Source organism: Pedobacter sp. GW460-11-11-14-TSB4 (assembly GCF_059423705.1).
The window spans coordinates 1-57671 of sequence record NZ_JBWKYI010000005.1 but is presented as its reverse complement, the minus strand read 5'-3'; the positions used below and the strand labels follow the sequence as shown (position 1 = coordinate 57671).

34 protein-coding genes (1 of these 34 running past the window's edge) are annotated in these 57671 nt (G+C 37.9%); 7 read left to right on the top strand and 27 right to left on the bottom strand.

Annotated features, from left to right (window positions below; translation table 11 throughout):
- Positions 1-172, top strand: the 3' end of a protein-coding gene (locus AC07YT_RS06920; RefSeq protein WP_086545361.1) for a metallophosphoesterase. 1049 nt of this gene lie to the left of the window's left edge; the window shows 172 of its 1221 coding nt (coding positions 1050-1221); the start codon falls outside the window, past its left edge; its stop codon occupies positions 170-172.
- Positions 173-309: 137 nt separating this feature from the next.
- On the opposite strand, the gene AC07YT_RS06915 is transcribed toward AC07YT_RS06920, so the two are convergent.
- A complete protein-coding gene (locus AC07YT_RS06915; protein WP_086545360.1) occupies positions 310-2745 on the bottom strand; it encodes a TonB-dependent receptor in 2436 nt (811 codons plus the stop codon).
- 319 nt (positions 2746-3064) lie between these two features.
- Between AC07YT_RS06915 and AC07YT_RS06910 the strand changes: the two genes are divergently transcribed.
- From AC07YT_RS06910 to AC07YT_RS06885, 6 genes are all read left to right on the top strand, one after another.
- Positions 3065-4606 (top strand): pyridoxal phosphate-dependent decarboxylase family protein, encoded by a 1542-nt coding sequence (locus AC07YT_RS06910; RefSeq protein WP_086545359.1) that lies wholly within the window; start codon positions 3065-3067, stop codon positions 4604-4606.
- Positions 4551-7010, top strand: a complete 2460-nt coding sequence (locus AC07YT_RS06905; protein ID WP_086549258.1) for a GNAT family N-acetyltransferase — start codon at positions 4551-4553, stop codon at positions 7008-7010. The genes AC07YT_RS06910 and AC07YT_RS06905 overlap by 56 nt, the downstream gene beginning before the upstream one ends.
- Complete coding sequence (locus AC07YT_RS06900; RefSeq protein WP_086545358.1) at positions 7011-8351, top strand: lysine N(6)-hydroxylase/L-ornithine N(5)-oxygenase family protein; 1341 nt, start codon at positions 7011-7013, stop codon at positions 8349-8351.
- A gap of 117 nt (positions 8352-8468) precedes the next feature.
- Positions 8469-10280: an IucA/IucC family protein gene (locus tag AC07YT_RS06895; protein ID WP_086545357.1), complete on the top strand. Its 1812-nt coding sequence runs from the start codon at positions 8469-8471 to the stop codon at positions 10278-10280.
- A 349-nt stretch (positions 10281-10629) separates the two neighbouring features.
- Positions 10630-11256 carry a M23 family metallopeptidase gene (locus tag AC07YT_RS06890; protein WP_086545356.1) on the top strand — a complete coding sequence of 209 codons (627 nt, stop codon included), beginning with the start codon at positions 10630-10632 and terminating at the stop codon, positions 11254-11256.
- Between the two features lie 185 nt (positions 11257-11441).
- Entirely contained in the window at positions 11442-12314 is an 873-nt protein-coding gene (locus AC07YT_RS06885; protein ID WP_494945249.1) for an NmrA family NAD(P)-binding protein, read from the top strand.
- A gap of 66 nt (positions 12315-12380) precedes the next feature.
- Here AC07YT_RS06885 and AC07YT_RS06880 read toward each other — a convergent pair whose 3' ends face one another.
- From AC07YT_RS06880 to AC07YT_RS06755, 26 genes are all read right to left on the bottom strand, one after another.
- The gene (locus tag AC07YT_RS06880) at positions 12381-12773 is read right to left on the bottom strand and encodes a hypothetical protein (RefSeq protein ID WP_086545354.1); all 393 of its coding nucleotides are present in this window, start codon (positions 12771-12773) and stop codon (positions 12381-12383) included.
- Positions 12774-12907: 134 nt separating this feature from the next.
- Positions 12908-13225: a hypothetical protein gene (locus AC07YT_RS06875; protein WP_086545353.1), complete on the bottom strand. Its 318-nt coding sequence runs from the start codon at positions 13223-13225 to the stop codon at positions 12908-12910.
- 36 nt (positions 13226-13261) lie between these two features.
- Entirely contained in the window at positions 13262-14770 is a 1509-nt protein-coding gene (locus tag AC07YT_RS06870) for a M60 family metallopeptidase (RefSeq protein WP_086545352.1), read from the bottom strand.
- A 30-nt stretch (positions 14771-14800) separates the two neighbouring features.
- Positions 14801-16000: a glycoside hydrolase family 27 protein gene (locus AC07YT_RS06865; RefSeq protein ID WP_086545351.1), complete on the bottom strand. Its 1200-nt coding sequence runs from the start codon at positions 15998-16000 to the stop codon at positions 14801-14803.
- Between the two features lie 87 nt (positions 16001-16087).
- Entirely contained in the window at positions 16088-19252 is a 3165-nt protein-coding gene (gene lacZ / locus AC07YT_RS06860; RefSeq protein ID WP_086545350.1) for a beta-galactosidase, LacZ type, read from the bottom strand.
- 275 nt (positions 19253-19527) lie between these two features.
- Positions 19528-20820, bottom strand: coding sequence for an HlyD family secretion protein (locus AC07YT_RS06855; protein WP_086545349.1), 1293 nt, complete (start codon positions 20818-20820; stop codon positions 19528-19530).
- Positions 20820-23021, bottom strand: a complete 2202-nt coding sequence (locus AC07YT_RS06850) for a peptidase domain-containing ABC transporter (protein WP_086545348.1) — start codon at positions 23019-23021, stop codon at positions 20820-20822. The genes AC07YT_RS06855 and AC07YT_RS06850 overlap by 1 nt, the downstream gene beginning before the upstream one ends.
- 11 nt (positions 23022-23032) lie before the next feature.
- The gene (locus tag AC07YT_RS06845) at positions 23033-23977 is read right to left on the bottom strand and encodes a hypothetical protein (RefSeq protein ID WP_086545347.1); all 945 of its coding nucleotides are present in this window, start codon (positions 23975-23977) and stop codon (positions 23033-23035) included.
- A gap of 4 nt (positions 23978-23981) precedes the next feature.
- Complete coding sequence (locus tag AC07YT_RS06840; RefSeq protein ID WP_086545346.1) at positions 23982-25541, bottom strand: hypothetical protein; 1560 nt, start codon at positions 25539-25541, stop codon at positions 23982-23984.
- A gap of 47 nt (positions 25542-25588) precedes the next feature.
- Positions 25589-25909, bottom strand: a complete 321-nt coding sequence (locus tag AC07YT_RS06835; RefSeq protein ID WP_086545345.1) for a hypothetical protein — start codon at positions 25907-25909, stop codon at positions 25589-25591.
- Positions 25910-26106: 197 nt separating this feature from the next.
- Positions 26107-27738, bottom strand: coding sequence for a vitamin K epoxide reductase family protein (locus AC07YT_RS06830; RefSeq protein WP_086545344.1), 1632 nt, complete (start codon positions 27736-27738; stop codon positions 26107-26109).
- A 32-nt stretch (positions 27739-27770) separates the two neighbouring features.
- Positions 27771-29459, bottom strand: a complete 1689-nt coding sequence (locus AC07YT_RS06825) for an alkaline phosphatase family protein (protein ID WP_494945248.1) — start codon at positions 29457-29459, stop codon at positions 27771-27773.
- Positions 29460-29470: 11 nt separating this feature from the next.
- The gene (locus AC07YT_RS06820) at positions 29471-31429 is read right to left on the bottom strand and encodes a M60 family metallopeptidase (protein ID WP_086545342.1); all 1959 of its coding nucleotides are present in this window, start codon (positions 31427-31429) and stop codon (positions 29471-29473) included.
- Between the two features lie 16 nt (positions 31430-31445).
- Positions 31446-33188, bottom strand: coding sequence for a hypothetical protein (locus tag AC07YT_RS06815; RefSeq protein ID WP_494945247.1), 1743 nt, complete (start codon positions 33186-33188; stop codon positions 31446-31448).
- Positions 33189-33214: 26 nt separating this feature from the next.
- The gene (locus AC07YT_RS06810; RefSeq protein ID WP_086545340.1) at positions 33215-34888 is read right to left on the bottom strand and encodes a DUF5008 domain-containing protein; all 1674 of its coding nucleotides are present in this window, start codon (positions 34886-34888) and stop codon (positions 33215-33217) included.
- Positions 34889-34918: 30 nt separating this feature from the next.
- On the bottom strand, positions 34919-35662 hold the full coding sequence (locus AC07YT_RS06805) for a hypothetical protein (RefSeq protein ID WP_086545339.1): 744 nt from the start codon (positions 35660-35662) through the stop codon (positions 34919-34921).
- Between the two features lie 72 nt (positions 35663-35734).
- On the bottom strand, positions 35735-37276 hold the full coding sequence (locus AC07YT_RS06800) for a RagB/SusD family nutrient uptake outer membrane protein (protein WP_086545338.1): 1542 nt from the start codon (positions 37274-37276) through the stop codon (positions 35735-35737).
- Positions 37277-37288: 12 nt separating this feature from the next.
- Positions 37289-40462: a SusC/RagA family TonB-linked outer membrane protein gene (locus AC07YT_RS06795; RefSeq protein WP_086549257.1), complete on the bottom strand. Its 3174-nt coding sequence runs from the start codon at positions 40460-40462 to the stop codon at positions 37289-37291.
- A 35-nt stretch (positions 40463-40497) separates the two neighbouring features.
- Positions 40498-41544, bottom strand: coding sequence for a DUF5007 domain-containing protein (locus tag AC07YT_RS06790; protein ID WP_086549256.1), 1047 nt, complete (start codon positions 41542-41544; stop codon positions 40498-40500).
- Positions 41545-41548: 4 nt separating this feature from the next.
- Positions 41549-42223 (bottom strand): hypothetical protein, encoded by a 675-nt coding sequence (locus AC07YT_RS06785; protein ID WP_086545337.1) that lies wholly within the window; start codon positions 42221-42223, stop codon positions 41549-41551.
- Positions 42224-42237: 14 nt separating this feature from the next.
- Positions 42238-43857, bottom strand: a complete 1620-nt coding sequence (locus tag AC07YT_RS06780) for a RagB/SusD family nutrient uptake outer membrane protein (RefSeq protein WP_086545336.1) — start codon at positions 43855-43857, stop codon at positions 42238-42240.
- Positions 43858-43860: 3 nt separating this feature from the next.
- Positions 43861-46854, bottom strand: coding sequence for a TonB-dependent receptor plug domain-containing protein (locus AC07YT_RS06775; RefSeq protein ID WP_086545335.1), 2994 nt, complete (start codon positions 46852-46854; stop codon positions 43861-43863).
- A 1082-nt stretch (positions 46855-47936) separates the two neighbouring features.
- The gene (locus AC07YT_RS06770; RefSeq protein WP_086545334.1) at positions 47937-49634 is read right to left on the bottom strand and encodes a RagB/SusD family nutrient uptake outer membrane protein; all 1698 of its coding nucleotides are present in this window, start codon (positions 49632-49634) and stop codon (positions 47937-47939) included.
- A 10-nt stretch (positions 49635-49644) separates the two neighbouring features.
- The gene (locus AC07YT_RS06765) at positions 49645-52524 is read right to left on the bottom strand and encodes a SusC/RagA family TonB-linked outer membrane protein (RefSeq protein ID WP_086545333.1); all 2880 of its coding nucleotides are present in this window, start codon (positions 52522-52524) and stop codon (positions 49645-49647) included.
- A 28-nt stretch (positions 52525-52552) separates the two neighbouring features.
- Positions 52553-54265 (bottom strand): RagB/SusD family nutrient uptake outer membrane protein, encoded by a 1713-nt coding sequence (locus AC07YT_RS06760; protein ID WP_086545332.1) that lies wholly within the window; start codon positions 54263-54265, stop codon positions 52553-52555.
- An 11-nt stretch (positions 54266-54276) separates the two neighbouring features.
- Complete coding sequence (locus AC07YT_RS06755; protein ID WP_494945246.1) at positions 54277-57378, bottom strand: SusC/RagA family TonB-linked outer membrane protein; 3102 nt, start codon at positions 57376-57378, stop codon at positions 54277-54279.
- Between the last annotated feature and the right edge of the window lie 293 nt (positions 57379-57671).

The following is a 57671-nucleotide window of genomic DNA, read 5'->3' as shown; positions in this document are numbered from 1 at the left end:
AGCTTTTGGGATTAAATGGAGCCCTGTAAAATACCGTTACAAACATTGGGCGGGCATTAAAACCGAAAACGGAAGGTACTTGAATGTAAACAGAGGCTTCGGTTTTCTAGGCTTTTCAGGGCGAATTGGTATCTGGCCGGAGATTACGGTAATTGAATTGAAGCGGAAGTAAAACAGTTATTACCAACTATTCTTTCTAACAAAAAGGTCGTCATTTCGAGCGAAGTGCAACGAAGCCGAGAAATCTGCCTAGGTAGATCTCTCCATTCCGCTGCGCTACAGTCGAGATGACGACCGAAAAAATCTAACCTAGTAATTAAGCGTATACGTCAAATTATACGTACGGCCACGGCCTGCATAATAAAAGGTTTCTTTCTTCGCTAAGGATTGATATAAAAACTGTGAGCGTTGACTCCAGATGGTCTGATAGTTTTTGTTCAACAGGTTTTGTACCCCAAATGATAAACTTCCGGTAAATAATTTTACCGAACCTAATAAATCAACCGTGGTGAAGCCTTTTAACTCATTTTGCACGGCAACATTTGCAATTGTTGCATAACCTTTCGAATCAAACGAGTGAAAAGCCTGTGCTTTTAAACCGAATACTTTTCCGTTATAACCCAGGTAACCTGCAATTTTTGACGGACTGGCCACCGTTACATCCTGTAAAGACCAGGTACCATCAGCATTTTGTTTCTGGGTTTTGATATACAAACCGTTTACTCCAGCCTCGAAACCATTTTGCAGGTTTAACGATAATGAACCTTCAACACCTATATTCCGTACATTTTCATCAAAAACTTCAATGTTGAATGTGCTGTTGGTTTTCACATTTTTATCTGATAAGGCATAAAAACCAGCTACCTGTGCATTAAATACGCCTGTGCGATAACGGTAACCTGCTTCGTACTGTTCTGTTTTGATACCGGTTAAAGGAGAACTTGCAACATTAATCGAGTTACCTAAATTCCAGTTGGTGCCAGCTAAAGTATAAGCACCCTGTCCATAATATTTTGCCGGATCAGCCAGGTTAAAACCTTGTGAAAAATTAACCCAGGCCTGTTGAGGGGCATTGATTTTAAATACCAAACCACCATTTAATAAGTTCACATCATAATGGTTTTCTCCACCTGCAATAGCAGTAGCCGTTCTACCCACGCCATAAGCCAAAGGAACCGCTGCAGCAGTACCCACAAAATCGCCAACTTTAACAAACATGCGTTGCTGGCGCACTCCTCCTGATAAAGTTAAAAAATCGGCTACTTTAACCTGAGCTTGTAAAAATCCAGATAAACCATTCACCCTAAAGTTTGGATAACGGGCAATGGTCGCTACTGTAGTATTGTTTAAACCGCCCGATGTGGCAGCTTTTGTTCTATCAAACAGGGCTTGCTGGGCATTAAAATTCTCATTATCGGCATCAATTCCATAAGTAAGGTTTAGTCGGTTCCAATCTTTATTCAATACGAGTTTTAATGCACTATAATTCGTGTTTTGGATAGATGATCCGCTGTAAAGCACACCAGGTATTGCTGCCTGTCCCGGAAATGGGTGAAAGCTGAATTTTTCATTTCTTGCCGCTGCCTGTACATAAAGTGTTTGTCCACCCAAAATGTCGCTGGCCTGGTAATTGGCATTGATATTCGCTCGGCTGGTTTTTGGGTCAACATCTGCTGAATAACCATTTCTCATTTCTAAAAGTGCCGGATTTGATAATAATCCACCATAATTTGTACCCAGGAAAAGGTCTTTATCACCACGGTAACCCGAATTGTAATATTGGGCATTCACCGATAGTTTTTGGTAGTCTGTCAATTTAAATTCAGTACTTCCGAAAAAATCGAAGGACTGGTTATACTGTAAATCTGTTTGTGTAATGTCAGTAAAAATCTGTTTTCCATCTGCGCCATAGGCTGCGTTATTTTTCTGGAAGGCCATACCGATACGTCCGTTCCAATCTTTGCTCCCGCCTGAAATCGCTTGTGCTACACGTACATCGTGGTCACTTTTTTCTTTCAAACCGCTGCGTACACCAACCTGTGTAGTGAAGCTTGGCTGACTATCCTGCCCTTTTTTGGTAATAATGTTGATAATACCGCCTGTTGCACCACCGCCATAAACGGCGCTTGCTCCAGACAATACCTCTATTCTTTCGATGTTGAAAGGATCTATCGATTCGAACTGACGGCTTACACCACGTGTACTGTTTAACGATACCCCGTCAATCATCACCAATGCATCTCTGCCGCGTTGGTTTTGGCCGTAATTCGTACGTCCCTCCGGACCAGCATCCAAACTCGGGATCAATTGCGCCAATGTTTGTTTAAGCGGAATCCCTGCTCTGGCTTGTTCCTGAATTTTTGCACCGTCTACAACCCAAACTGTACCTGGTATCTCGCTGATTTTGGTCGGTTTACGTGATGAAACCACCACCACCTCCTGCATATTGGAAGTAGGGCTTAAATAAAGGGTTAAATTAACCGTTTGGTCTTTAGCCAAACTTACTTTTTGCAGTATGGTTGTATATCCTACATAACTTACCTGTAATTTGTAAGCACCTTCGGTTAATTTTAACTCGAAGCTGCCATCAGCAGCAGTTGTAGCCGAAGCATTTTTGCCTTCGACTTTAATATTTGCCCCCGCAAGCGGAGCAGTTTCGCCAATTACCTTTCCGGTAACAGTTTGTGCTTTACCTGTTAACATAAATCCACAAACAAGGATTGCAATTAAGTATAGATTTTTCATTTACTATTATTTTTTTTGCGCAAAGCAATCATTTATTTAGATCAAATCCAAATAAAATATTTTAATTTTCTCTTGAACAGCCTACTAAAACGGTTAAGTAGCACTTCATAAACAACTTATCAACAATGTGTTAAAAATATTTTAAATATTATTTTTAATCAATCTAAATAAAAATATACCTTAGCGGTCGGAATTATCGATAAAAAAACTGCTCAAGCTAATCTCTCAATAACCAGATTTATTAATAAAAAATATCGGCTTAAAAGGCCCGGTATTTTATAGCCTTTAAACCTTAATCTTTTGAAAAATTGAAAAACTAATGTTTACATCAGACCTCGAAAAACATGAATTAATTGATTTCCTTACGGAAAGTCCGACCAAGGAAATCTTCCACCACGAAAATGAAGCAGAGTACCTCCATGCGGTAGGAAAAGTTACCCAGGCGGTAAAAAAATTCCTCAACAACAACCAACAACCTTTTAGTGGTGTATCGCCCTCGAAATTAAGACCGCTGTTTGATTCAATTGAATTTGAAAAAACGCACGATAATTACGATGCCTTGCTTAAAGAAGTGGAACAGCTTTACACCAGCCATGCGGTGGCCTTCCACCACCCTGCTTATATTGCCCATTTAAACTGCCCGATTGTGATTCCGGCGGTAGCTGCTGAGGTGATGATTTCGGCCATCAATTCATCAATTGATACCTGGGATCAAAGTGCAGGCGGTACATTAATTGAGCAAAAACTAATCGAATGGACCTGCGACCAGATTGGTTACAGCAAAAAGTCCGACGGTATTTTTACCAGCGGTGGCACGCAGAGCAATTTAATGGGACTTTTACTGGCCCGCGATCATTATTCCATTACGGCACTAAACCACAACATTAAAGTAGAAGGCTTACCTCAGGAAGCTTCCCGTTTCAGGATCTTTGTTTCTGAAAAAGCGCATTTCAGTATTCAGAAAAATGCTTCCCTTTTGGGTTTGGGTGAAAAATCGGTGATCAAGATTAAAACTGATCGCAGCTTTAGGATGAATACCGTTTTACTAGAAGACGCCATTAAGCGGGAAATTGCACAGGGCAACATCCCTATTGCCATTGTCGGCACTGCAGGTACTACCGATTTCGGCAATGTTGATCCGCTGAAAGAACTGGCTTCTATCAGCAAAAAATACCATACATGGTTCCACATCGATGCAGCTTATGGTTGTGGTTTACTGCTAACAGATAAATACCGGAGTTTGTTGAATGGCATCGAACTGGCCCATTCGGTTACGGTTGATTACCATAAATCTTTCTTCCAGCCGGTAAGCAGCAGTGGTTTCCTGGTCCGTGATAAAAACTTCTTCAACCTGATTACCCACCACGCTGATTATTTAAATCCTAAAGATCATGACGAGGATGGTTTACCCAATCAGGTGAACAAATCGATTCAAACGACGCGACGTTTTGATGCGTTAAAACTCTGGTTTACCCTTAGGATGATGGGCAGGAACAAATTGGGCGGTTATTTTGATACCATTATCGAAACCGCAGCCAAAATTGCCGATCTGTTACATGCTGATAGTGATTTCGAGCTGATGAACGAATCAGACATCAGTGCATTGGTATTCCGCTACCGTCCTAAAAACGTACAGTTAGATGTCTGCGCCATGAACCAGTACATCAAAAAAGCAATGTTTAATCAAGGAAAAGCTTTAGTTGCGGGCACCAAGATTAACCAGCAATTCTACCTCAAATTTACCCTACTTAACCCGCTTACTACCATCAGCGATATTGAAAACATTATTAAAATCATTAAAAAACATGGAAACGAATACGTTAGACTCAATCAGGCTTCAGCAGATTTCAGAAGAAACTAATTTTAATGCACTCCTAAACAGTTACTGCAGAGAATTTAATAACTGGAACCGTTATTTAGGCATACCTAAGTACGATGAGCCTTTAGCAAACTATTTGGTTACCAAACCTGACCGCTTGCATATCCGCTTCGATTTTACGGCTATTGGCTTCGAAGTATATGCACCTTTAAAATTTTATGCCGATAGTGGCAGGCACGTATTTAATTTCCCGATAATCGAACGTAATGTTGCTACAGATGTCATTAGTCCGATCAGCATTTACAGGTTTATGGAATTGGCCATACAGTTTAGTGTTGAAGCGTTTCCAAATGTTGATGCCGGTCTGGTGAAACAACGTTTAGCGAATAGTGTAGAAAATCTTGAAGCATTTTTATCATTCTTTAAACAGAATGGCAGGCCGGCAAATTTCGCCAAAATGAATTTTATTGAGGCAGAGCAATCACTATTTTTAGGCCACAATGCACATCCGCTTCCCAAAGGGAGATCGGGTTTTAACAATAAAGAAGAACTTTTTAAATATTCGCCAGAAACCCAGGGTCGTTTCCAGCTGGCCTATTTCCTGATCGCAGCAGAAAATATTGTGGAGAAAAATGCCGAAGGTTTCGACATCACCGATCTTTTCAGAATCGAATTATTAGATGGCAATAATGTTGAAATCATTAATTTACTCGATCAACACCCCAATTATAAAGTGGTACCCATGCACCCGTGGGAAGCCGGATACCTGCTTAACCTGCCTAAGGTAAAAGCGATGCAGGAAGAAAAGCTGCTGTTCTATCTCGGACATTTTGGAGAATTCTACACGCCAACATCTTCGGTAAGAACAGTTTATAATGCATCGAGCGATTGGATGCTTAAATTTTCATTGCATGTAAAAATAACCAACTCACAGCGCGTTAACCTGGTTCGGGAGCTTCACCGTGGTTATGATGTGAGTAAATTATTAAAAACAGCATATGGCAAAGCAGCCAAAGCTGAGTACCCGGAAATTGAATTTATCACCGATCCTGCATTTATCACCGTAAATTATAAAGGTGAAACCATCGATGGTTTTAACATCAGTATCAGGCATAATCCTTTTAAAGGAGAAGGAACCGAAAAAAATGTAACCTTATTAGCGGCGCTTTGCCAGGATGCCCTATTAGGCCAAAAGCCAAGAATGGTAAAACTGATTGAAGAAGCAGCGATCAGCAAAAACAAACCGGTTGCACATACCGCAATAAACTGGTTTAAACAATATCTACACCTTTGCGTAGCACCGATTGTGGGCCTTTATAACAATTATGGGATGGCTTTTGAGTTTCACCAGCAAAATGTGATGGTAGAACTGGATAAAGATTATTATCCAGCCAAACTTTATTTCAGGGATAATCAGGGCTTTTTCTTTAGCGACGCCAAAGCCGAAGCACTGGAAAAGGCATATCCGGGAATTGCGGCAGAAAGTGGCTCTATTGTACCGAACGAATACATCATTCCTAAACTCACCTATTATCTGCTCATCAACAATATTTTAGGTGTGGTAAATGCCATTGCCAGCAACAATTTAGCAGATGAGAAAACCTTGATTGATCTCGTTTATCTGGAATTTAAACAATTTGAAAACAGTGACACCACCGGTTTGGTAGATTATATCATCAACCGCCGCAGCTGGGAGGTAAAAGGCAACCTCTTAACCAACCTCTGTAATATCGATGAGGCCAGTGCCCCTATCGATAATCCAGCCATCTATCGTGATTTCCCGAATCCATTATCTAAATATTTCTTCTCCGAAAACCTGATCAAACCACGAACCAAAGAGGTGCTTTACAGCAGGTTTTTCCCAAAAGAAAATGTAACCATCAACATCCGTCCGTTTAATATCGAACGCGACCTGGAAATGGTTCACGATTGGTTTAATCAGGAACATGCCAAACCAATCTGGAAGATGGATGGACCAATCAGAGGTCTGGAGTTATTCTACAGGACTTTATTGCCAAACGATTCATCACACAGTTTTATAGGTGAAATAAATGGTGAACCCACCTTTACCATAGAGCCCTACTGGCCTATGCGAGATGGTGTAGGTGCCTGCTACGAGGCTTTAACTACCGATTATGGTGCACATTTGCTGATTGCGCCAACAGATAAGGACAAAAAATTCAGCTTCGAAACCGGTCAGGCTTTAATGGATTTCATTTTTGAACAACCCGAAGTAGGTAAATGCATTGGTGAAGCCGCTGTTGAAAGTCGCGCGATGCACATTTTTGTAACCCGACTGGGTTTTAAATTAGAAAAAGTGATCCAAATGCCTTATAAAATGGCCAACCTTACCTTCTGTTACCGTGATTGGTACTGGGAAAAATTCCCTGACGCAAAAGCCTATGCTATGGCTAAATCATCAGAATTTGAAACGGAGGAAATTTAAATGCAGAATCAAAAAATATACGACATTGTAGGGATTGGCATAGGCCCGTTCAATCTGGGTTTAGCGGCGCTATGTGCGCCCATCAGCAGCCTATCCACCTTATTTTTAGATCAGTCGAGCGAATTTAACTGGCACCCCGGTATGATGCTGAGTGATGCGACTTTACAGGTTCCATTTATGGCCGACTTGGTTACCATGGCCGATCCAACCAGCTCATACAGTTTTTTAAACTACCTTAAACAGACAGATCGCCTTTATAAATTCTATATCAGAGAAGATTTTTTTGTGCTACGTAAAGAGTATAATGCTTATTGTAAATGGGCGATCAATCATCTGCAAAACTGCCTGTTTGGGCAGAAAGTAACCAGTATAAATTATATCGATAACATTTATCAGGTAGAAAAAGTTGATCAGGTAACCGGTGCCAGAGAAATCATTTTGACTAAAAAAATAGTGCTTGGTACAGGAACCGCACCTAAAGTGCCTGGTTTTATCAATCCGGCTGAGCATCAAAATGCGATACATTCTTCAGCATACTTAAAATTTAAATCAACGCTGTTGAAGCAAAAAACCGCAACGATTATTGGCTCTGGTCAAAGCGCTGCCGAAATTTTCTACGATCTTTTGCCCGAAACTGAAAATGGCCTTAAACTGAAATGGTTTACGCGGCCAGACCGCTTTTTCCCGATGGAGTATTCGAAACTGACACTTGAACTTACTTCGCCTGAATATGTAGATCATTTTTATAATTTGAATGATGCAAAACGCAAACAGTTATTAGCGAAACAGAACTCATTATTTAAGGGAATAAACTTTGATCTCATTAACCAGATTTTCGATAAACTTTACGAGCTGAGTGTTGATGGCGAAAAAATCAATGCCGAACTGATGCCCAACTGCCAGTTGAATAATTTAACGGTAAACACCGATGGTAAATACCAGCTTGAACTTTACCACACCGAAAGTGAAAAGGATTTTGCGGTGGATACTGACTTTGTGGTACTGGCAACTGGTTACAAGTACAATGAGCCGGGTTTCTTATCAGGAATAAACGATCGCATCACACGCAATGCTGATGGGCTTTTCCAGGTACACCGCAACTATGCTATTGATGTGAATGGAAACGAAATCTTTGTTCAAAACGCTGAATTGCATACGCACGGTTTTGTAACGCCTGATCTGGGTATGGGTGCTTATCGCAATGCCTCCATTATCAATGCCATTTTAGGTTTCGAAATCTACCATGTTGAAAAACGGATTGCCTTTCAGCAGTTTAGCGTAGCCGATGAAATACAGGTAGATGAATTGTCTACTGCTGAGCTTCAGTTATCAGAAGATTAAGTTAATACGTTGGTCGGGATTTGTAATCCCGACCGTTGAGAAACGGATTTGAAATCCGGAGTACGAGAAGTCCGGATTACAAATCCGGACTAACCCAAAATTTAAAAAACAAATACCATGAACTACAACAACTTCAATCACATTAAACCCTTAAATAAAGAAGTTTGGGATAAAGTAAATCTAAACTATATTGCTAAGTCGATCGTGGAACTGATGCACGAAAAATTAGCAGAACCAACACTGATCAATACTAATGAACAAGGTATTTCCGATTTTCGACTGGCTACCGATACTGAGGACATTTACTATACCTTTTCAGGTCAGCAGCGCGCTTTAGATTACCTGCACATTGACAAACAAAGCATCAAAAAATTTGTAAATGGCGAAAGTGTAACCGTAAACAATGCACCTGCTTTTTATACCGAACTACAGCAAACCTTTGGGATTAAACCATTTACTTTGGCTCATTTTGTAGAAGAAACCTTAAATACGTTATATGCCGATGCTTATATTCATGAAAAAGGCAGGTTAAGTGCTGATGAGCTGGCTAATTCGGATTACCAGACCATCGAACACCAAATGGATGGGCATCCCTGGGCTACCATCAACAAAGGACGCATAGGTTTTAACCATAGCGATCAGGGCAGATATGCTCCTGAAGCCGCTCAAAGAACGCAACTGGCCTGGTTAGCGGTACATAAAACAAGAGCAGAATTTAAAAGTATCGAAAGCATTTCTCCGTTTTCTTTTTATAATGAAGAACTCAGTTTAAAGCAGGTTCACGATTTTAATCAGGTACTCATCCAACAGCAATTACAGCCTGAAGATTATTTCTTTATCCCCGTGCACGAATGGCAGTGGAACAATAAAATCGTATTACAACTGGCACATGACATTGCCCATAATTTAATCGTACCAGTTGGCTTAGGCACTGACGAATACATGTGCCAAAACAGCATACGTACCTTTTTTAATGTGAGCGAACCCAAAAAACATTATGTAAAAACGGCAATCTCGATTTTAAACACCTCCATTTTCAGGGGACTTTCACCTAAAAAACTCGCTATTGCACCAAAGGTAACCCAGTGGGCAAAAGACATGCTCCAGGGTGACGAGTATTTAAAAAAGACCCGCGTAGTGCTTTTGGGTGAAGTGGCTACAGTGGCCTATACCCATCCACAATACAGTGAAATACCGGGCGCTCCTTATCAATATCAGGAGTTTTTAGGGGCCATCTGGCGTGAAAGTGCCGAGAATTACCTCTTAGAGGGCGAAAATATCATGACCATGGCCAGCCTGCTTTATGTAGATGACAATGGTAAAAGCATGGTAGAGGCCCTGATCGAAAAATCAGGATTGGATGCAGAAACCTGGTTAAATGCCTATTTATCGGCTTATTTAAAACCTGTATTAAGGATTTTTTACAAACATGCGTTTTTCTTTAGTCCACATGGCGAAAACACGATTTTGGTAATGAAAAACGGCGTACCCGAGCGCATTATCATTAAAGATTTTGTAGAAGAAATTGTATTAACAGAAGAATCGAAAGCAAAATTACCGAATGATCTGGTCGATGTTTTAAGGGAGATTAATGATGAGTTGGCACCTTTATTTATCCTTTCAGGAATATTTGATGCTGTTTTCAGATACCTGAGCAATATTTTTCACAGTTATGTTGGATTGGATGAAAAGCAATTCTGGCGCCAGGTGGCAGATGTAATTTTAGAATTTCAACAGGAAAACCCAGAGCTTACGCCTAAATTCGAAAAATTTGATCTTTTTGTACCTGAATTTATCAGGGTTTGTATCAATAGAGTGCGATTATTAACACACGGTTACAGCGAAAGCACTGATGTTCCGGTTCCTGAATTGATTGGTACATTGGTTAACCCCGCAGCAGAAGCTTTGAAAGAAGATTTGATGGTGTAGTTTTAAAATAATATCAGGTAAGAATCGTCAATTCGAGCGGAGTGCAACGCAGTCGTGAATCACGAAGTGCTCAGCGTAGCTAAGTCTAAAGGATAGGTCTCTCCATTTCACTTCGCTCCAGTCGAGATGACGATCTTTCTGTGAGGTGATATCGTCATCGTTCCCGAGCAATGACGAATAATGTGCAGTCAGATGGTAACATCTGACACCACGAAAAAAATAAATCGTCGTTTGCAGTCAGAGTTGTCAACTTTCCGGCGAAAGCCTATAAAAGTTGACAACTCTTTTTAAACTATAAAAATAGTTTATATCGATAAAATCATTATCTTGCTTTACAAATTCTTAAAGCATGAGAGCACTATTATTGATTTTTTTAACAACATTTTTATTCGAAACACCTACGATTGAAAAAGACCGCGACCGCTGGAAACCTTATTATACGGATACCGCCCCTGCAAAAACAGCCGATAACTGGTTTCTCCCCTTTGATGTAGCCAACCGTAAAAAAATAAATAACATCAAAATCATCAGCATTTTTGGCGATCATCGGGATAGTTATGTTAAAGGCCATATCCATACAGCTATTGATATTAACCCTGCGCAACCCAAAGCGAAACTGGTTAATGTTTACGCCATGGCCAACGGAATAGTCTGCTCTGTGCATTTGGGCGAAAACCAACGCACAGTCGTGGTAAAACATAAACTGCCCAACGGATTAATCATGTTTACCAGCTACAAACACCTGAAAGAAGTTTATGTAAGTAACGGTCAAAATGTTGATCAGAATACCAAACTGGCCAGGTTATTTACACCGCAGGAAAGTAAAAAATACGGCGGCGATTATCACCATCTTCATTTAGAAATCAGGAAAAAATTTGATGATTATGGCTGCGCAAGCTGGTTAACTTTTAATAATACACAACTAAATGAACGGTTTTATAACCCTCAAAATTTTATTAGAGAACACATTAAATAAGATAAGTTAATCGCAGAGAAGTCAAGTTTAAATAGGCACCCTCCTACTAAACTTGACTTCTCTTTTGAATAAGGAAAGTTTAGGTTGGTTCGCGCTGGGGGATAGCATCAAAATTAAAAAAATTGAAACCAAGTTTCTTTGTTTCTTGTTAGATAAGCAAACGCTCGTAAATAAATTATTTTATTATGTACGTTATCTTAGGCGCGTCTGGTCAGGTTGGATCAGCAATTGTAGATCATTTATTGGCTAAAAAATTACCCGTTAAAGCCGTCATCCATAATCCCGAAAAAGCTTCAGCAATTAAAGCAAAAGGAGCTGAAGTGGCCATTGCCGATGCCATGGATTTAAATTCTTTAATTGAAGCTTTTAAAGGCGGCGACACACTTTTCGTATTAACCCCTGAAACAGGAAAGAATAAAGATGTGCTCGGCGAAACCAAAACGATCCTGGAGAATTACAATAAAGCCATCAGTCAATCTTCAATTAAAAAAGTGGTAGGCTTATCCTCCATTGGAGCACAATATCCTAAAGGCACAGGCAATTTATTAATGTCGTACATGCTGGAGCACGCTTTTAAAGATTTGGCTATTCCACAGATTTTTGTCAGGCCAGCTTATTATTACAGCAATTGGCTGGCTCAACTCCCTGCAATTAAAAAGACTGGAGAGCTGCCTACCTTTTATCCAACCAACCTATCCCTACCTATGATCTCTCCGATGGATGTAGCTGCATTTGTAGCTGAGGTTTTAGAAAAGGACAATGAGTCTAAAGTTTATGAAATCGTTGGGCCACAAAAGCTAAGTTCAGCAGATGTAGCTGAAGCATTTTCTACGGCGCTGGGACAAGAAGTAAAGGCAAAACAGATTCCGCGTGAAGATTGGGATGAAACTTTACAAAAAATAGGTTTTTCGCCAGATGCGAGGAAAAATTTTATTGAAATGACGCAGACCGTGATTAATGGCGATACTGATCCTGAAAACGAAGGGACAACTGTTGTGAAATTAAAAAAGCGCATTTCCGAATATTTCGAAAACGCGCTACGAGACAATAAAAAATAAAATCAGTTGGTGATATTCTCGTTTCGGTTGTTGAGACATCAACCGATTGTATCTCAATAAGGTTAATTAATAAGTAAATTTAGGTTTCCCATTTTCGCAGGTTACGCCCTTAGGCTGTATGACCAAAGCACAATCAGAAAATACACCATATTTTTTATTGTAATCGGCTTGTAGTTTGGTAAATTGTTCTACCTTTTTCAGAAAGGTACTTTCATCTATTTTTACAGAGTAAGCCATGTAACCAGCTGCGCCACCACAAGCTTTAGATCCAATCGCGGTAAATTTCCACTCACCTGCATTTTCACAGGTAAACTGCTGCGCGGTTTTCTCAATGTCTTTATAAAGCGTTTCTAATTCTGCCTGATCGACATTTTGCATAGGTTCTTCGCGATCTGTACAAGCCCATATCAAACTCATGATCAGTACAATTGAAGATAAAATAAATAGCGTCCGTTTCATTGTTGTTTATTTTAACCTAAAACGGGAATCAAAATAAAAACGCTACATCCGCTAAGACCTATGAGGCTTAAAAACAAAGACTTCCGAAGTTTAACTATGAAATGAGCACAGAAATTTCGGAAGTCTGTCAATAATTAAAACTTAATCTTTAACGTACACTTCTCCCTGTTTCCATCATTGATCAATCCATCAGGCAGGGTAATTCTTAAGCCTTTAGCGTTCTGTTTCCATTTGATGATAAACGCTTCATCTTCCATGATCAACTCTTTCACTTTTAAAATGGCGGTTGATAGCGATTTAATAATCAGTTCTCCGTGATTAAATTCTAAAAGCTCGATATTGAGTTCATCTGCTTCGCCAGAATAAAAAATAATCGGATTAACCTCATAAATATGAAGTTGATTACCACTTTGCTCGCTTGTGTTTAAAGCAATTTTTCTACTTACTGCCATTATTATTTGATTTGAGTTAATTTAAAATGGTTACGGCTAGTTTACCGGAGGAAAATTATAAGGTTTCCAGGCACGAAGGCCGCTTAATTCTTTCTGTGTTTCTTCACTTATGCCAACTCCCCAGGTATTAAAAAATGGAGCTAAATTTCTTTTCACCACATTAGAATACGTTTTAACCCACAAATCGCGTTTTTGCTGATCATTTAACCTGCCAATACTTGGTCCGATTTTTTGGTACTCTTTAAAAAAGGCTTTAAAGCTTTCCCATCCAAAACCTTCCTGCATTTGGCGGAACATGATCAAACCTAAAAATGCATCGCTTTTCCATTTTTCATAACTTGCACCTTCAGCAAAATATTTTTTCATCATCTTTTGTGTATTTGCACTCGATACGCCAGTATGCGAATCGTCTCTTCCGCCCATTAACCTGTCGAACATATAAATCGAAAAGAAGTTATTGCTCACTTCGGTCGTGCCACCAAAAACCCAGTTCAGGTTTTGCATGTTATGGCCAATTTCGTGGAAGAAGCCCCAGTTTGCACCTCCCTTACTTGGTTTCATCAATAACTCCGGGTTGGCCATAATTTCGTTTGAAAGCATTTTTCTCGATGGTGAATGATGAATCATGATCGGATAACCGCTGTGCATGTATCCTCCACCAATATGCTCGTCTGGCACCATCCGTTGAGCCCTGTAAAATGGCGCTGGCATATTGGCCAGGTCAAGTTCTCCAAGTACCACCAAATCCCATAGTTTTAATACCTCTTCAGGATTTTTAATGGTTTGCAAAACACTATCTGGCAAAGTTAGAATCACATTTTCAGTGGCCATTTCGCCCCAGGGCGCTTTATTATTCTTTAATTGGTTCTCCCAATCGCTTTGCGTGCTTTTTCCCAATACAAAAAGAGGAGCTGCTACGGCGTGACTAATTTTGAAGTCAATTTTTCTACTTTCGGCCTTAGGTTTAACATTAATATAAATCAGTCCACCAAAAGGCGAGGCCAATCTGTTTTTTCCAATTACCAATTGCTGTTTTTTGGTGATAATTGGCATTCTGCGCCAATCTTCTTTACCAGCTACCCAATAGTTTAAACGATCGCTATGTGCACCAATCTGCACTTCTAAATCATTTACATTGGCATTTTTAGGCACATCGATTTCGACATATTCGCCTGCTTTTGCATATAAACCCGTACTGTACATGGTCGCATTATCATAACCAGAGTAGCCCAGGGTTGACACGATAGACACTAAACTATCGGCCATTTTTTTATGCTCAATGCTTACGGTTTTGTTTACGAACTGAAAGCCCGCTTTTACTGCGCCTGGAAAAACCTCAGCAGATGGTTGTGCTTTGATATTCTTATAATCGGTACTTTTTAAGGTTTCATCGCTCCATTTGGCAATGGCTTTTCTAAAAGCAGTGTCGTTTTTAGAAAGGGTGTGCTGTGGTGTAATGACGATTGTTGCCGGATCTTTAGCAGCATCTTGAGCAAAGGCGCTTAAGCCAGTTGCGACTAATGCAAGGGATAATAGTGATTTCATTTTGTGTTTGGTTTGTTGTTATTTAAGGTGTTAAACTTTCTTTAAGCGGAAAACCTTGGTTTCGTGAGCAGTTACCTCACCATTCCATTTATTATTTTTGCCAATTACTTTATGCTGCCATAAATCTTTGATTTCGTATTTATCAGTCAGGCCTAATTCGGCAAAATTTATCTTTGCATTTTGAGCAGCTGTCGATTTATTTAAAACCGCTATGGCGAAATCGCCATTGGCTAAAGGGCGAACAAAAACATCCCAGATCTCCGTTTTGATTTTTCTTTCGGCCTGTTTACCCAAAGCATCCTGGTTTAAAGCAATTACTTCTTCATTTGTAAAAATGGTTTTTGCTTCATTATCCATTTTACGGATATCGCAACTGGCATATAAAGGTGAATTAAGCATACTGTACAAACTCATCTGGCTCTGGTATTCAGCCTGGGTACAGCCTTTGCCATTAAAAGCCGATGAAGGGCCTTTTGTTCCATGTAAACCTGCCACCAGCATATCCCCATCGTTCCATCTGCCCGGACCTGAAAAGCTGGCCAATCCTGCGGTTTTATCAACAACATTATAAATACCTACCCCACCTTTACCTTCAACATCATTCCATTTATCTCTGATATCGTAAGTGGTGCGCCAGCTCTGTCCGCCAACCTGTGCACCCCAGTTCCAGGGTTCGCGTGGGCCCCATTCGCAAATACCTAATACAATATCTCTACCCGATTTGCGTAAGGCCTGTGCTATTTTGCCATAACGGGTTTTGGCCGTTTCCACATCTTCTGGTGCGTTGCAATAGTCGTATTTTAAATAATCTATCCCCCAAGAGGCAAAAGTTTTAGCATCCTGATCTTCGAAGTTTAAACTTGCGGTATAACCACCACAGGTTAAAGGGGCAGCATCAGAATAAATGCCCAGTTTCATTCCTTTGCTGTGCAGGTAATCGGCCAGGGCTTTTATACCTGAGGGAAATTTCTTTGGATCGGCAATGATTTTGTTTTTATTATCGCGGCCACCCTGCCAGCAATCGTCTAAAAAAATATACTGATAACCTGCTTTCACCATTCCACTGGTAACCATGGCATCGGCCATTTCTTTAATATCTTTCTCGTTCGGATTTTCTGACATGATGTTCCAGCTCATCCAGCCCATTGGTGGTGTAACCGCTAATTTTGGTTGCTGAGCAAGAGCGGTGAAACCAATTAATAGCATCGGAAACGTTAGTTTCAATTTCATAAATATTAGTCTTTTTGAATGGTATGGTCTATCAAAAACGTAAAACGGATGATCTTAGTTCCATCATCCGTTTTACATTATCCATTACTATTTAATCGGTTTGATATAATAACTGTACTGGTAATCTTTAAACGGGATCTGATACTGAATTAATGGCATAGAGCCCCAGCTATCAATCCCCTGAACACCTAATTGTTGCATATCCATGTGCACATAAATCTGGTTGCGTTTTACCAGTTCGCCAGAGTGATATTGTTTTTTCTCGGCCTCTGGATCTAAATCTTCTACCGAATATGGCAATGCATTAAAATTCAGCAACTGATCGGCAAATTCGAAACGTAAGCCTTTACCAGCTTTATTGGTAAAAGTTACCCAGCGTACGTCGGTTTTATTACCACTTTCTTGTGGGCGTGCATAAGGAAAATACTGATCAGAAACCGTTGATTTATAAGTACCAATTAATGAAGCCGTTTTTCTATCTACATAATTTTCGCCCGGACCGCGACCATACCATTGGATATTGCTGTAATCGTTTTTCAGTTGTAAATCGTTACCGATACGCATTAAACTTTTGTAGTTGCCTGTCACTGCTTTAAATTGATTATTTACTTTTACAGTTCCATCAGCGGATACATTAAATTCTTGTGTGGTTTCTGCATCGCCTTTAAGTAAAGATGATTTAACAGTTAGGATAAAGCCATCAGCGGTTGAATTTATAGTTGATTTAATATTACTTGTATTGTTATCCTGATATACATTACGCCACATGCGTAGTTTTGTGTTTAAACCTGCACCGATGTCATTATCAGTTGGCGCACGGTAAAATCCAGGTTGTGGACCAGAAGCCAGTAATTCTTGTCCTTTAGAAACATAACTTGCTAACGTCCCTTTAATTAAATCGAAAGTGATGGTAAAATCGCTTCCCTTAACCACCGCTTTTTCTGCTGTCTGCTCAACCTTCAAAGCTTTCTTGTTGCTGTTATAAACATTGGCTTTTGGCGTACCTGCTAATGCAATCTGCTCGTAAGCAACTTCATAACCTTTTTCTAAAAATGGCTCAGCTGTTTTTAAGCGGTAATGAACGTTTAAGAAATATTCTTTTCCAGCAGCATAATTCGTTTTAAATGGCAGGCTTAACATCTGTGTTTGGCGTGCGCCAACATTCAGGTTACTGACTACCCCATTCTCGATCACTTTCCCATCTTCAACCAATTCCCAGTTTAATTGTACATTGCTGATATCTTTAAAGAAATAACTATTGTTTACATTAATCTGGTTGTTGCCGTTAAAAGTAGTTTTAATATATTGATGTACTTTTTTCAATTCCACAGCCATTGGCGTCATGCCACGGTAGGCCGTAACAACACCCTTTACACAAAAATCGTTATCGCTAAAGTTTTCGTCAACGGGGCCGCTTAGCGGGAAATCACCTCCATAAGCCATAATGCGTTTGCCGTTTTTAACGGTATCGATTGCCTGATCTATCCATTCCCAAACAAAACCACCCTGTAGTTTAGGGTTGTTCTCAATGGCATCCCAATATTCTTTAAAATTACCCAAACTGTTACCCATAATGTGGGCATATTCGCTCATAATAAACGGACGGGTTTCTTTATCCTGTTTTGAATAACGTGGCAGATAATTTGGCGAAGGATATTGCGGAACAATCATATCGGTATTGAAGTCGCTCTCTGCCCTTTCGTACTGTACCGGACGGAAATCTTTTCCTTTAAGCCATTGGTAAGCTTCGTAAAAGTTAACACCATTACCCGCTTCGTTACCTAAGGACCAGGTAATGACCGATGCGTGGTTTTTATCACGCTCGTACATTCTGGTAATGCGCTCAAGATGAGGAATACGCCATTGTTTATCGTTAGCAAAAGTCGTTTCCAAACTGTAATAACGGCCATGTGATTCGATATTGGCCTCGTCGATGACGTATAAACCGTATTCATCGCAAAGCTCCATCCAATAAGGATCGGGTGGATAGTGAGAATGACGAACAGCATTTACATTCAGTTTCTTCATCATTTCCATATCTTTCTCCATATCGGCATGGGTTAAAGTATGGCCTTGTGTGGCATTATGTTCGTGCCTGTTTACACCTTTTAAAAACACACGTTTACCATTAACCAATAAATCGCTGCCTTTAATTTCTACCGAACGGAAGCCCACGCGTTGTGGAATTACCTCGATTATTTTATTGTTTTTATCTTTTAAAGTGATGTAAAGTGTATATAAATAAGGGATTTCTGCTGACCAGTTTTTCACATTACTGATCTGTGTTTTAAAAGAAAGATCCGTTTTATAATTGCCTAATACTTTTTGAATAGTAGTCGCATCTTTCCAGACATTATTTCCTTTAGCATCAACTAAATCAAGCGCTACATAAAAACTATCCGGGCGACTGTGGTTAGTACGCTGATCGATTTTATAATTTTCTACCGCTAAATCTACATTTAACAATCCGTTGGTATAGGTAGCATCCAAATTTCCAATAACTTTGAAATCGCGGATATCTAATTTTGGTGTTGAATATAAATAAACCTCACGCTCTATTCCCGATATGCGCCACATGTCCTGGCATTCTAAATAGGTTCCATCGCTCCATCTGTACACTTGCAGTGCGATGGTATTTTCTCCAGGTTTAACATATTTGGTAATATCGAATTCTGCAGCCAGTTTACTATCTTCACTATACCCCACTTTTTTTCCGTTTACCCAGATATAAAAAGCAGATTTTACAGCACCTAAGCTGATAAACACCTGTCTACCGCTCCAATTAGCCGGAATATTGATTTTCTTCCGGTACGAACCTACCGGGTTATTATCTGCAGGAATATCGAATGGTGGGTTCATTCTGGCTCCGGTTAACTGACGGCCAGCAAATTCGTAAGGTTGATTTACATAAATTGGGGTACCATAACCATTAGTTTCCCAATTGGCAGGTACTTTAAAATTATCCCAGCCTTTATCATCAAAATCTAATTTGTAGAAATCCGTAGGTCTTTTACGTGGATCTTTTACCCAGTTAAACTTCCAGGTACCATTTAATGATAAAAAATATTCTGATTTTTCTTTAGCTCTTTTAGTTGCCAAATCTTGATTTTCGAAAGCAAAAGCCGATGCCCGCATAGGCAAGCGGTTTACTGAAACCACTTCGGGGGTTTGCAGTTCGGAAGGCAGATCTTGTGCACTGATTTGCCCCGCAATAAATAATGATGTAAATAAAATGGTTAATTTTCTCTTCATTCTGTGTGTATAATTTATTTTATTGATCCAAATTACTGATGATTAACTGATAATGATAAAAATGTTTTAGCGCAAACGTTTGAGTTTTAAATATGTTACCGAAAATTTAGCGATAGATTGAACCGGAATAATAAATAAACACTTGCTTTATATAGAGCCTAAAATATAAAAACCCCTTTGCCGCCTCCGGCGGCAAGGGGCTCACTAACTAAACTAACTACTATCTTTGAAATTCTAATTTGCATATGCTAAATGATGGCTACCATTCATTGCCTTTAATTATTAAAAATCTTAATAATATTTCTTAAAAATCGTTTAAGCAAAGAGCTTTCTTCTGTCACTATTTCAACATCTGCTTGCATCCCATTCTTTAGTGAAATTTTATATTCAGCCTCTTTATTCTCTATTCTTTCAAAATCTATCTTAGCTAAGAATACACTATCCTTTATGGCAACGTCAGAAATGTAGCTCACTTTTGCCCTGATTAACCCATATTGTTCGAAAGGAAAACTCCTCATTTTAACCAATGCTCTTTGTCCAACTTTAACTTTCCCCATATTAAATTGAGGAATGTAGACTTCTCCAAAAAAATCAGCACTTAATGGGTTGATGATAAAAATCTCTTGATTTACATTTACGGTTTGATTTTCCTGTAATATTCCGGCATAACTAAGTTTCCCATTTATAGGTGCTTTAACGATAAATTTATTAACCCAGGCTTCTGTTTCGCTCAATATAATACCCAAGGATTGCAAGAACTTTAATCTTTCATCCTGTATGATATGCTCAAGCTCTAAAATCTCTTTTCTTTTATTTGCATTGAGGCTTTTGTTATTTAATATAGACGCTTCAGATTGTTGAAGCGGATATTTACTGGCGAGATATTTGTTTTCCTGTTGTTTATATTCATTATTAGAGATAACACCTTTTTGAAATAACTTTTTATAGGCAAAAAACTCTTCTTCGGTATTGGCAAACTCTTTTTCCTGGATTTTTCTTTGCACTAAGATCTGAGATTTCATTTTATCGATTTCTATTAAATCTTTTTCTAAATACCTTTTCTTATTCGAATAATAACCGCCATTTTGAGCAGATATATATTTTAAGTATTGCTCGTAAAAAACCTGGTAAGCCGCCTGAAGCTCACCCAAATTCAATTGGTCAAAATTTACTTCCTGAATACTTTTTTTTGCAATAAGCTCATCATTTAAAAGGTGAAGCTGCCTATTAAATTTTAAAACATCATTATGGGCTGCAACACTCTCAATAAAAGCAAGAGGTTCACCTTTGTTAACATAAGCTCCTTCCTTGACTAACAATTCTGTAATTTTCCCGCCTTCCTTTGTATAAATGGCCTTCGGGGCATTTAATGAATTAACTTTCAGATTTGCTTTTACAATATCGGGGTACTGAACTATTGAAGAAACCGCGATAACGAGGACCAGGATGATAAATACCAGTGAGATCCCCCTTCTCAATATCCAAGAGGGAACTGCAGTAATGATATCATTAATTTCTTCACTATTTATTTCATAGTGTGAAGGTTCCACATTTTTCACCTCTTCCATTACACGCCAATTTCTAATTGATTTTTTACTAATTCAAAGTATTCTCCACTCGCATTAACCAACTCCCGATGCGTACCTTTTTCTATGATCCGGCCTTTATCTAATACGATTATATGGTCGGCATTTTTAACGGTACTTAAACGGTGCGCCACCACTACAACTGTACGGCCTTTGAAAAAAGTTTCTAAATTTTTCATAATTACCTTTTCGTTGTTAGCATCTAACGCATTGGTTGCTTCATCAAAGAAAATATACATCGGATCTTTATAAACTGCCCTGGCAATTAACAATCGCTGTCTTTGTCCTTGGCTGATCCCATTACCCGCAGCACCTATTTTAGTTTCTACCCCTAGTGGTAGTGTATCAATAAAATCGCCAATGTTTGCTACATCGATGGCATGTTGTAACTTAGACCTGTCGGGGTACTCATCTCCTACAGCAATATTTCTGGCAATGGTATCTGAAAAAATAAAGCCATCCTGCATCACTATCCCACACTGGCTTCTCCAATATTTATATCCAATTTGGCTAAGCGAGGTATTTCCAATTTTAATATCGCCCTTTTCAACATCATAAAACCTGAGTAATAGTTTTAAAATTGTAGTCTTACCACTACCACTCATGCCTACAATAGCTGTTGTTTTTCCTTCTGGAATTATTAAATCAATATCATTCAGTACAGGGTCGTTACCAGCTCCCGGATAGGTAAAACTTAATTTTTGTATGTTAATTGTTTTTTGGATGGGCAATTCATAAATAAATTTTTTATCTATTGGTTCTTCATCTTTAAGCTCATGAATTTCATTTAATCTTTCTAAGCTTATTTTAGCATCTTGATAAGCCTGTAGAAAACCTAATATTTGTTCCACAGGAGAACTTAATTGTCCAACAACATACTGTACGGCCATCATTGCACCAAGTGTGAGGTTGCCATCTATAACAGATTTAACTACAGTGAATGTGATAATTATATTCTTGCCCTCGTTAATAAAGAAGGCACCAAATCTTTGATACTGCCCAAGGGCCAAACTTTTTACACTAAACTTAAACAGGCTTGCCTGAATCCGCTCCCACTCCCACCTTTTTTGCTGTTCGCAGTTGTTTAGTTTAATTTCTTGCATCCCGCTGATTAGCTGCACAATATTTCCCTGGTTCTCTGAAGAAATATCGAAACGTTTCATGTCTAACTCACGTCTTTTTTTAAGGAAGAACATTACCCACAAGCTATATAAGATACTACTAACCAAAAAAATCATAAAGATGTTTAAGTTGTAATAAGCTAAGACGAAAGCAAAAATGATTAGGTTAAAAGACGTAAAAATTGTATTGAGGGATGGGCCGGTTAGAAAACTCTGAATTCTACTTTGATCACTCATTCGCTGCATAATATCACCAGTCATTTTTGTTTCGAAAAAATGCATTGGTAATTTCATCAATTTGATCAGAAAATCGGTTAAAATGGAGATATTTAGCCTGGTAGTCATATGCAGGAGTATCCACGATCTAATGAAATCGACACTCATTCGACCTAGAAATAGCATTGTTTGTGCGATAAGCACTATATAAACAAAGTTTAAGTTCCTCGTATTGATGCCTACATCTACTACTGATTGGGTTAAAAAAGGCAAAATGAGTTGTAATAAACTTCCTACTAATAACCCAAGAAATAATTGTAAAATGAGTTTTTTGTATTTATACAAATAACCCAGCATGTAGCTGAAATTAAGCCCCTTATCTGGATCACCTCCCTGGTTAAAAAAAGAAGGTGTTGGAGATAGTAATAAGGAAACACCATCTATGTGGGACTGACCAGTACCATTAACCCAATATTTGATAAACTCTGATTCTTTATAATTAATTAAGCCTTTGGCGGGGTCTGCAATATGGTATATCTTTTTTCTTGGTGATTTAGTTGTTATTTGATGGAGTACAACAAAATGCTTTTGTTTCCAATGTAAGATTACAGGTAGTTCAACTTCGTTTAATTTTTCTAAACCTAATTTTGTTCCAAATGTTCTAAATCCGATTTTCTCAGCAGCCTCGCTTATTCCCAACAGTGATACGCCTTGTTTATTTATACCAGATATTTCCCGTAATCTTTGCAAACTATAATTACGCCCATAAAATTTGGCAATCATCCGTAAGCATGAAGGGCCGCAGTCCATTTGATCAAGTTGTTTAAAAAAGGGAAATTTTTTCACTTAGCTATTGGTTAATTAAAATGTGGTGTTACTTTAAAAAGACTATAATTAGACAAAAAGAAACTCAATAGTTCCCTTCCCTTATCGAGATTTAACCAGTAAGGTAACTTGGCATTTGCAATCTTCGAATGGTTAAACATCTCTTCTAAAACTTGTTGCTTCTCATTATAGGTTTTGTCCAGATTAATTTGAATTTCACTCAGCCTATTGAAATAACTTTCAAATTCAGTAATCCACATTGGGTGATCATATTGTGTTACTACCATCAGTAAATTAAAGCAAATAAGTCTATGCAACGCAATTTCTGCACTTGCGGAGCACTTACCCGACAAAAGGTGTTGGTAAAACGATCGGAAATTATCAATTGTGGCGTAAAATGCTGTCTCGAATATTTTTTCGAGTTTTGTTTGGCCAACTAAATGAGAGATTTTTAACATCACCCTGGTGATATCATTCAGCTTATCTATTGATAAACTCTTGCCATTTTTTATTTTTTTTAAATTTTCTGTCAGATACTTATTTAAGTGTCTGGCTAATAATTTTACACATTCGATATGAATAAATTGCCTGTAATAATGTGCACCTACATTTTTACTTTTACTTCTAATTAAATGATAAATTGTTAAGCCAAGTAACTCATCAATATCATAGCGTTTGTTACTCAGGTTAATTAAAGTTCTTTTATAACAGTTATCATCCAAATCTTCCAAAACATCATCGGTATTAATATCGAGAAAACCTTGCTGCATGCAATATTCTATCATCCATCCTATACCTGTCAGTCCGGTGTTAAATGTATAATCTGTTAAATCACCCATCTCTTCGCCCAGTTGGTCTAATAATTTTTCTGAATTCTCCTTCAGTCCTTCATCGCCAGAAATTCCGCCTAAAACAAATCCGCATAATATCTGGTTTGCCAGACCACTTTTTATACCAAGATCTAATCTTTTATCCATCTATTTATTTGGTTAATATGAAAAGTGTTGAATTATTTATCTGGTGGGTGTCCGTAGTGAGGCCTAATCCAGCTACGAATTCCTCATAGTGATGGGAGCCTTGGGATTTTTTAAGTAAAAAATCTTTTTTTATGAAGAGTAGGCTTTTAGGTTGATTTTTAACAAGTTCAAATTTGTTAAGGTTCATTGTTAATAAATCTTCATCCAGTATATCTATAAACGCCTTTGTGAAAATTAAATCTATTTTTTTAACAACAGATGATGTTGCCCACCTAAAATTTGCTGCATTAGCTTTTAGGATATTTAAATTATTGAGGAGGTCTTTTTCACTCAACAGGTATTGAATTGGCCAAAATATTATTTCAGTATAATGCGCATCATTAAGTTTTTGTCTTAGGCGTTCAAAATCTAGAAATTCATTATCATTACCACCTAAATCATTAACATTAAATGGGATACCCTTAAAGTCTTCTAAAATAATATGAATATTACATTCTAATTTTTTGTTAATGTATTGTTGTAATCCGAGTAAACAGTCTAAACTGCTTTTTTGATATTTATCAACAACCAGAACAATACAAGTTTGAGGTATCTGAATCCTTCCCTCATCCAATTCTGTCCTTATTTCTTCTATGGCATCTAAAATTTTATAACTACATACTTTTTCTGAGATGCTATTGAGTTTTTGGTCGTACCATGGCTTGAAATTAATGTATTTTGTTTTTTTAAAAATACTATCATCATAATGTTGATGGCCTGAATAATGAAAAACAGCTAATTTTTCCCATTTCTCTATAGGGCTATTTGGCCAGGAAAATTCCAATTCTGAATGGATATGAACCTTGCTTCCAAAATACCATAAATTCCACAGAACAGCCCACATATCTGCGCACCATGCCTGTATACCACGGTCTTCAGTCCGGTAGCTTTTCCGCTTCTGGTAATCAGAAAGCCATAACTGTTTGTTAAAACCATTCATTATATCGAACAAGGCTTCACAATCGGCCTCTACCTTTTCCCAAAATTGGTAAGTCAAATTTTTCAAAATATACTGCGCACCACCGCTATTTTCATCATTGGCAATTATTGTAGAAACAGGAATACCCACTATTGTGGCCATTTCTTCCAATAATTTTTCTGAACCTGATTTAATGATGTATGCACTATCTAAATAACTTCTGGTATCCGAAACATAACATACACCATTTTCGTATAACTTTCCTATTTGCGGCACCCTACTTAGCAAAACATCCGAATCATGATAAAATATAACTTCGTGTTGAAGAGAAACCATCTCTCCGAAATGTTTTTTTATAATGTGTGGCCTTATTGACGAGGTATATTTTCGTTTATCTCTTGTGTCTGTATAAATAAAGAAATTAGCGAGATGCTGATAGGATTGAATAAAATCGTCAAACTGCTTTTGTAAACCAACCTTAGGATCAACCCCTACCAAAACATGAATTGCTGATTTGGGAATACCTAATGAATTAAAATTTCGCAATTGTATTTCTAATTGCCAAATAAAATAAATAGAATCGGGTTGTGCTGAAAGATAGATCATAATATAAAAGAGTTAGCCTAAGCTAACCCTTATTTGATTTTATTTAATTACCAGTTACAACCGTAGATATAAATATTGTGGGTAGAATTATAGCAAATGGATTGCGATGGAGACCATGGCGCTGGGCCACAACTACCATCTACATAAGCCTGAGTACCAACATAGTATTGTGAGTGTGGTCCATCGGTAGGAATTCTGCAACTGCCACCGCTCCCACCTTCATCTTCGCCAACAGTTGTAGTTGTTGTTATTGGATCACCCGGATCTGGAGTAGTTGGCCCGTCGCCACCCAATACATTTTTTAATTGTTCGCGAGACAGTGGTTCCATACCCGATAATTCAATTTGGCTTAAGCTAATTTTTTTCATTTAATTTAAAATTTAAGAACTTACGTTCTGGTTGCGTTATTAATGATTTATGTCTACAGCTTAGGTTGTAGTTACCGAACTAGTATGTACAGCCTGGGTACATCATCGCTCAATTAGTGCTAATTTCCTGAGGTTTATATGTTGGTTTGTTTTAAAATTATTTTTGTTTTGGCGTTAATACAGTTCTACCCTGTTATTTAATTCGCCAAGATCATTGTTAGTTCATCGATACGGTAATTTTCAGTTAGTTTGTAACCGTTAACATAAACCGTTGGTGTTGCCCTAATTTTCATCTTTTCGCACCACACTTGCATTGCTGTGATTTTACTACCATACTGTTTTAAATCATCAGAAATAACATGTTTCGCCGCGAATTTGTCGTAATCTTTTATTGGCGCATTGTACCAATCGTTTAATGCTAATTTCAAGTCAGCTTCAGATCTTGTTGCGGCTATTGCCAGGAAATGCCTTACAGGTGCCGCCCGTAAATCTGCTTCATGATCGTAAGCAGTAAATATTATCCTCAATCGAATATCATTACTACCCTCTGCCAAAGACTCGAGATGTGGATGTGCTTTTGAGCAAGGATTGCAATATGGATTACATACTTTAATAATTTCGTATCTGGCATCCTTTTTACCTATTATAATGCCTAAGTCTTCTGGTAATTTTGGTATAGCATTTTGCTGTTCCAGTGAAGTCCAAAATACATTTCGATTTAATTTTAATTTTACCCACTTTTTTTGATACTGCTGCCCGGTTTTGGCTTTCTTGATTGTAGGAACAATAAAGTTTGTGATGAGTAAAACTGAAGTAAAAATTAATCCATATTGAAAATAATCTATCAATGAGGCTAACTCAAGTAACGACGCATGGTTGTTTAAAAGATGGATCAAAAATTGCACAAATAAAACAGCCTGAATTACCAGGCACAAAGCGCACCATTGTTTAGCAATTTTTAGTTGGTAGTAAAGAGAGTAACAAATGTAAGCCACACTTAAAAACGAAAGTACAGCTGATATGCCCAGGTATCCCTGGCTTGACACCCCAAATATTTGTAGAAAAAGGCTAGAAAAGAAATAGCTAAACCCAATTATCGACCAGCTGAGGCCTAAAAATTTAGCGCCTTTAGAATTTAATACAGCAGAACAGTTAACCTTTTTCCCACTTGAACACATTTCCTTCAAGAAAGGGTTTTCTAATTCCATATCCAGCGCCAGGATAATACCAGAGACAATGGTTCCTGTAAAATTGAGTCCCCATAAGGCTAAATAGTAAAGATTTACTTTTTGCTCATCATAAGAAAGGACTACACCAGCAACAGCAAAAAAGATAAGCAGGAATATCGGACTTCGATTTATAACAGAAGCTAATAATTCTGCCTTTCTTTTTTGTTTATAATTGGTTTCTTCAGCGTTTTGGCCCTTTTCTACAAGAAGAATAATTCCAAGTTCAATTTTGTTAAACTCTTCTGCATTCATCCTTACCCATTTCAATTCTCTGGGATGAAAAAAATTCACTTCATTTTCTTCAATGTTATTAATTAAAGTAAAAAAAGGTTTTTCCCATCCCTCCATTTGAATTGAAGCAATAAAAGGGATTTCGAAATCTTCTAGATTAAATTCTTCATTCCTTTGTATAGCCAGGCTTTTAATTCCAAAATCGTTTATCACATCTTTTATGCAAAGCAGAGATGGAAAATCAGGATGGAAATTAAGTTTTTCTCTTATAGAAGTATCTGTCACACTAACACCAACCTCTTTCAGCAAAACCTTAATAACAGTAAATAAATTGTCATCTCGCTGACGGAGTTTGTTGAGAGCGTTCATAAATTAAATTGTTATCAGAATATGCCTTGGGTTTATTTTAAAAATTCTAATTCAAAGTTTTTAAGGTACGGTTTACCATCAAAACTAAAATCGGGAAGAATATTGATTTTCATCCAATACAAGGTTAATGCAGATACGTCGCTCACTGTTGATGGAATTGACAATGTTGAAGTAATAGGTTCAGCAGTTGTTCCTGGAGGATATAGTGAGGCTAAACTTCCCCATACATAAGGACCCGCTAAAACCATTCCGTATCCTGTAGGTGCTTTATTAAATAATGATCCTTCAGTTCCTTCATCTACTGGCCAGAAACCAATAAGATTTGTATAATTAGGATGCTTGGTAATATCTTTCAAATCTTTATTTGCCGAAATTACAGTTCCATCCAAAGCAGTATTAAAATAGCACAAATTGGCAGCATAAAAGTCTGCTGCACCACTTCCGTCTACCTTAACGAAACCGATTTTTAAAGGTTCTGCTGTAGTTAAGCTTTTATGTCCATTAATATTGCCGCTATTATTAAGTACTCCATCCGTATAGGTTGTTAATGTTCGGGTAGTAGCATTTACACGCTTAACAGTGAAAGTTAAAGTATGCCATGCTAAATCAGCTAATGGGCTACCTCCAGAAATCTGCGTTCTACCTGTACCAGAACCATTTTGCGTGCCACCTACTGAAACTGTCCAATTGGCATTATCAGTAAAAAGTAACCAACCTGTTTGCGTAGTTCCATCTATTCCCACACTCTTAGATAAAAATGCTGGATAACGCGTATTCGAATTAAACTTTACCTGAATCTGCACAGTAAAATCTTTATCGGTACCTGCATCATACAGTCCGTTATCGTTTGGCACGGTAGCCAGTACGGAAGTATTATTAAATCTTATGGTATTAAAACCCGATTTCTTTAATTCAAAAGGTTTAAAAGATGGATTGTATAATAGCGTAAAGCCATTTGTAGGGTTTGCGCTACTACCGCCATGATTACTGGTCACGATTACAAGCCATTCCTCGTTTGCAAAATTCTTCCTGGCCTTTAATGCAGTTAAAATATTACCCACATATTCATCTGCCTTAACAATTGCATTTTTATAATTGGCATTGGTTGCCACATAACCACCATTGTCACCAGCAGCTTCTACATCTCTAAAATTCACAAACATGGTACCTAAGCCTGCCTGGTTATTCAGAATACTGATTGTGCTATCTTTAACAGCTAAATCCGTTGATACTACAGGCAAAAAGTCTGCATTACGCATATAGCTACGCAGATTAGCCCATGGCGTAACAAAAGCTGTTTTTACAGATTTATACTGGGTAACATAATCGAATACATTACGATAAGAAACAATTGGTGCATGGGCATTATTCCCGGTTTGGCTCCTTTCAAAATTATCGTTGCTAATCTGATGTTTTGAAAAACCTGTACCAGTTAACATGGATACCCATCCGGCAGCATCTGAAGAAGTTTTTAAAGTATTGTAAGAATACTTAGCGTTTTTTTGCAATGTTGCAATATTGGTTGGTGCAACAGTTTGCAGTTCGGTACCTGTTAAACCATCAATACTAATCACCAATACCTTACGCTGACCAACAGAGAGCGGTTTCAGGTCTTCGTAAATAGCTGAAGGATTATTGTATTTTTTGCAACCCGTGTAGCCAAATAAGCCTACTGCACAAAAAATTAAAAGTATGTTATATATTTTATTGTTAATTTTCATAATAAGCGCCATTAAGGTTTAATTAGATTGCATTCTGATAAGTTAGCATAGGTAGCATTAACCCCGCTTTTAATCACCACCTTTATAAACTTTGTACTTATGTTACCGGCCGGGAAATTAAAATTGTAAACTGCGGTATTTTGTGGTAAAGTGGTAGTGCCAACGCTCACGTAATTTACATTATCGTTACTGGCAAATATTTCTACATCTTTTACATACCCTCCACTATTATTTTGTCTTTGTGCAAAGGTTACACCTTTAACTGCAATCGGCACTGGCGATCCGGTACCTAATACAATATTGATAGGATAACCTACAGTATTGGTTGGTGTTGCTGTACCATAGTTAGAATGCCAGTAAGAAGAAGCACTTACAACACCGTCTACTAATGCAGCCGCAGTTCCGTCACCTGTATAAAAGGAACTAACTGATACTACCGTAGTATTATAAGTAATGGTCCCTGTACCACCAGTTTTATTTAAGGGATTATAGGTCCATATTGCGGTTTTTAAAAGTGGGTATTTTGCATTAACCTTTGCCACTACTGCATCACTAACGCTAATTCCCCATGCGCCAAAAAACGGAGACAAATCTGTTTTGGTATAATCAGAAAGCTTTTCGTACACAAAATTATGCTTCGTAATATCGCTAGAATTTAATCTATCTGCATGGCGGGCTTCTGAATAAAGATAAGTCATTGCACCATAACCATATTTTTCAAAAATCTGTACAAAAGGTGTCATTTTCATAAACGGCGCTTCATCTACTGCGTTCATGGCCGCATCGGTATCGAAATTTTTTGCTCCGCTACCGCTGGCATAAGTAATTGCCTTAGGGAAACCGCTTGAAACGGCCGGGTGTAGAATATTATAATTTGCACCAATTCTATTAGCTACTTTAAAGCTGAACAAGTTATTAGTCGTTTCGCCTAAAGTGCTCCAGCTCCATACGCTACCCTGCTGACAATTATGTCCAAATTCGTGGTAAGAACCCCATTGCCCTTCACTGGTGCTCAAGCTTTTCACACTTGTAAAACTTCTGAACCACTCACTATCATTAGTACCAACAAAAGGAAATCCATTATGGCCATAACCATTAGTTAACTGGATATCTAATACACCGCGCCATTGACTTTGCGGACTACGGTCTCTGATATCAGGAGCATTATCTGATAAACCCATCCAGGCGTTATAATCTAAATCGAATACATCATTCCATTTAGTCAAGGCTAAGGATGGATTGGTAAAAGGCTCTACAGAATTAAATGTAGCGATAACCTTATCTCTCGGAATTGTAAAAATAACCCGTTTAGCCCTTAATTCTAACCAAGGTACTTGCGAGGCTTTTACTTTAGCAACCCAATCCGCATCAACACTCTGGCCCAAGATAAAATCAGGAGATACTACGGCACCGCTAATACTAAAAGTAACAGGATTAGCATAGGCAAAAGAAGCCAATATATATATATGCCCACCATACAAGTTGCGTATATAATTAACTCCTGCAACCAATAGCTTTCTGTTGTAAATTACCGGATCGCGCAACAATGGAGATTTACCTCCAAGGTTATCGGTATGTGCCCCTATTTGTACAGTTAATCCCTCTACTCCTGCAGGAACTACCAATTTAATGAGTTCGCCAGGAGCGGCATAATAACCTGTACTATATTGTGGAGAAGGTGCAACCGAAATTCTTAAATTCTGTGCAGTTTGATCGGTAAAGTTAAGATCCAAAGTAAACTGGGCGTCTTTAACCCTAGGCTCTGATTGATCTACCAAACCAGGGAATACCCTGGCCTTAGCATACATAGACTTATCTATTACTTTCATATTGGTATCAACAGTTCCTTCTGCCACATTCTGTGAATCATCTGGATAGCCGTCTGGTACCTCGTAGCCATACTTTTTACAGGCTGTAAATGCCACTAAAAGAGATAGGCCAAATATTTTAGTTAACTGATTAATTTTCATTTTATCAATTTTTAAGTTAATTAGTTGGTAATACTATTGTTGGGGTAAACAAATTACCCATTAAGCCCCATTGTTGCGGTACAGCTATATTTAGCCAGTTGTAAATTAATACTGGAATATCAATACCATTTGGAACATTTTTAAAGGCCAGATCGGTAATATTACCACCTACAACAGGCGAAACTTCAAGAAAATATGCCCAGCTTGCACTTCCGGTTACTGCAAAGTCTTTTTTCGCTGCTGAAAGATCTTTTAATACCAGACCAGTACCTTCGTTTGATGGCCACCATCCCAATAGTTTATCAGGGTTAGGCGCTGTAAATGAAATCTCCTTTTTCATATTGGCGATCAGATCGGCATCGGTCATGGCAATATTATAAATAGCCATATCCCTAAACCATAAATCAGTACCATCCGTTGCAACTGTTGCTTTTCCGGCCCCCATGTGTAGGGCAGCAGGGTTAGTTAAGTTTTTACCGGTAATATCTACGCTGGTAAGTTTTTTGCCATCCTGAAATAAAGACACATAACGTACAGCTCCTTCATTAAATAACTTAAAAGCAAGTGTGTGCCATTTACCATCTCTAATTACTGCACCGGCCGAAATGGTATAACCACCTGCAAAACTTAAGTAATAAGAATCGCCCCAGGTCATTAAATCCCAGCCTGTACTGTTTAACCCTTCTCTGGCAGTATAGTTACTCATGTTACCGCAAAAATGGGCATAGTTACTAGCGCCACTTGCAGTGCTCTTAATTTTTAACACAAAAGTATAATCACCAGTGGTACCAAAATCACCAATATTGGCATCAGAAAGTACTGCCACCCCATTGTTTGCTACAGTTGAAGTTAGGCGAAGTGCCGAACCTGTAAAAGGATAAGAACTTGGATCTGGTTGATTAACCAATGTTTTTGAAAATCTTGGGTTATAAAATGCTACATAGGTATTTCTAGAAGGATCGTTGTAAATATTAGAACCTGCACCACCGCCTGATACACCACCACCTTTGTTAGAAGCGACAACGATTAACCAGTTTTCGCCAGAATATCCTTTTCTAGCTTTTAATGCTGTTAAAATTTCGCCAATATACCCATCAATAGTTTGAATAGCAGTTGCATAAGCAGGCGTACTTGCAGTATAGCCATTGGCTGCACCTGCAACATCAGCACTATGAAATTGTGCTACCACCATGGTTGGATTATTTGTGCTTAGCTCTGCTACTACTCCAGCCTTTACTGCAGCATCATCAGATACGTTCTGTTTTATGGTTGCATCGCCAGCCAGCTTATCGTTAAAAAGTGGAGTTGATGCAATTGAAACAGTTCTTGATGAACTTAATGAGCTCTTAATACGTGTAAAAATTGTAGGCGTAGTTGCCAAATTAAGTCCGGCAAAATCCTCCGTAGTTACATTACTTTTAGTATAATCGTAGCCCGTAAACATATTAGTCCATCCGGCTGCATTCGTAATAACATTTCGCTTATCATCAGCAAGTCCATCAAAAGTATATAATGCTTTAGCATTGATAGTTGCAATATTGGCAGGTGCAAGTGTTTTAATTGCTGCTCCAGTTACGCCATCTAAAACAATGTAAAGCACCTTTTTACCGGCACCCAGCCCTGCAGTATCATTTTTAAAAGTTTGTGGCAATGTATTTTCAAAATCCTTATTACACCCGGTAGCCATAAGGATAAGCCCAAATACCGAAGCTAAGCCAAAGCATTTTAGGGCAATAGTTAATGTAAATCCTTTTTTCATATTCATTATGTTTGAAACTATATTGATCAATTAGAAAAAGTTAGGCGTAATAAGTTGCGTGGTAAAAAGGTGTTGAAGCGCAAAATATCTCCTACCAAAATTACTTGCGAACCAGTACTGATTGAAGTTTCGAGCATATCGTAAACTGTACCTTGAAAACCTCCTGTATTATTATAACCAACAGCCAATTGTCCATTGCTTTCTAATACCATAAATCCTTGCCGTAAATAATCGCCGTATTTGTTAAAAGAACCGCTAACAATTATTTTACCGTTATTAAGCTGCCCTACGAAAGTAGCTATGCCCCCTGTTATTGGAAGCGGATTAAACGTAGTAACGTTAGAACCATTTGCATTTAGTAAGTTAACACCAGCAGATGCTTTTCCGTTAAAGCTGGTAAATGTGCCTGCGATTACAATTTTATCGGTATTAGCATTGTATCTGATCGAGTAAATATCTCCATTTGCCGCTGCCCCTACACTAAAGCTGTTATCTACACTGCCATCTAAGTTTAACCTCACAATTCTATTGGCCTGTACACCATTAAATGTGGTAAAAGTACCCGCCAGGATCAATTTTCCATCGGCCTGCATCATAGCATCTAAAATTACCCCATTTGCACCTACAGCACTCTGGCGTGTAGATTTGTTATAATGAAAGGTCGAATCCATCGTACCATCCATATTTACCCTGACCATTTGGCGCATTCTGGTTAAATCGTAAACCTTTTCATCGTAACTAGAGTTTGGCAGATACATTCGTTTATAATTATTAAAACTACCAACAAGGTAAACTTGCTCGCCAAAAACGAATGTTTTCCTAACTGGCCCATCTACACCGGCATTAAATGCACTGACAGTATCACCATTTTTATAAATTTCCTGTGGTTTTGGATTAATAACATTGGTAAGCACCAAACTATCCAATGATCCAGTGGTATTTAACCTTGCCACATTATTTAACGTTTGACGGTTCGGGCGTGTAGAATTAAAAGAGGTAAAACTACCACCAATAATAAATTTACCAGCCTGGCTACCTGTTGCAATTCTTGTAATCGAATTAATGTACTTGCCAGCACCACCAGCTGCTTTACCAAAAGCGACTCCACTTGTGGTATAAGCCCCATCTCCGGTTATTTGAGCAATACCTCCTATTGGCACTTTCTCTGTACCTTTTAATTCGAAATTATTAAAGGCTCCACCTACAAAGTAGTTACCGTTTGCTAAGCCCTCTATATCATACACAGTGCTCATACCCGTACTATTTGTTGCGCCATTAATTACCTTCCATGTAGGATCTACACTTACCTTACCCCCCACTTTAACCAATGGGCCAAAAAAGCTTTGTCCTTGTGAGGTAATCCACATACTACCTGTACTGGCAGTAATTGGAACCTTAAAGGTTAATGTGCTATCGTTAGTTGATCCTGTAACCACCTCGGCTTCAACTTCATTTACGTATACTTTAAAATCGTTGATATACTTATTCAATCCTTTTACCTTTACGCTTAACACCTCGCCCGCATTTACCACATCTGGTTCGATAGTTTTAGTAACGAAAGTAATATCCAAAGGTTTTTTACCCCCGGCGTAAGGATCTTCTGTTAGACCATTCTGTTTTTTGCAGGAAACAAAAGTTGCTGTCAGGCATATTGCCAAAAACAAATGGGCCTTAAATTTATATTTTATGTTATTTAACATTTTTATTCAATTTACGAGTGAAATATTAAACTATGGCGTTGCCGGATCTATACCTGCCGATATGGCCTGTTCGATAAACGTGTATGTATTAAAGCCAAAATTGTGTTTACTCTTGGTTAACACATGTAAAACACCGTTTGTAGGCTGTATATCAGAAGTTGCTACCGGAATATTAATCAATGACACCTGTGGGTTCGATAAATCAGGGATATAAGCCAGGTATAACTGGCGATAGCCTGCATAGGAAACTCTTGATATTTCTGCTCCCGCAGCATTGTAGACTACAGCATCGTTAAAAATTACACCAATATTCATAATCCTGTTCCCATAAGAGGCATAACCCTGGCCTGGATAAGCCAGATAAGATAATGTATCGCGCTGTGGATAATCTTTCAAGCGGCTCGCGCCTTTAAAGATATACTGAGAAAGTATATTCTTCCATACCAAAGGTTTGATTTGTGAAAGTTTAGATACCGTATCTTTACCCTGTACCCTTAAATATACGTTTAATTGTTTAATTGATTTATAAATAGAGCCACTTGGCGGAGCAAAAAATGTGATATTTTCTTTGCTAACCACATCAGCCATACCTGCTAGTTTAATAACAGTTAGAGTAGAATCGAAGAATGGTTTTTTTTCTTCCATATACTGGAGTATGTTTCCATTATATTTTGCATCATGAACCCCAGTTTCCTGATAGTATTTCTTACAACTGGCTAATGCCAATAGCATACAGATTAGGGAAAATAATAGCGTCTTATCTTTATTTTTCATTGTCTTATATTTTAAAAGCTAATGAAGCTACCAGCAGGTATAAATTTGTTTACTGATAGTTGCATCATCCTATTAATTCCAAAAATTATTACCAATTAAATATGGGTTTGCACTACGCTCATCAGCACTAATGGTTAAAGGCCAGGTCCATGCACCTGCATTTAGGTTAGCAACTGAAATAGGTGATTTAGTAAAATCAGAATTTACAACCCGCTTTGTTCTTACCAGATCGAAAAAGAACTGCCCCTCGCCAATCAGCTCCCTGCATCTTTCTCTATATATTTCGTCTTTCAAATCTTGTCCGCTTAACACGATTGGAGGTGCAGCCGCGGCCTCTCTTACCCTATTGGTAAAATCTCTTGCTCCACCTTCATCGCCAAGTTCGGCAAGTGCTTCAGCAGTTAATAAATAACAATCAGGCAATCTGAAAATGATAGCACTATCGTCGCTCGTAACTGATATAGCAGAACCAGATCCCGTTGTATAAATATTTGCAAATTTTTTAAACTGGAAAGTACCTGTTCCTGAATCATAGTTTTCGAACCAGTTGGTTAACCTGGCATCAGGAATACCTGCAGGGTAAAGCTTACTGATATAATCTTTATTATAAGCCATAGAACTTGCCGTTTTAGTTACTGTACCACGGTAAGGATAATGTGAGAAATAATAAGAGAAACCTGCAGGTAAAGAAAAGCCTTCGCCGTAGTTAAAATCTTGTAATATGCCAAATAAATTTTCCGAACTCCGTCCTTTAAAAATTTTCAGCGTATTTTCTGAAGTAATTGGTAAAAGCTTATAATTGGTATAGGTATCCAATTCTGTTGCCAATGTTTTTACAGCTTCGTAATATTTTGTTTTATTCTCATTATCCCATGCTGCAGCCCACATATTTAAATGCATTAACAAGGCAACTGCAGTTGCTTTGGTAGGTCTAAAACCATTTGAAGAAACATCGTTATAAGTGGTAGGCAAATCAGCTTTAGCAGCTGTCATATCTGCTATGCATTTTTTCATTACTTCTACCTGAGGGGTTCTTGCTAGTGGTGTACTGTGATAAGCTTCTGTATAATAAACTGCATCACCAAATAACTTGCAGATAAACATATAACTCAGGTTACGTAAAAATACCGCTTCTGCTTTATACCTCCTTCTGTCTGCATCCTGCAAGCTAGAAGATGGCACCTTATCGATTTCGAAATACATGATGTTTGATGCAGCGATTACATCGTACCACTCTTTCCAGCTCATAATTTTTTTCATCAAATTATCATAACGGTTACCTCTGGAAACAATAAACTTCATATTGTTTCCAATTAAGGCGTTAAAGGTATTGGCTCCATCGCCATCTATACTCAATACATTTATACTATTACCCCGAATTTCTAATGCCGGGAAAAAGGCACGATCATCACCATTAAAAAATTGTGGTGTACCGGCTACTTTTGATCTTAACCGGGCATAAATGCCATTTGTAAATCCTTCTACCTCTTCGCGGGTTTTCCAAAAATTATTGCCTGACTGAGCTTCAATCGGTGTTACATTGAGAAACTTTTTACACCCTGCGGTGGTAAAAACCAATGCGGCAAACAGGATTATATATTTAATATTTTTCATTTTCTTAAAATTTTAAAACTCAATGTTTAAACCTAAAGTAAACTGTCTTGGAGATGGGTAACCTCCCGAATCATCTCTACCTAAACTGGTTACATTTTCAGGATTAGGACCAGTATAACGCGTAATAAAACCAAGGTTGGCAGCAGTAGCATTGATGCTTACCCTATTCATACCGAATTTACTGGTAAAGCTCTTATTAAAGATATAATATACTTTTATGGAGTTTAGTTTAAAGTATGAACCGTCTTCCTGGAATACTGTTTGATTAAGTCTGTATGGATCGATAATGCCCGCACGTACAAAGTCTAAAGGGTTTCCGTAAGTGGCTATATCACCAGGTGTACGCCAGTAGTTAAGTTCACTTAAAGGCACCAAGCTACCCGACTTAAGCGGATTGTTGTATGCCGGAGAACTGAAGTTTTGGAATTGCTTAGCTAACGGGTTATTAATAATATCACGAACTAAGGTAAAAGAGGTATTAATCTCTACGCTCCAGTTCTTCCATTGCAGGTAAGAATAAAATCCACCTGTAACTTGTGGTTGCGAGTTACCTGCAATTACCCTATCGTTACCATCCAGTACATAGTTACCATCTAAATCGGTAAAAATAGGATCTCCTGCCCTAAAATAATTTAATCGGCCAGTACCACCCACACGATAAGGTAAACCTGTATTCGGATCAACAGGTACCTGTGCATTGGTAGAATATACACCTTTGGTATTATATAGGTAGTTAGAAAGTGAGTTGGTACCTAAACGGTAATAAATATCCTGTCCTAAATCTCTATCATAATAAATTAAATCTCTTAAACCATCTGGCAGTTGAGCTAAAACTTCTCTGTTTATGGCAAAGTTCCCTGATATTGTCCATTTAAAAGGGCTGCTCGGATTTAATGGACGGGCAGTTGCCTGGAATTCCCAACCGTAATTTACGTTACTAATCTCATTTGAAGCAATGGTTGAGAATGAATTGGTGCCTGAGATATTTTTATACCTGAAGATATTATCGTTTTGTTTATAATAGGTATCAAAATTTAATGAAAAGCGGTTTTGAAACAAGCTAAAATCAACACCGGCATTATAAGTAGTAGCTTTAGTTGGCTGCAAATCTAAATTAGGCAACCTTTCCAGGTCTAAAAGTATAGAATTGCTGTTGTTATAACGCGGGCCTCCAGCATATTTACCATAGGCATCGAAAACACCTCCTACCGGCTGAATATTGGAACCATAACTTAAACGAATATCAGCATAATCAACCCACTTAACGTTTTCCATAAACTTCTCCTTGTTAAAGTTCCATTTTAAGGCTATTGATGGGTTGGCAATATAACGGGCATTTTCTCCGTTAGCAGAGTTTGCATCTAAACGATAGTTAAGGTCTAAAACATATTTTTGCCTATAGTTATAAGAAAATGCACCTGCGAAGGCTATACTTCTATCATCCCTATAATCAATAGTACCACCCAATGAGGTTAGATAATCAGTCATGTTAGTTAAAGGTCCTCTTAACTGATCGTTTACTCCTTTTTGGTTCAGAATCGCATCAGCCTTAAAAAAGCTCGAATTGATCTCGGTAAATGCAAACAAATTGAAGGTATGTGAATCTTCTCCGGCTGCATCTTTTAGGCCATAAACATAAGAAAACTGGTTACGGTTATATAATTTGGTAGCTCGATCGTTATAAGTATAATATTGAGATTGGTTACCATTTAACGCCGCTGGCGAAAAATTATCCTTTGTATTAGAGTTATTGGTATAGTTTAAGAAGGTTGCGATTCTGAAATTTCTAAAAACTTCGTATTCGGCATTAATAGTTGCAAAAGTTTGCAATGATTTATTGTCATTATCCGTTTCAAGCTGTGCCAAAACACCACTTTGTGATGAATAGAGCGATGGTGAAGGCAGTAATGTTGATGCCGTACCTGTAGTTGCTAAACCACTATTTAATAAACCATTACCACTCCCCGTTTGTACTTTTTGGATCGAGTTCTGTAACTGTCCAACCAATTTAAACTTCGGAGTTGGGTTATATTGCATATTCATATTCAAATTATATCTTGAATATCCCGTATTCTCTTGTATACCAGTCTCATCAAAAGCACCTAAGCCCACTTTATAGTTGAAAGCCACATCCCCGCCTGATATATTCACGTTATGGCTTTGGTTAAATGTATTTCTGTAAAAGAAAGATTGCCAGTCGGTAGAGTTATTAAAGTATGCATTTAAACTATCAGCCAGAATTGGTGAAGAGTTGATTAAATCTATTGCATGGTTATAAGTACTATCATTCTGCAAAATCTGCGAAATACGTAACAACCTTTCTCCCTTACCACCAATTACGGTACGTAACTGAGGTACCAAAGAGAAAAATGAGGCACCAGTGTAACGAACTACAGGCACTTTTGAGCTACCACGTTTGGTGGTAACCAAAATTACCCCATAAGCACCTCTCGATCCGTACAATGCAGTTGCTGCAGCATCTTTCAAGGTAGTAATATCTTCTATATCCTCGGGCGGAATCTGAGAAATTGGCGATACACCTGGTCCTGCCTGCTGGAAACCATAAGAATAATTGGTATTATCATCTACAGGTACGCCATCGATTACAAATAATGGTGAAGTAGGTGTTAAGAAACTAGAACTTCCTGAACCTGAAACATTGATGTTCGAAATACCCCGTAAGGTAATAGAGCCCCTGAAACCTGGTGCACCCGTACTATTCTGAATGTTCAAACCAGCAACTTTACCTTGTAAAAGTGACATTACATCACTTGCCGGCTGCCCCTGGATATCTTTACCTGAAATGGTTACTGTAGAGCCTGTTGTTAGGGTTCTTGTTTTTGTCTGATATCCCGCGGTAACAGTTACTTCTTTAAGCGTAGCATTATCGCCCTGTAATGTTAAATTAATTACTGTTCGGTTATTTACCTTGATGGTTTGTGTGACATAACTTAGGTATTTAAAAGTAATTTCTGCATTAGAAGCAACAGTTACCCTAAAGCGGCCTTCTCCATCGGTTTGACCTAAAACCTTGCCAGCACTTAAGATGCTTACGCCAGGCATGGTTTCTTTCTTTTTTGATTCTCCATCATAAACCGTACCTGTAACCGCAATTTGCTGTTGTGCGAAGGCCAGATTGTGCAAACCAAAAATCAATAAAATTACTATACTGTAAAAATACTTCATTGGAAATATATTTTGTTTTGATTTAGTTAGTTTCATCAGTCGTTATCAAATTTTGGTTTATCATTCTTAAACTGGAAGATAATTTCCCAATCGCCCTCTTCATAAATCTTAAAATTTAATGCGACATAACAGTGTAGCAGTACGGCACCAAAGGCCTGTCTGTCGAACCTGAATACGACCCTTGCAGCACCGCCATCTGTTGTCGTATATTTTGTAGGATACGCCGTTAAAGGAATTGGATAGGCGATATCAAATTTTACTTTATTGGCATCTTTTACCATATTAAAGCCATGTACAAGATTCCCCCAATCAGTTAGCGCAAACTTATTTGGATCGATGGTTTGTGCTAGTGTATCGACAAATTTGAAACTAATACTATGGCCTGAATAACCTGGCAAACCTTTTGGCAGTTTATTGAAAGTAACCCGTACATCACTTGATGATAAAAACTGATTGGTTTTAACACCAGTGATAAATACACCTGATGGACTTACAGAAGTAGAGGTTCCCTGACCAGTTATCGGATCAAGAGGTGAAGGTTCATATGGACGCTCGCGAAGTGGCGTAAGGCGCATATTCTGAAAATATTTTCGACCACCAGTATTCGACATTTCAACATCGAAAACATAACCAGAGTCTGGCTGGGCTTTAATCATATTGGAATTGGCTTCTGCCCACATTAAAAATTCGCCAGAGTGCGGACGCACCTCGAAAAGCGGATGGTTCTCAATTACACGCTTGGCTTCAATCTCAGCAAGCGATTTCTCCGTTCCATCATAAGCAGTTTTCCATACTTTTACCGGATAAAGTTTGGTTAACTCGGGAGCAGGCTCACCGCCAAAAGTACGCATGTTCACAATTTTAAAATCTAAAGGCCTGCTAGAGTTGCCATAGGTAAAATTGTTGGTAAATAATGTATTTCTGCCTAAAGTAGGCTGATAAAGGTACTGGGTATACTGACTATCACTAGCTATAGATAGTCTATTATCAGGTAAATTTTTCTTACACGATGTTAGCAGAAACATCAGGCTTGATAGCATGATACCCATACTAAGAATGTATTTATTAGTTTTCATCTTCATAAGGCTATTGAAATAATCTGGCTGTAAATTCATCAAATCCGAAATTGTGTAACGGACTCAAAATATTAATAGTAGCATTATCAGCCTGGATATTAACGGCATTTGTTTTTGTTGTTATCCAAGCCAGTTTAATAGTTGAACCATACATATCACTGTATTCGAGTGTTATAGCGCCACCACCTACATATCCTGAAGCATTTGATCTTACTGCTTTAATATGCATAGGGTAGTTAATGCCTATAGTATTTAGCGCAATGCCATCAACACTATTGATATATGCGGTGGTTGTTCTGTTACCCCTAATAATGTACTTAGAAAGCATATACAACAGTTGATCCGGATCAGCAGTGCTTAAATAAATTGGTGCTTTCCCTGCTGCCTTTCTGGCTTGGTTTAAATATTTTACCGATGCTGCAAAATTTTCGTTTACAGGTGCAAACAGCGTTATCTTTTGGTTGGTCAAAGAATCTTTTACAAATGGAAAACGATCTAATACCAGTAAAAGTGAATCAAAAGTATTAGGCTTCGATTTTAAATAGTCCAGCGCCGAGCCTTTAAACGTTTGTACCGTATTGGTATAATCGTAATAAGTCGAATCGCTTTTCTTGCAAGCACTTAAATAAATGCCCATTACCACTAACAGCAATAATAAGCTTCTCTTATATAATTTCTTTTTCATGATCTTCTTAATAGTTATTGCCAGTATGGATTTTGAGTAACCGATGAATTAGCGTTGATTACATCAGGAGAAACAGGCCAGTAAATACCACCAGCATTCTCGAACTGTTTAAAAGTAAGTGGCGTACCATTTTTCTTAATAAATGTGCCATTAGAATTTTTAATCCTGTTATATCTCACGATATCATACCATCTCCAACCCTCACCCATCAACTCTCTTCTCCGTTCTTCGAAAATGGCATCTATTAAATCCTTACCCGATGCCGGATCGTATACAATAGGTCCTCTTAAATTTGCTGCTCTGTTTAAGGCATTAATAGCTTCGGTACGTTGCCCAAGTACGGCACATGCCTCAGCCCTGAGTAAAGTAATTTCTTCTAAGCGGCTAAATACCATCGAAGAACTATAAAATGTAAAATTACCCTGAGTTTCTGCCTGTGTACCTACTACTTTAATTTTACTAAAGATGGGTTGTTCGGATGCAAAGTTTGTAAAGTAGTTGGTTCTGTAATATCCAGAGTTACCTATCACACCAAATCTTAAATCCTGCGGATCTGTAAATATTTTTAAAATACTATCCTTTGGTACAAACATTTCTGGTGTCTCTTTCGGAATAAATGGAGCAGCCAAAGTAAGCTGTTCGATATGTCCATTTGCTGTAGATAAACCATTACCCGCCTCAAAAGGGAAGCCTACCATTAAAGTAGCACGTTTAAAAGCGAACGGGCTATAGTAGTTGACGTTATTGGTAAGGGCATCCATATCGATATAATCTAAAGGATTAGCACCATCAACGTAATATTGAGTTGATTGATTATCGAGCACAAATTTTGAATAATTTGCAGCATCAAGGTAATTACCCTGCCAAGCAGCAATATGCGCTAAAATAATATAGGCTGATAATCTGGTAAAGATAATACCATTCCATGTTGGCCAGTTTCCACCATAATACAAGCCAGGTAATATCGGATCGGTACCACCATACCTGAAAGGAACAACCTGTGCTGCAGCCAATACCTCAGCAGTTGCGAATTGCAATACTTTCTCTTTATTTGTTCTTGGTAATTTTACAAAATCACCATCATGAGAAGAGGTTAGCAAAGGTACATCCCCCCAAATTCTTACCATATAAAAATAGGCAAAGCCTCTTAGCATTTTTGCCTGAGCAACATCTACGTTATTGTTTATTTGCGTATAGCGTGGATCTTTACCAACTATTTCTTTCGAACGCTCGATAAATATACTCGCTGCATTAATAGCTGCATAAAACCTGCGCCAGTTGGTAATACGGTTAATTACAGGATATTGTGCATTTAACTGCCCCGAAACAATAGATTTTAAATCTGCCCTGTTCGTTATCGCAAAATCTCCCTGGCGCAAATCGCCCATCAACCAATGTGTATTATCAGAAACTGTAGCAGAGCGCAATAAGCCATATACAGAAAGTAAATTTGCCCTTGCATCTTCTAAAGTTTTCCAGTTGCTTTCTTCTGTAGCTAATCTTACTGATTGTGTATCATCAATCTTCTTACAGGAGAAATTGCCAATACAAATTAAGCTTAATACAAAAGCAAGCGTAATTTTATGGCAGATACTAATTTTATAATTAGAATATTTCATATTAATAATAGTCATATTTTATAATTCCAGTTTGAAGCCAACAACAAATGTTCTTGGGATAGTGATATTTGCACCATCGTAAATACCATTGTAATTGATCAGTTCAGGATCAACACCCGAAAAGTCGGTTAACGTAAATACATTTAATGCAGTTGCATATAAATATGCTCTTCTCAATTTTCCACCTGCCTTTTTAAAGAAACCCGCTTTACTAAAATCGTAACCAAGGGTAACTGATCTTAATTTAACATAAGAAGCGCTTTCTAAAAACAAATCCTGATCGGTACGATAGGCATCTACAGGACTCCAAGGATTATATATTGGATAATTTTTCTGGTTATCAAAAGATTGCCAAGACGACACTTCTTTAACCGAATTGATATCGTTACCAGCCTCACGATTAACAAAGCCATAACGTGTTGCCTCGTACTGGTTGATGGCTTTCTGACCCGCTGCAAAAATAAAATTGAAGTTTAAATCGAAATTTTTATATGCCAGCGTATTGTTCCAGCCACCTACAAACTTCGGTAATCTGTCACCGGTTAATACTTTGTCTTTACTATCAATCTTGTTGTCGCCATTGTAATCAACCCATCTTGGATCACCAGCTTTCAATGGAATACCGTTAAAGGTTCTACCCGCAGGTACTTCTCCATCAGTATTGTAAATACCTTCGTTGGTATACAACCAATAGCTGCCAACCGATTTACCTACCTGAAGTTTATTATCATTCTGATAAATTAATTCATTTAAGCCTTGTGGTAAAGCTGATAGCTTATTTTTATTGTAACTCAGGTTTAGGCCTGTACTCCAGTTTAAGCCATTTTGCCTTTCTATAACCGATCCGTTTACCAATAGCTCAATACCCTTATTATTAATATCCATACCCGATTTGTACTCGGTAGAATATCCGGTTTCTACAGCTACAGGTAAACCAACAACATTGTTTTTATCGTTACGGTTATATACAGTAACAGCAGTATTTAAACGACTGTTTAAAAAAGAGGCATCTAAAGTTATGCTGGTTCTATCAGCAAAAGGTAAGCTAATATTATAGCCAATAAAACCACTGTTATAAGGACGGTTAATGCCTAGCAAACCACCATAGCCTGGTATAGTTGGCTCTTCTTCCCATCCGTTTTCTGAACGGTATTGCGGACCGGCAGCAAAGCGGTCATCCTGGAAAATTCTTAGCGTTCTGCCCCATGAAGCACTTACGTGTAAAGCATCTATTCCTTTATTATTTTTTAAGAACTGCTCTTTAAGGTTGAAGTTAGCGTTAAAAGCTGGTGTTGTTACCCAACGGCTATCTGGCTGACCGTTAGAGGTACCATCCCTTCTAACCAGGGCACTTAGCGTTAATAAGTTTTTATAAGCATATTTAGCGGAACCATAAAACGACATTAAATTATTACGTTCTTTATCAATATACCTGAAAACATAAAAATCATTCTTAGCCAGCACATTTAAATAATCCGGATTATCAACACCACCAATGGTTTGTCTTGCATCAACAAAAGATAACTTTACATAGTCATTTGGCCCATTATATGCCCTGGCGTAATTGTATTTATAGGTATCGCCCTGTAAGCTCTGTCCGACTTCAAAATCAACTGTATTCTTTTTGTTGATCTCATATTTATAGCTAATACTATTGTTGAGCGAAACCCGCTGACTATAACCAAAGTAATTAGATATATAACTTACCCCTGCCAATAATGAAGATGGAATAAAATAATCGCGAATACCTTCATTATAATTGAACAGCCCTGTACTTGTAATGATAAACTTGTTCACTTTCGCAGTTAACGATAAACTTCCGTTCAATACTGTTGAACGATTATTATCTACATTCCGGCCATTTTCGGTTAAATAGGAGGCATACGAATCAGCATTTGGAGAAAGCGGACTGCTCAAATCGGGGATATAACGCGTTTCGGCAAAGCGATCGCGTAAACTTTTGTTCCTGGTACGATCTAAACGGGCAGTATTAACTGTACTTGATACAGTAAGCCATTTAAAAGGTGCCATGTTTATTCCAAAGAATAAATTATACCTGTTAATATCGGTATCATCTGCATTTCCGGCACTTTTGGTACCTGAACCAAAAAATCTGAAATTCGCTCTTTCCGATCCACCTGTTATACCCAAATCAGCAGAAAAAGTTGGGGTATTTTGATAATATAAATCCGTCCAGTTTGATGGCCCAAAGTAAGCCACATTCGTCGAATCCCTCAAATAAGAAGCTGGGCTACCTGTTGGATTATATTTTTTATAAAATTGGCTTCTAAAATTGTTTTCATAAACACCATTAATGGTATTTACCTGTGGCGCAGTTACATAACCAAAATAAGAGTTTAAACTAATATCTCTTAGTCCTCCTCTTGCATTTTTAGTGGTAATGTATATAGCGCCATTAGCTGCATTTGGTCCCAGTTTAGCCAATTCGAAAGGATCTTTAATTACAGTTATAGACTGTATATTATTAATATCTATCTGCGCCAATAAATTGGTTGCAGGGCCTATCCTGTTGTAATCATATTTCTGCACATCAAATGCAAAAGGATTATCGGCAACCAAAGGCACTCCATTTAAGTAGATTGCCGGCTGTAGAGCGTAAATGTCTTTCTTATTAAATAATAGACCCGATGTACCTTGCACAATAATACTTTGCTCAGTACCAGGTTCGCCATTTGGCTCCTGTACGTAAACTCCAGCTAAATTACCTTTAATAATTTGCTGTAATGATAAATTCGGAACAGGTGTTGAGGAACGGATGTTAATCGTATCACGTACTGTTTTAAATTTCTGTAGTGCTCTAACCATTTGGCCAATTGTATCGGTTTTAATGGAATAAGCGGATGAATCTTTTTTAGCTTTAGTGGTATCCTGCTGAAAAACAAAATAACCGCTATTAGCCGTTTTAAGCCATGCCCCGTGGGCACATAAAGACTGTGATCCAAAAACAGATAAAAACAAGGCAATACAAACGCTTGTATAAATTTTAACCATTTTATTAGTTTAATTAAAAGTTTAAGTGTTTAAAGAAGAAATTCGATTGTTAAAATGTAATTAGGAAATTATCTCTTTTTGAGATTTTGGGCAAAGCGATGCCTGAAGACAAAAAGTAAAATTTTTGATCATGGGGTGTGGTTTAGGGTGATTAATATTAATTCTTAAGGCAAAATATATACCCAGAATGATTAGTTTTTGTTTGTTTGCTTGTTTGTTCGTTATACCCTGGTTAGGGGGTGTTATTTTATTTATTAATTCTTTCCTGTTAGTTCAACAGTTTTTTTGCTCGTAATACTAAAATAAAATATTGGCTCGTTATTATTTGGTAATGCAAGTTATATATTAAGAATACTTGATTTTTATTTTTCTTAACGCAAACGTTTGCTTAATAAACACCTAATGTAAAGTGCTACAAAACGCTATAGCGCTCAAACAGTGGCACTAATCAGCCAATTTCTATAATTTTCTTGAATGATATTCTGATAACAAATAAGGACTAATAAAAATACGAAGGATGAACGTTTGATTCGTCAAAAAAAATAACCCAACACCGTTATATTTATGTTCACTTATCCGTTGAAATCCTTCACAATTCTTCGCAAATTTGTAACACCAAAAAGACACAACACAAATTAAGCGCAAACGTTTGTGTATTTTAAAAAAATACCGCCTACATACTCATAAAAGCATTTTTTCATTAGGAAAGTTTTATTCTTGCATGCTATTTTTAGGTAATTTTAATATAAAATCAACTCAAATAGTCAACACATATCCAATAAAATTTACTTTAAAAAAAAGGTTGTTTATAATCTTGGAAAACGGCAAATCATAAACCGTTTTACTAAGTGTATTTTTTGGTAGAAAACCAAATTTAACAACCACTAATTGGCTCAAGAATTAGTATGTATCACTACAAGTTTTTAGCAAAACTTAACGCAGAAAAAGTGATATAAAATTGATCAACAAAGAAATAAATGTGGGTTTAATATTTGTTAAATTAGCCTGATTGGTTTATATCAAACAAAACTAGCCTTGCCAAAATCTGGCAAGGCTAGCATCTTGATATATTAATTATTTAATTACCAACCCGGATTTTGCACCAGGTTTGGGTTAGATTGCAGATCAAAGAATAAAAAGGGATACCGATTCATATTTTCAGTAAAAACCTTTTGCTCCATATCATAAGGAGTGTAGGTAAAGGTTGTTCCGGTTTTTTGTATTTTCATTCCTCTCATTTTGCGGTTGAATACATCTTTAGCAATGTTCCACCGTCTTGCATCCCAATACCGATGACCTTCAAAAGAAAGTTCAATCCTTCTTTCATTCCGTATACGTTCACGCATACCCTCCTGAGTTAATCCTGCAGGTAAAACAGGCATGGTTACTCTGTTTCTCACCAAATTCATCGCAGTATATACCTCATTAATGGGGCCCTGAGCCTCATTTAGAGCTTCTGCGTAATTCAATATCATTTCTGCTAAACGGAAGTGTATCCAATTGCGCTGTGTTGTTCCCGGAGTTGCAGCCCCCAAATCAATTGCCGCATCTATATGTTTACGCATATAATATCCTGTCCTGCTGCCATTCGACTTTTGAGGACCGTCCATACCACCATCAAAGGTTTCGACAGTTCTGGCTTTTATTGGGCTCCCATTGTAAAAAATACTCACAGCAAAACGCGGATCGCGGTTGGCATAAGGATTTGCCGCACTATATAATGGAGAGGTGGTATAGGGCAAGCCATCTTTCATTTCGTAGGCATCAACCAGGTACTGAGAAGGACAAACACCACCGTTTCCGTTAACTTCACCAACTGGAAAATTGGCCGATTCTAAAGTGTTGGAGTTCGTGGCCACCCTACTCCAGATAATTTCTTTATTGGTAGAGGTATTGGTTTTAAAAAGACCTTCATAACCGAGGATACCAGTGGCCAAGGTAAACATGGCACTGGTTGTACCATCATTAAAAGGTTTTGCAGCCTCAGCAGCCAAAGTCCATTTGGTTAAATCGTTGTTCGGATTATTTAGCGGACTTGCAGCGTACAACAAGGTTCTTGCCTTTAAAGCTGCAGCGCTCCATTTGGTCGCTTTACCATAATAATTTTCGGTTGGAGAACCGATATAAGTATCTGGCAGTCTTTTAAAAGCCGAATCGCAGTCTAAAACAATTCTCTTCACCACTTCATCATAGGTTTTTCGAGGTAGATTAATATCATCCTGGAAACTTAACGATTGCAATGTTATCGGCACACCTCCATAACGTTTTAACATATCAAAGTAGTAATATGCTCGCAGGAAAAACACCTCCCCTATCAAGCGATCGCGCTGAACGGTTGCTGTAATATTATTGATTACCAAATCTTTGCCATGATCTTTCACCTGAACTTTACCAATGTTTTCAAAAAAGACATTACATTTTCTGATTCCTCGATAAGAATTACCATACATATCATCTGGATTATAGGTAGGCCCCCAAGTGCCATTGGTATAACGGTAACTATCATTCGATAAGTTAGCATGAACAGCATCATCCGTTGCCGCTTCATACATGGTACCAGTATTTCCAGCAAATCCTCCTAATGCTGTATACCCACTTAACACGCCACTATATATATCGGTAACATATTCTGTGGTGTAACTAATATTTTTAAAAACTGTGGTATCCTGCACATCTAAATCTAAAGGTCGATCTAAAGGATTTTTTTTGCAGGAAGATACCATACAGATTCCAATCAGGAACATAACTGGAATAAATAAATATTTTTTGATTGATTTCATTTTGTTAAAATTATAATTCAATATTTAAACCTACCTGAAATGATTTCGTTCTTGGCGCTGAATTAATTCCGGCACCCAAAAATTCTGGGTCTATAAAATCCGGAAGATCTGCCCATGTATATAAATTATTAGCACTAATGAAGAAACGTGCATTTGAAATTTTAACATGTTTTAAAACATTCTGCTGAAAGTTATAACCAATTTCGATGTTCTTTAACTTTAGGTATTTCCCATTTCTGATCCAAAAATCATTACTTCTATAGTTGTTATCACTGGTGCGTCCATCAATTGAAAGTCTAGGGAAATCTGCTGTTGCTGCTGTTGCAGGTGTCCATCTATTTAATGCAAAATCAGAAGGTTTACTTCCATTAGCAAAACCAGAGGTTGCTGCATTCATAATATTTACCGATCTATCGCCAGCGCCCTGAAACCATACCATTAAATCAACATTTTTAAATCTTAAGCCAGCCTGCGCACCATAAGAAAGATTGCTAATAAACGGCGCTCCTAAAGCCACTTCGTCAAACTGATCGATTACTTTATCGCCATTTTGATCCTTATATTTAAAATCACCTGGTTTTACCGTACTAAAAGTTTGTTTAGGGCTGTTATCTATATCAGCCTGATTTGCAAAAAAACCGATTTGTTGTAACCCGAATACAGTTCCGCTCGATAAACCGGTACGTTTAAGATAATCGTATGGTGTAGCTTGTTCGTCGTTGTAAATAATTTTGTTTTTGGCATAGGTGGCGGTACCTCTTACAGAATAAGCAAAATCGCCAATTCTATCCTGATAAGCTAATTCCATATCGAAGCCTTTATTATTTACGATACCAATATTTAATGGTTTAAAAGATGCACCAATTACCCTTGAGACAGAACCTGGAAAAGCCAGAATATTATTTCTTTTTTCATAGAAAAAATCGACACTCCCTGTCAGTTTGCTATTTAAGAAAGCATAGTCGATACCAAGATTTGCTGTTTTAGCGGTTTCCCAGGTAATATCCGGATTGGCTAATAAACCTTCAGCCCGACCGGTTAAAGTGCCGGGGTTACGTCCAAAAACATAAGAAGCACCTGTACCATAGCCATCAGCATAGAGGTATCTAAATAAACTTCCAAATGTAGTACCGAGAAAGCTAAAATCCGAGTTTCCTGTTAAACCATATGATGCTCTAATCTTAAGCAAATCGATGCTGCTATTTTTAAGAAAATCCTCCTCATTTATTAACCAGGCAGCGGCAACGGCTGGAAAAAAACCATAACGTTTATTGGGCGCCAAATTTTCGCTACCATTATAACCAATATTTAATTGCGCCACATATTTCTTTTTAAAGATATAATGGGCATTGGCAAAAAAACCTTGTGATACATAAGGGAAATCGTTACCGGCTGGTGTTTGGATAGATTGAGAAAAACCTATACTTGAGTTGAGTTCATGATCTTCGCCAAAGTTATTTTGATAATCTAGCTTAGCCCAGGCAGTGTTCATCCTGTCTTGAGTTTGAGATCTCCCTGTAGCAGCATAAAGGCCGTCGCTATTAAAACGTGTATAAGTACCATCGGCTTTTTTATTGAAAACTTGAAAATCTGAAGCAGGAGCACCAAAGGTTGAACCTTCTGAGTTTTGATTGAAATTATAATAAGAAAAGGCTCCGGTTACGCTCAACCCCTTAGTAATCATATCTAGTTTTTGAGCAATTCGGATAGTCCCAAATAAATTACGGTGAACCTCTACAATATTTCCGGTTCTGGTAATTAAACCATAAGGGTTCCGTGTATAGTTTAATCCGCTTTCATTAAAGCCTCCTATTTTACCATCTGCATAAAGCATTGGGAACAAATTTGAAGGATAAGTAGAGATATTATTATAAATGGTAGACGTAGCTGTACCCGGGAAATTTTTTGTTTCTAATCTTCCTGCTAAATCTAAGCCTACCGTTAATGTAGAATTGATATCAATATCCAAATTGGTACGGAAATTATATCTTTTGAAATTGGTGTTGGTGTTAAAGCCAAGCGATTCTTCGCTTAAATCATTATACTTTAAAAAGCCCCGCTGATCCATATATCCTGCCAGCACAAAATACCGTACATCTTTTGTACCTCCCGAAAAAGTTAGATTGTACTTTTGCTGAATAGCCTGTTTTGCTACAAGTTCTTCGTTCCAATTTACATCAGGATATAACTCTTGATCTCTGCCTGGATTATCGTACTGGCCTATTTGTGCAGCGCTATAACGCTCGGCCCTGCCATCATTAACCAATGCTTCATTGTAAAGTTTCATATAGCGTTGTGCACCTAAAAAATTTGGTGCTTTAGACGGTACTAAAACGCCGAATTGTGAATAAAACTTTATACTGTTTTGATAAGCTACCCCCCGTTTAGTGGTGACAAAAATATTCTTATTTGCACCTTTCAAGCCGTAAATGGCATTAGCAGCAGCATCTTTAAGTACAACCAGTTGATCTATCTCTAAAGGATCCAACTGTGCAAAGCCTACCGGTGCATTATCTACAATTATGTTAGGGCTTGAGCTATTGTAGGTCGAAAATCCGCGTATGTACAAACTACTACCATCATAACCAGGCTCTTCACTGTTCATGTTTGTAGTTAAGCCTGCAACCCGACCTGCCAACATGTTCGAATTGTTTGCATATCTAAAAAGCGACATATCGTCACCAGTGATGAAACTTGCCGCACCTGCATAGTATTTCTTACTCACCTTTAAATTGTAGGGTAAGTTTATCGAATCTCCTTTTAGTTTGATTTTCTTAAGGCTATCTATTTTAATACTGTCGGCATTTTGTGCAAATGTTTCCTGACAGAGGAAGCCCAGGCATACAGTCAAGGAACTGATGATATATTTATAATGAATTTTAAATTTCATGTTTTCTTCTGATTAAATTTAAATGAAATTAATAGCCTGGATTTTGCTCAACGGCTGTTCCTTTGTATACTTCAGCAATAGGAATGGCTGCTAAATACATCCTTTTCTGAAAAACACGATTCTCAATTACATAGCGTTCATGTTTAACTACTCCGCCAATTTTGGTTACCTTAAAACCATACACAGGTCCGTTATCTATATTTTCAGCAATCATCCATCTCCGAACATCATAATAGCGTTGGGCTTCGAGCGCAAATTCTACTGCACGCTCATTTCTGATTTTTTCGCGCATTTGCGCCTGTGTTAAACCTGTAGCTAAATCTGGCATATTTACACCTGTACGTTTACGTACCATATTAATATACTCATAAGCGTCGCCGGGACCATTAAATTCATTTTCGGCTTCGGCCAGCATTAAATAAATATCTGCAAGCCTTAAATAATGCCATTTCTGCACACCAGTATTGGCATCAGGACGTTGAAACTTTTTAAAGAAAAGAGATGATTTATAGATGTCCTGATAATCTTGCCCCTGTGCAACACCGCCCTGGTTCGACCAAAATTCTAAGGTATAACCCTTGAAACTATCGCCATTTTTAAGAACGGTAAATGCTAATCTCGGATCGCGGTTTTCCCACCATTTCTGCTCATCATAACCTGAACCTGCCTCATCCTTGGTTTTACCATTAAGCATTTCGTACTTATCAACCAGATTTACCAATACCTGATTGTGGGCATAACCACCTAACCTACCTCCCGGATTGGAATATATAGCTCCATTATCCATTGATTGGCGGTACCAGATTAATTCATGGTTTGCTGCATCTCTCGACTCGGTAAAAAGTTTATCGTATCCACCGGTGTAAAGGGTATACCAATTTCCATTTGCCAAATTTTTTGCCAGAAAATCCCTGCAGGCGTCAGCGGCAAGTTTCCACCTGTTCTTATCATAACTGGTATAGCCTATATCTGGTCTCGACATACTTCCAGGTTGGCCAGCTGGCGCTGGCGTTTCATTATTAAATAATTTACTGGCTGCATATAACAAAGTTTTAGCTTTTAACGCCACGCAGGCTGCTGCTGTAGCTCTTCCCCTATCGTTGTCGCTGGCAGGTGCCCAGGGTAGGTCTGTTTCCGCAGCAGTTAATTCTTTTACAATAAAGTCTACACAATCTGCAAATGACGCCCTTTTCAAAGCATCTTTATAAGCTTGCTGGGCCGCTGCATCCTTAAGTTCTTCAAAGGTTACGGCAGAGGTTAATAATGGTACCCCTCCAATCCGCTTTACCAATTCGAAATAATAAAACGCCCTTAAAAACCGTGCTTCTGCCACAAATTTAGCTTTGCTGGCCGGTGTAAAGGTCATTAAATTGGCATTTGCAATTAATACATTAGTACGCCTAATGTTGGTATATAGATTTGCATAAAAATTATCCAGGTTATTGGTTGCATCAACTGCACCAAAATTAGCACCATTAGTAGCTAAATAAGCTGGCCCTGCTTCTGCCTCGTCTGATAACTGCGCATAATTTTGTCCGTTTCCAAAATCGTCTAAACCACCAACAAGGGGGGCATAACAGTTGGCTAAAAATTTACTGGTATTAATTTCATCACTAAAGGTTTTTTGCAGATCCAAAGCTACCGTGATTGGTGGCGGAGCCAGGAAATCTCTTTTCTGACAAGCTGTTAAACCAGCCGCTAAGGCTGCAACCATTAAGTATATTTTTATATTTTTTTTCATGATTGTAATCTTTAAAATGTAACATTCAAACCTGCACTCCAAACCCGCTGCTGTGGATAATACCAGGCCCTTGTATTTCTATTTTCAGGGTCGAGGTATTTAATTTTACTCCAGGTGTAAAGGTTTGAGCCATTTACGTATACCCGAAGCATGCTCATTCTAACTTTTTTAAGCCATTCTGGAGAAAAGGTGTAGCCTATTTCTGCCTGCTTAAAACGCACGTAGCTTGCATCTTTAACCCAAAAGTCATTTTGCTGATAGTTGTGTCCGCTTCCTGATGATGAAGATAAACGTGGATACGTGGCTGTTGCCGCAGTTGCAGGGGTCCACCTTCCCATATGAATGTCCATAACCTTACCCGTATTAAAAAACTCGTAGGCTGCTTCTAAACTCACTAACATCGAAGCCTCATCTGCACCTTGAAAAGCGGCAGTAAAATCGAAGCCTTTATAACTTGCACCTAAGTTTAGTCCAAAAATATATCTTGGTAGCGTTGGATTTCTTAACTGTACCCTGTCAAAATCATCAATAATGCCATCGCCATTCTGATCAATATATTTGAAATCACCAGGTTGAATTTTACCTAATGGCCCCGGATCATAACTCGATTTTGGCCAGGCATCTATTTCTGCCTGCGAATTAAAGAAACCAGCAGTTTGTAAACCCCTGTTCATTCCCAGTGGTTTACCTGTATCACGCATCCAAGGGTACTTTGCATCTACCTCATCCCTGAATAATAATTTGTTTACGGTGTAAGAAATATTTGTATTTACAAAATAATTTAGTTCACCTGCTTTATCTTGATAGTTTAATTCAACTTCGTAACCTTTATTTTCTACTATCCCTAAATTTACTGCAGGTAAAGCTGCACCAACAGTAGCTGGTATAGTACCTGGTGTGACTAAAATATTATTTCTTTTTTCGTAGAATACATCAACATTAAAAGTGATCCGGTCTTTTAAAAATTTAGACTCTAAAGCAATGTTCGATTTATTTGCTTTTTCCCACTGTACATATTTATTACCAAAAGCACTTTCTAAAATACCTCCCGGATTAACATTGTTGGTTAAACCAAAGGCATAACCACCGCTAGACGTATAGGCATTATCAATATATAAAAAGCGAACGCCCGAATTTAGTTTATCGTTACCTACCTGGCCGTAAGATCCTCTTAATTTTAAGAAACTGATGGCTTTAAAGTTTTGCATAAAAGGCTCATTACTGATTACCCAGCCAGCAGAAACCGAAGGGAAAAAACCATATTTGGCTCCATCAGGGAATTGCTCAGAACCATTGTAACCCATATTCACCTCTGCCAGGTAACGATCGTTCCAGCCATATGTTAAGCGGGCAACAACACCCTGATACGAAAATGGCCAATCAGGAATTGCAGCAGTTCCTGCCCGATTTAGTGTTTTTCTGCTTCTATTAAAAAGAACAAGTCCGCTCACATTATTCTTGCCAAAAGAATTTTGATAATTAAGTGCACCTTCGAAATAAACATCCCGGTATGAGTTATCTGCATCAGAAATAAAACTTTGTGCATAACTTAATATCGGCTGCTCATTACCAACACGCGCACCATAGGTATAATTACCGTTTGCATCTTTACCTGTAAGTTGGTACCTGGCATAATCAGTCCTAAAGCGCTCTATGCGTTGTTTATAATGGTTGGTAAAGGCAAGTTTAGAATTTACACTTAATCCTTTAAGCAATCCATCTAAACTGTATCTGCCCTCTACAGTTCCTTCTATTAAATTGGTATAATCTTTTTGGAAACCAAAATCAGAAAATTCTGCCAGAACGTTATCGGTTAAACTTGGGCCTGCACCATAGGTTCCATCAGGATTTAACAAAGGTCCGTTATTTGGTGGCGTACGCATAATTAAACTGAACAAGCGCGATATACCTCTTTGAGGTATATTCGTTACTTCCGATCTGGCCGCCAGGTTTACTTTTAGCAGTAGATCTTTATTTACATTTAAATCAACATTCGACCTGAAATTGAACCGGCTGTAATCAATGCTGGCATCAACGGCTTTATCTTTGGTGTGATTAAATAAACCACCCTGATAGAGATAACCACCACTTACAAAATATTTAACAAACTTGGTACCTCCACTCGCATTGGCGTTAAATACATGCTGAGGAGCAAAGGGTTTTAAAAATTCGTCTACATAATCTACATCCGGATACAAATAAGGATCAGTATGGTTTTTATAAGCATCTAAAGCTGTTTGATTGTACAATGGCGCTTTACCTTCGTTTGCAAGAGCCTCGTTCATTAAAGTGGCAAAATCGTATGAATTTAAAAACTTAGGCATACGCGTAACCTCCTGAATATCGGTATGGTAGGTAATACTTACTTTAGCCCTGCCTTCTAAACCACGTTTTGTGGTCACCAACATTACCCCATTTGCACCCCTAACACCATATACAGCAGTTGCCGATGCATCTTTTAAAATAGAAACGGTTTCTACCTCATAAGCACTAATACTGTTTAAGGGTCTTTCTACACCATCAACCAAAATTAAGGGTGCTGTACTATTCAATGTAGATCTTCCCCTAATGAGTAAGGTAGAACCATCAACTCCAGGCTGTCCGGATGTTTGTTGGGCAACTAACCCAGGCATACGACCCACCAGCGCATTCGAAATGTTGGCAACCGGCGTTTGCAACAATTGCTTATTGGTAACCGTTGATACTGCAGCAGTAACACTTACCTTTTTTTGCGCACCGTAACCAATTACGACAACATCTGATAAATTGTTATTTTCTGGCACTAACCGGATGTTTAATGTGTTTTTACCATTTACACTTACTTCCTTTTGTGCATAACCAACATAAATAATAATTAATGTAGCATTATCATCTACATTTTTAAGAGCAAAATTTCCGTTGTTATCGGTCAAGGTACCAACATTAGTGCCTTTAACTTTTACAGAAACACCCGGTAAGCCTACACCGGTTTCATCAAGTATTTTGCCACTAACATCAATTTTAAATTTTCTGAATAAAGACGGCTTTGCGTTTTTCAATACCTGCAAGCTGCCTGGTAAACCAAAAACCTCAATAGTAGAGGCGATGGAATTGAAACTTACAAGATTAAGCATGCAGATCGTTAATAAACATGCTGAACGTAGAATTTTCACATACATTAGTTTTTAAGTTTTAGTGTTTAAAGAATAAGCTCGTTTTGTTAATAATCGGAAGGAGAATTACCTGGATTTTTGGGCACAAAAAATCCTGCAGACAAAAAAGTAATTTTTTGATCATAGATTATAGTTTAAAATGAAAGGATTTTATAACAAACAGGGTTTGCTATAATGATTAGTTTACGTTTTAGTTAGTATTTTGGTTACCGCAAATAAGTATCTGATTCTTATTTAACAATACAATATATAAG

What these genes read in the sequence shown, in the direction of transcription:
- AC07YT_RS06915 (WP_086545360.1), bottom strand. Translation starts at nt 2,745, where the DNA reads ATGAAAAATCTATACTTAATTGCAATCCTTGTTTGTGGATTTATGTTA.
- AC07YT_RS06910 (WP_086545359.1), top strand. Translation starts at nt 3,065, where the DNA reads ATGTTTACATCAGACCTCGAAAAACATGAATTAATTGATTTCCTTACG.
- AC07YT_RS06905 (WP_086549258.1), top strand. Translation starts at nt 4,551, where the DNA reads ATGGAAACGAATACGTTAGACTCAATCAGGCTTCAGCAGATTTCAGAA.
- AC07YT_RS06900 (WP_086545358.1), top strand. Translation starts at nt 7,011, where the DNA reads ATGCAGAATCAAAAAATATACGACATTGTAGGGATTGGCATAGGCCCG.
- AC07YT_RS06895 (WP_086545357.1), top strand. Translation starts at nt 8,469, where the DNA reads ATGAACTACAACAACTTCAATCACATTAAACCCTTAAATAAAGAAGTT.
- AC07YT_RS06890 (WP_086545356.1), top strand. Translation starts at nt 10,630, where the DNA reads ATGAGAGCACTATTATTGATTTTTTTAACAACATTTTTATTCGAAACA.
- AC07YT_RS06885 (WP_494945249.1), top strand. Translation starts at nt 11,442, where the DNA reads ATGTACGTTATCTTAGGCGCGTCTGGTCAGGTTGGATCAGCAATTGTA.
- AC07YT_RS06880 (WP_086545354.1), bottom strand. Translation starts at nt 12,773, where the DNA reads ATGAAACGGACGCTATTTATTTTATCTTCAATTGTACTGATCATGAGT.
- AC07YT_RS06875 (WP_086545353.1), bottom strand. Translation starts at nt 13,225, where the DNA reads ATGGCAGTAAGTAGAAAAATTGCTTTAAACACAAGCGAGCAAAGTGGT.
- AC07YT_RS06870 (WP_086545352.1), bottom strand. Translation starts at nt 14,770, where the DNA reads ATGAAATCACTATTATCCCTTGCATTAGTCGCAACTGGCTTAAGCGCC.
- AC07YT_RS06865 (WP_086545351.1), bottom strand. Translation starts at nt 16,000, where the DNA reads ATGAAATTGAAACTAACGTTTCCGATGCTATTAATTGGTTTCACCGCT.
- lacZ (WP_086545350.1), bottom strand. Translation starts at nt 19,252, where the DNA reads ATGAAGAGAAAATTAACCATTTTATTTACATCATTATTTATTGCGGGG.
- AC07YT_RS06855 (WP_086545349.1), bottom strand. Translation starts at nt 20,820, where the DNA reads ATGGAAGAGGTGAAAAATGTGGAACCTTCACACTATGAAATAAATAGT.
- AC07YT_RS06845 (WP_086545347.1), bottom strand. Translation starts at nt 23,977, where the DNA reads ATGGATAAAAGATTAGATCTTGGTATAAAAAGTGGTCTGGCAAACCAG.
- AC07YT_RS06840 (WP_086545346.1), bottom strand. Translation starts at nt 25,541, where the DNA reads ATGATCTATCTTTCAGCACAACCCGATTCTATTTATTTTATTTGGCAA.
- AC07YT_RS06835 (WP_086545345.1), bottom strand. Translation starts at nt 25,909, where the DNA reads ATGAAAAAAATTAGCTTAAGCCAAATTGAATTATCGGGTATGGAACCA.
- AC07YT_RS06830 (WP_086545344.1), bottom strand. Translation starts at nt 27,738, where the DNA reads ATGAACGCTCTCAACAAACTCCGTCAGCGAGATGACAATTTATTTACT.
- AC07YT_RS06825 (WP_494945248.1), bottom strand. Translation starts at nt 29,459, where the DNA reads ATGAAAATTAACAATAAAATATATAACATACTTTTAATTTTTTGTGCA.
- AC07YT_RS06820 (WP_086545342.1), bottom strand. Translation starts at nt 31,429, where the DNA reads ATGAAAATTAATCAGTTAACTAAAATATTTGGCCTATCTCTTTTAGTG.
- AC07YT_RS06815 (WP_494945247.1), bottom strand. Translation starts at nt 33,188, where the DNA reads ATGAAAAAAGGATTTACATTAACTATTGCCCTAAAATGCTTTGGCTTA.
- AC07YT_RS06810 (WP_086545340.1), bottom strand. Translation starts at nt 34,888, where the DNA reads ATGTTAAATAACATAAAATATAAATTTAAGGCCCATTTGTTTTTGGCA.
- AC07YT_RS06805 (WP_086545339.1), bottom strand. Translation starts at nt 35,662, where the DNA reads ATGAAAAATAAAGATAAGACGCTATTATTTTCCCTAATCTGTATGCTA.
- AC07YT_RS06800 (WP_086545338.1), bottom strand. Translation starts at nt 37,276, where the DNA reads ATGAAAAATATTAAATATATAATCCTGTTTGCCGCATTGGTTTTTACC.
- AC07YT_RS06795 (WP_086549257.1), bottom strand. Translation starts at nt 40,462, where the DNA reads ATGAAGTATTTTTACAGTATAGTAATTTTATTGATTTTTGGTTTGCAC.
- AC07YT_RS06790 (WP_086549256.1), bottom strand. Translation starts at nt 41,544, where the DNA reads ATGAAGATGAAAACTAATAAATACATTCTTAGTATGGGTATCATGCTA.
- AC07YT_RS06785 (WP_086545337.1), bottom strand. Translation starts at nt 42,223, where the DNA reads ATGAAAAAGAAATTATATAAGAGAAGCTTATTATTGCTGTTAGTGGTA.
- AC07YT_RS06780 (WP_086545336.1), bottom strand. Translation starts at nt 43,857, where the DNA reads ATGACTATTATTAATATGAAATATTCTAATTATAAAATTAGTATCTGC.
- AC07YT_RS06775 (WP_086545335.1), bottom strand. Translation starts at nt 46,854, where the DNA reads ATGGTTAAAATTTATACAAGCGTTTGTATTGCCTTGTTTTTATCTGTT.
- AC07YT_RS06770 (WP_086545334.1), bottom strand. Translation starts at nt 49,634, where the DNA reads ATGAAATCAATCAAAAAATATTTATTTATTCCAGTTATGTTCCTGATT.
- AC07YT_RS06765 (WP_086545333.1), bottom strand. Translation starts at nt 52,524, where the DNA reads ATGAAATTTAAAATTCATTATAAATATATCATCAGTTCCTTGACTGTA.
- AC07YT_RS06760 (WP_086545332.1), bottom strand. Translation starts at nt 54,265, where the DNA reads ATGAAAAAAAATATAAAAATATACTTAATGGTTGCAGCCTTAGCGGCT.
- AC07YT_RS06755 (WP_494945246.1), bottom strand. Translation starts at nt 57,378, where the DNA reads ATGCTTAATCTTGTAAGTTTCAATTCCATCGCCTCTACTATTGAGGTT.